The following is a 57,671-nucleotide window of genomic DNA, read 5'->3' on the forward strand; positions in this document are numbered from 1 at the left end:
TCTTCAAAATAAATATTAAATTGTAACTCAGACAGTAAGCATTTTTACTATCTGAGTTTATTTTATCATCAGATATTTATAGTTAAAATACGTGAAATTTTTGACGCTTACTTTTGATTTTCAATTTTCTCACCTTCTTTCTACATCCATTACCCAAAAAAGGGTAAAAAAATAGCCATCTGGAGGGTTAGTCCAAATGGCTTATGTAAATAATCTTTATTTTTTTTAAGTATATTTTCAGATACTACTAACACATACAAAACAAGATGTTTCCTGTCTATCAACAAACCTACAAACTGAAAGTTTCGCATTCTTACAAATACCAATAAGAATGCATTCCACACAAATATGTTTTAGAATTTGGGGGCATTTGCTTTATTGCGTTGTAAACATTTATATAATCTCCAAATCCCATTCCAATGCAAATAATTCCAAACAAGCCTAATCCTACGAAATGTGGAAATATCAAAAATACAATATATGGTATAATTCCAAGTATAAGATTAGGACACAAGCACATAAAAATAAAATGTCCTTTACTCATGTCTTCTGTTCCTACCACGAACATCAAACCATGCGCCAAGTCATTATACATATAAACATCTTCTTTATAACATATCGCATGTAACAATTCATGTGGCAATAAAGACAATCCACCACAAACGCCACCTATCATCATCCATATTGCATTATCAGGAATATATTTTATTCCAAGTAACAAGAATGGAATTGCCAGTAAAACCATTGTTAACACACCCCCAATATTTGCAATCAATGACAATTTTTTTGTATCTTCTAATTCCTTAAATTGTACTGCATGAGGGTGATGTTCTTTTTGGGGAAGTTTACTTTCATCTCCGTCATACTTTCCTGCATAATGAAAAATCATACGGTATCTCCTTAATAAAATTCCAATTCATGCGCGCTTTCAATCTCACCGGAAGACTGAAATTTTCACCTTATCTGGTTAAAACATGTTTGCAATATTTTGTACATCCACATTTTGGACAAGTTAACTTTCTTTTGGTAATTGTATGAGGTCCCATAACATAGGATTTCATATCAGGAACAAATCGCTCCTTGCATTCAGGACATTCAAAGGCTCCTGCTTCTCTGTCTAATACACATGCAATAGCGATTCCCATTACCATTACTACAAATCCTATCCCCATCAATAGCACTCTAGTCCATACCTGCATTTCAAACATTCCCGCAACAACAAATAAAGGTACTGCTGCAACAATTACCAAAACACTAACCATTGCAGACATTATAATCTTCTTTTTACTCTCTTGAGCTTCTTTCACTAAATTCACCATATTTTCCTCCGCTTTCTTTTTATAATCCATCTCTTGCAATCTTTCACCAGATAGAAGTTCATTTACTGTAATTTCTAGTTCATTGCAAAGTGGAAGTAACAATGATACTTCTGGGAAACCATTACCCCTTTCCCATTTTGAGATTGTTTTATCGCTGATACTAAGCTTATCTGCCAATTCCCGTTGAGTATATTTTTTTGCTTTTCTTTCTTCAGCAATAAATTTCCCTATCTTAATTTGGTCCATAGGTTCGTGTCCTCCTTTCTGGATTCATTGTATAAATTTCCACTGTTTATTTACACCCACGTAACGTAGAATATGGTGAGTTTTAGCGGTTTCTACGCTCCGTAGAGTTGTAATTTACTTAAGAAACTTCAAATTTTCTGTTGCCTACAAAATAGAATATGAAATACATTAAATAGGCATTTCGTATGCAAGGTACTTTCGTACCTCACATACTACACTATACCATAAAAAACACATCCTTTCCACCAGAACCATATGATTACAGACCTGAAAGGTAAATTTTTTTATCTGACCATTTTTTTCTGTAAATTTAACTTTTCTATATTAATCCACAGTCTTACTTTTTTTATATGAAATTATCCACAATTGTATGGTTTAGATTACCAATTTCTATTTTTGTGGATTATTTAGTTAAATTTACTCTTGCCAGACATCACTTCCTTTGGTATAGTTAAGTTAGTTGTATGCTACGGTATGCATATCAATTATTGATATATCTTCTGCTGTTAGTTGTTTGCAAATACTGGCTAACAAATCAGAGGATATATTTTTTTGTTTCTTTTTTATCTCATTTTTATTTAAGAAAAAATATTCATAAAGCTGCTTTATAAAATCAGCTATCTGTTCCATCAAATAGTGGCATTTTTGAGCATTAGCATTATATTCTTGTGCTATACTTGGTGCTGAGCCTTCTTTGTAACGAATTATATAGTCCCAGTTATATTCTTTGCATCTATTAATTACTTTTTCAGACACATAAAGTCCATCTGCAAGTATACAAATAGGAAGTCTAGGATATGCCTTTTTTAACTTTTGTGAAAGGCGTAAAAATGCTTTGCTTTCGCAATCTTGTTTTATTTCCTTCCCATAAGCCCTCCTGTGAGACAAAGTTTTTCTTTTATTTTACTTCATCACACGGGAAATGCGTAGATTTCTATACAATTTAATGAGAATTTTTTTACCTTTCAGTTCTGATTATTTCACGTTTTAATGCTTCCTGTGGTGTTTCACCATCTTCTATTTTTCCGCCAGGAAATTCCCAGCCTCCTTTGAATTCACCATACCCGCGCTGAGTTGCAAAAATTATCGGTTCTCCTCTATCGTTAACAGCCTTTATTACCGTTGCAACTACTCTTACTATTTTCATATTACTTTCTCTCCACTGTTTTTCCACTCTGCAAATATTTAAGCAAATCTTCTCTTACTGCAGTATGCATTCTAAATTTCAACTTACAAATTGGTTTTAAAATGCCTTTATTATTTTTCTTTTGATCCTCATACGCATCCACAATATCGAACTCTCCCATATAGAAGAAATTATTTTCTACATCTGTTTTCTGAACAAAAAGATGTTTTCTAGGTGCATTCAAAACCTTGTCCATATACGCACCATCAAGTTTCTTATCAATCTGAGAATCCCATCTAAAAATAACGTTGTCTACAAATTCATCTGCATAATCTGGCTTGCCCTCAACATATTGTTTTTCTTCATCTGTATTTTCTTCTTTGTGATATGTAACAAAGATAAATACATCATCACCTAACCGAGACATTCCATACATTGTTGAAGATAAATCTTTACCTGCATCCATAAGCAAACTTACATCTCGTCTTGAATATTTTTCATAAAGAACAAATGGACATTCCTGTCTATATGTTCTTGAATATTTATCCTTATATCTAGCTAAACCAACAGCTACAATGTCTTGAACTTGATCATAAAAATCATTATGAGCTAACCGTTCTGCATAGCTCAAAATCCTTTTTAGATAACTTGTCCCATCTGATTCCAATATATCAATGTGACAGAACTTCTCTCGTTCCGCACTATTAGTAACAAATTTTCCTTTAAGAACATCACAAGCAGCATCAATCTTCTGATTTGTTATCTGGTAACCATAGCGTTTTTTGCAGTTATCAATTACTTCTGAATATGTAATACAATTCTTTTCCAAAAACAATCTCAATATTTCTAATTCATCTGGTCTAACACCACTCAATATTGTTTTTGATAAATACTCGAGAGTCAGTTTTTCTTGGTCTGTTAAATTAAACAATTTATCTGCTTTCTCCATCTGCTCTGCAAATAAATAGTAAGTTTTGTACTCTCTAGTAATTACAAGGGGATCTATTTCATCATTTTCATAAAAATCCATGAGCATCGGGCGTCTTCCAAGTCTGTTTTTAAGATTAATATATCCATCCTTTATCAACTCCTTGAATGTACTTGGTTTGATGCAATCAATGGCATGAAAAATCTTCTCTTTTGAAATCTCATCAAAATGAATAGTAGATGCGCCAGGGATGGTACTATTTCCACTAATAACGTATTTCCTAATTACATCCGCATTGTAAGTACGATTTCCTGACAATGCCACAGGAATCATAAAGTTATTGTGATAATTTCCAATAAAATCTAGTATAACAACATACTCCTTACCTTCAGCCTTACGCAATCCTCTTCCTAACTGCTGTATAAACACAATTGGAGATTGTGTGGGGCGCAACATGATAACTTGATTCACTTCAACAATATCAATACCTTCATTCAAAATATCAACAGAGAAAATATAATCTAAAGGTTGCAACTCATCAGTTGAATCTTCTTCCTTCATTGCTAATCTTTCAAATGCTGTTTCTCGAAGTCTCTGTGGAGTCTCATTACTAAGTGCAAGTGTTCTATATCCTCGCTCGTTAAACATCTGAGATAAAGTCTCACATTCTTTATTTCTACTACAGAAGATAAGCCCTTTTACTCGATCTCCACTGTATCCATAATACTGCGCTTGTTCAATCACATGGTTCACGCGATTGTCGCTTGTAAGCTGATTAAAGTCTTTCTCTGTAAGTGTTCTACCCTTAAAAGCTTTATCATCCAACAGTGCAATATCACTGATTCCAAAATAATGGAATGGACACAGTAAATTATCTTCCATTGCTTTTTGCAAACGAATCTCATGAGCTATTTGATGATGAAAAAGCTCATAAACATTTTGTCCTTCAATATGATCATCTCTCTTATCAGGAGTTGCTGTCATACCTAAAAATAACTTTGGTTTAAAATATTCCATCACTTTCTTATATGTATTCGCTGGACTATGGTGTGCCTCATCTAAGATAATGCAGTCAAAGGCATCTTTCTCATATTTAAATAAATGCTCGTCCTTATTTAGAGTCTCAACCATAGCAAATACAAAGTCACAATCATATTCATGTTTTCCATCTCCTACGATTCCCATTGAAACAGAGTTATTAAACACTCTCTCAAAAGATTTCTTTGCCTGTTTTGCCAACTGAGCTCTATGAACAATGAATAAAACTCTCTTAAATCCTAATTCACGCATTGCAAATGCAGAAGCATATGTTTTTCCTGTTCCTGTAGCTGAAATTAATAAAGCTCTTTCTTCACCCTTTTTAATTATTCTACGAAGATTAACTATAAACTCTTCTTGCATAGAATTAGGTTTTAAAGTATATTTTTGAAAAGAAGGAATTGCATCCTTTTTTGCTTCTTCTCGCTGATGCTTGATTATCTCATATCGCGCTTTGTAAATCTCATAGAACATTTCGAAATCTAAAGCATAATCAGAATTCCAAAGATCATTGAATTCTTTTACGATTTCACTTGCCACTTCGCCCTGTTCGGTAGATATAATTTTAGTGTTCCACTCTATATTGCTTGTAAGAGCCGCACTTGTCATATTTGAACTGCCAATAATAATTCTATAAACTTCTTCTTTCATGAAAATGTATCCTTTTGTATGGAAACCATTATCTGCAGCTTCAACATCATACATTTTTAAAGTGATATTACTCAACTCATTCAGCTTAGCTAATGCTCTTGGCTCACTAAAATCCAAATAGTTGGTTGTGAGAATTTCTCCTGGTATCCCTTTTCGTTCAAGCTCCTTTAAAGTTTGTAAAAGAGGTGTGATTCCTCCCATTGTTATAAAAGCTACACTAATTTGAAATCTCTCACATCTTAGTAATTCTTCTTCAATGAAAGAAATAACCTTCTTTCCATCTTCTGGATTATTTGATACAAAGCTTGGTTTATACTCAAGATTTGAAGCAAGTGATCCGTTTATATATGTTGTTTCAAAACCTTGCTTTATATCCTCTATTATTTCTGCTTTCACGTTATTCCCCCCTTCCCTCTCTATTATTTCTTATTCTCTATTCTTCCCCTATAGAAACCTGAATATTTCCCTTCTTATTAACATTAATGTAATTGGCCTCTGCAATATGCTACTTTTAGTATATTCCTTTACACAAATAGTTTCAAATAGTTTTATTCCTAACATGCTGGAGATAATCCCATGACAAATCCTCTCCAAAATCTGTCTTAATTATTTTTCTCTCTTCAAGGGATTTTTCCCTTACTCCAGCCCAAGTAATCATGTCCATAATAAGCTGTTCCAAATTCACCAAAATAGCGCCCCAGCCTTAAAGCCAGAGCGTTATCATTCCGTTTAATAATTTTCTTTTCTAACTTCAAAGTAAGCCTGTGGATGATGACATACAGGACATTCTTCTGGAGCTTCAAGTCCAACTACAACATGTCCGCAGTTACGGCACTCCCACATTGTAACGCCACTCTTCATAAATACTTCCATTGCCTCAACATTTTTAAGAAGTGCACGATATCTTTCCTCATGCATCTTTTCAATTGCAGCAACGCCTCTAAACTGTGCTGCTAATTCTGTAAAGCCCTCTTCTTCGGCATCCTTTGCCATTCTTTCATACATATCTGTCCACTCAGCATTCTCTCCTTCTGCAGCATGAAGAAGATTTTCTGCAGTATCGCCTAGTTCTCCAAGAGCCTTAAACCAAAGTTTTGCATGCTCCTTTTCATTCTCTGCTGTCTGTAAGAATAACGCTGCTATTTGCTCATATCCAGCTTTCTTTGCCACAGATGCAAAATATGTGTACTTATTTCTTGCCTGAGATTCACCTGCAAATGCTTCCCAAAGATTCTTTTCTGTTTTTGTTCCTGCGTACTTGTTTGCCATGTTATATTCCTTGATTTTCTTAATTACTTTCTCAAAATCTGATGCTGGATGCTTACAAAGTGGACAGATAAAATCCTCCGGAAGTTCTTCACCTACGTACTCATATCCACAAATCGTACATCTCCAGATAGTCTGCCCGTCCTCTGTTTTACCAACTTCCTGTGGTTTAGGCTTAATATGATTCATATAGTATTCATATGTTGCTGATGCATCCTCGCTTAACACTTCCATATCAGTTATTTCTCCAATAAACATGGTATGGGAGCCAAGATCCTCTGTCTTGTTAACCTTTACAGAAATGTAAGCATTTGTCCCTTCAGTAACATAGAAAATTCCATTCTCGCCTCTGCTACATGCTGTAAAATCTGCGAATTTGTTTACTTCTCTTCCTGTTTGAAAACCAAAATGCTTGAACAAATCAAATGTAGCCTTCTGACTAATAACAGAAACAGTTAATACACCTGTTCTCATAATCATATCATGAGTATAGTTTGCCTTATTAACACAAATACTCATCTGATTAGGAGCTGACGCTGCCTGAATAGCTGTGTTAATGATACAGCCATTGTCCTTGTCACCTTCTCTTACAGTAAGAACGAAAAGACCATAACTCAACTTATACATTGCTTTTTTGTCCATTGAAAAATCCTCCTATTTCTCCATTATTGCTTCTAGAATTTCGATTGTAGTATCTGTAGCTATTGTTTATGCACTTACAAAGCTACTAGCAAAACATGTTAGTGTTTCAGTTAAAACAAGTATTTTTAATTTTTTCCCCATTATCCTCTCCCTTTGTTTATGCAAATTTTTTAACTATATATTTTTATATTACATTATTATATTATAATGCAAATTTGTTTTATTTTACAAAAAACGCCCACATTTAATTAATTGTTTACTATTTTTACATTAATTGTATATTTTTCTATTTTATTAATGTTTATATCCCTTAGTAAATATTTAAAGAAAGTTTTTCATATTTTAATTCATCCTATAGAATAGTATTGAACGGACTCTTGCCATGATAAAATTCAAGTGCTGGTATTACAAAACAGCTATATCTCATGGTAATGAATTTTATTCACAAGCAATATAGATATCCATGCTTTCGTCATTGGTTTCAAAACATGGAATAACATCTGTTTCATTATGACCTAGGTTATTCAAACGCATATAATCCATCAAGGTTTTATAAGCACCTGGAATAATGACAAAGGGATTCTCAAATGGATTTTCAATATGAATTACTGCATATTTATGCTGCTTTTGTTCAAAAATGTCAATGTCTACTGGTGTTATTCCTTCTGGTAAAACCCAAGCTACCACATATCCATGCATATTAAATACATTTCGAAAAAGATTATCAAGAGAACAGCTAAATAACTTACATAATTCAATGGCTTTATCCATTTCAGGTTGTGCTTGATCTAATTCCCATTTAGATACGGTTTGACGACTAACACCTAACTTTTCTGCAAGATTTTCTTGTGTCATATCACTTCTTAATTTTCTTAAATATTGTATATTTTTCCCAAAACTCATAAAAACACTCCTTAATATAAATTCATGCCGGTCATGATACAATTATTATATTTCATAGCATTTTCTTTATCTACCAAACCTTGTATGCATTTTTTACTTCTACGCAACCTAAGGTTGCACTATAAAATATCCTTTAGTTTATGTCTGGAACCTATATAAATATTGTGTTAATGAATTTATATAAAATCAGCATCCAATCTTTCTAACTTCTTAAAATATTTGTCCTTTTTCTTATAGAAAGTTGTTCCAATTGCTTTTGTATTAACAATTACTTTATATCCCCTTTTAATTGCTCCAAGTGCAGTTACAGAAACACATACTCTGACACAACATTAAGTCCTTTCACCAATTCAACTTCTTCCATTCCCTCATAAGCTTGAAATGGTGCAAATTTGCTGATTAAATTCTTTTTCATCAAATTTCTAATGTAAATAATAATATTATCCTTGTTATTATCTATTGCTTCATTTACTGATTCAATTAACTTTCTATTATCATACTTAAAAAATTTATCATGTTTTTCTCCTACGCAAATATTTTGCATATCTATTACCAATAATGCCTTCATAATACCCCCTACACTTCTCCAAATCACTTTCACTAATAATACCTATATGTAATTTAGATGACATCTACTCCAAATTTATATTTTTTCCATATTATTGTATCATTTTTTGTATAAATATTCCATTTATCTTTCTATAAATTGTCCTAATAATTCCTTTAAAATCTTCAGTACCAAAAAAATAAAACCACTGAAATCTATAGGATTTCAGCAGTTTTTCTATTAGGAGATTTTTTTAACTTAACAAATTAAAATTATTCAGTTTTTTCTTTATCCACAACTTCTATAATGCCCTTTTTCCACATAATACGTGAAGAAATAATAGCAATAGGAAGCATAAATAAAATCAAGAAACCAATCATACCAAATAAAGAACCTCCTGAAGTGAATCTAACAACTAAAGAAAGAATAGTAACAATAATTAGAACTGGCAAAACACCCATAACTCCCTTTTTCACTACCTTGCTTCCTGAATTAGTGCTAGCAAATAGTCCTAGAGTCAAGGAACCAAATAATGCAGGAATAATATAATTAGATGCAGTTTTAACTGCTGGTAATTCAAATACTGGGCTAATCCATGCACTTAGCAGTGCAGCAATGGCAAGAATAATAATTGTCATAATTGAGCATACTGCCACGGCAACAGAGGCAATTGCTTCACCCTCTGGAGTATTTTGCTCTTTCTTTGTAATCTTCATAGCATTTATAGCACATGGAAGTTTTAAGTTCATAATATTTCCGGTAATAAAAGTTAAATAAGAGGAAGAACCAAGGATAGGTGTATAACTAATGGCCTCAGAAAAACCTACTGGAATATAAATCATAAGAATACTAATGGTAGATACATTAATAACCTGTGCAAAAGTTGGAATACTATCATAATATCCCAAAACAATAAATGGTAAAATTATCATATAAATCAAAGCAATTGTTGTACCTATACGTCCCCATTTGTGTGACCACATCTGAAAAGAATCAGTAATCATAGGTGTATTTTTCTTCATAATAATATTCTCCTTCCTTTGTGTTTTTATTTTAATAGCGCTGTCCATAAAATAGATGAAGCCATACCTGCAATCATGGAAAATGCCATAATGAATTCGCTAAGCCATGCAATTTTCAATTTTTTAGACAGAGCACCTAATCCTACGGCAACCACAAGACCAGTTAACATAACTGCAGCCTGAATAGTATCACCAATTAATAAAACAGGAATATATACAGCAAACAAACATAACATAAATGTTCCACTTAATACATATTTCCAAGTATTTGAATCCTTGGTTTTATTAACACTCATAGATAATTTCTTTCCAAAAGGAATTAAAATAAAGAAACCACTTAACATACCAATGCTCATTAAAATCATTATTACGCCAAACTGCTCTCCTGTAGCATTTTGTAACATTTCTGAAGCTGATTCAAATCCAATAGCAGAAGCAACACTACTTGAAATTAAGGATTCATAGGATAAGGATCCAATAACAGAAAGACGCCACCAAGACCATACTGTTCCTAATACAGAAATAAGAGCAAATAAACCAACTACTATTGATAAGCTAGGTACAATGGAAAATACCACACTTGATTTAATTACCTTCATTACATCTTCTTTACTAATTCCCAGTTCTAAACAGTGCCTGTATGCTTTTTTTAAATAGACCAAAGAGAATCCTATAATATAAATTAAACCAATTGTTACAAGTGCTAATAACAACGGACTTGAAATAATATCTTTCATGGATGTCATAATCATTCCCCCTACATTGTATTTTTTATTTTGTAATTTACTGATGTTCTTCTAACCAACGCATTGCATTATATGCATATACAGCACTTCCACTTGAAAGAACTTCCTCATCAAATCTTACTTTAGGATGATGCTGAGAGTAACAGTAACCCTTTTGTGACTGTCCTGCAGCCAATGCAAGCATAATTGATGGAACTTCCTGACTAACATATGCAAAATCTTCGGAACCAGCTGTTTTTTGAACTTTTTGAGAACCTGACATAGCACTTAACTGTCCTGTAGTAAAGGCTTTTGAAGTGCCAAGAAGTTCTCTCATATACCTTATGGTACACTCTGATAAGCTGTTGTCATTTTTTAAAGTAGGGCATCCATTTCCAAAAGATACCTCAACTTGTGCACGGAAGGTTGTAGCAATTCCATTCACAATTTCCTTCATACGACCTTTAATAAATTCACGTGTCTCTTCATCATAAGTACGTATGGTACCACACATTTTTGCAGTCTGTGGAATTACATTTCCTGCATTTCCTGCATGAATGGAACCGATGGTAAGAACAGCTTCATCGTTAATTGCCAGCTCTCTTGCTTGAATTTCCTGAAGTGCTGTAATTATGTGAGCTGATACATTAATTGGATCGACCCCATTATTTGGCATAGAACCATGACAGCCTTTTCCTTCTACTAAAATGGTAAAATAATCTGCTGCTGGTGCACTAATGCCACCATCAGAAACCACCACTGTGCCAGGTGAAAAAGGGATATTAGCCATAACATGAATCATAAGTGCAGCATCAACTTTAGGATTTTCTAAAAGTCCAGCGTCAATCATATTCTTAGAACCTTCAAATGTTTCTTCTGATGGCTGAAACATTAATTTTACAGTTCCACAGATTTCATCCTCATGTGCTTTTAAGAGCTTAGCTGCACCTAATAACATTGAGGTATGCAAATCATGACCACAAGCATGCATTTTTTCATTTTTTGAAGCAAACGATTCTCCAGATTCTTCTTTCATAGGAAGTGCATCCATATCAGCACGCAACAAAAATACTTTCCCAGGCTTTTTACCTCCAGCAATGGCAACAATACCTGCTTTTCCACAATCTTTAGTCTCATATCCCATACTAGAAAGCTTTTCCTTCACAAATGCTAATGTTTCTGGTAAATCAAAACCAGTCTCTGCATGTGAGTGAAGATATCTACGCATTTGCACCAATTCCTGTTCAAAAATAGCTGCCTCCTGTAATAACTTATTACATTCCATAATTTTCCTCCTTTATATTTAAAACAAAAAAACAGTGCCTTCCTAAAATAGAATGCACCGTTGCACTAAATTTTTTATCATTAATTATTCACTATTTTATCAATTAATATAAAATATGTCAATGTAAGATATTTCTTGACAGACCTGAAAGGTAAATTTTTTTATCTGACCATTTTTTCTGTAAATTTAACTTTTTTATTTTAATTCACATTTTTGCTATGTTTTTATGAAATTATCCACAATTATATGGTTCGGATTACCAATTTTTATTTTTGTGGATTATTTAGTTAAATTTACTCTTGCCAGACATCACTTCCTTTGGTATAGTTAAGTTAGTTGTATGCTGCGGTATGCATATCAATTATTGATATATCTTCTGTTGTTAGTTGTTTGGAAATGCTAGCTAACAAATCAGAGGATATATTTTTTTGTTTCTTTTTTATTTCATTTTTATTTAAGAAAAAATATTCATAAAGCTGCTTTATAAAATCCGCTATCTGTTCCATTAAATAGTGGCATTTTTGAGCATTAGCATTATATTCTTGTGCTATACTTGGTGCTGAGCCTTCTTTGTAACGAATTATATAGTCCCAGTTATATTCTTTGCATCTATTAATTACTTTTTCAGACACATAAAGTCCATCTGCAAGTATACAAATAGGAAGTCTAGGATATGCCTTTTTTAACTTTTGTGAAAGGCGTAAAAATGCTTTGCTTTCGCAATCTTGTTTTATTTCCTCATCACTAAGTTTTTTTGTTGAATACTCAGCATCATTTTCAATAGGTTCAGTTGCTATGCTTGCTATAAGACTATTTCCAAAATATATTTTCGCTTCTAAAACGCTTCGGTGATATCTTGTATATTCCTCAGCTGTTCCACGATTATAGCACCTTTCAAGATAATTATCATTTTTCTTTTGAAGACCTTCATCGAGCTCTGTTCCTAACATAACACGATTTGAATAATCAATATAGCTTGAATCACGTGGATCGGCTACCTCATTAAATCTATTAAATAGCCTTGGATAAAACTTTTTTTGAATACTCAGACATTCTTTTATTGGATTTTTTTCTAACTTATTTTTAATTCTTTGTTCTTTCCTTCCCATAAGCCCTCCTGTGAGACAAAGTTTTTCTTTTATTTTACTTCATCACACGGGAAATGCGTAGATTTCTATACAATTTAATGAGAATTTTTTTACCTTTCAGTTCTGTTATGTTACAATTCAGTTTTATATCCCATGAATATTATTCTGTAAAGAAGATTTTTCTTAAACACATAAATCTATAACTATCTCCCAAAAAATCCACAAAAATAAATACTCATATATTCTAAAAATAGGATAAAATTAAAAGGACTAACTCCTGTATAATACAGAAATCAATCCTTATTAATGTTTAATTAAGCAAAATAATACTTAGTGTAAAAAATTAGTTGCTTTTTTTATATAGATATATTAATCAATTTTTCTTATTTGTCCATATGAGTAAGTATATGTTCCAGTTTCATTAAAATAATAATTTCTACCACCATTACTATCCCACTGTCCATATCCATTATTAAAGCATGCAACAAGTGATTTTTCACTTCCTAGATCTATTTCTGCTTTATATTTATACCCTTCAATATCCATGGAAGGTGTCATCTTAATTCCTGGTACTTCTGTCCATTTACCACCTATTGAATAATGAATATATGGATTATCATATCCATTATAATATATTGTAATTATATTTTTTGCTTTTTTCTCTACTGTTATTGTCTTTGTGACTTTTACTGGTAAACCTTGAGATTCTCTTGCATATGCTGTTATAGTATATACTCCTTCTTTTTCAGGTTTCCATGTTACTTTATTGCTTAAAGATTCATTTAGAATACTATTTCCATCAACATCTAAGTAATAATAATTTGTTCCTTTTCCACCTGTAGTATTTATTGTAAATTCTGTTTCTTGCCCTAACTTAATTTTATCTCCAAGACTTGATATAACAGAAGTTATTTCTAATGGTTTATATTCTTTTACTGTAAAATCTATACTCTTAGTTGCTATCTTTCCAGCCTCATCCTTTGCTGTAACTGTAACTGTGTAATCACCTATTTCTCCAAAATATCCTGCATATGCATTACTTGTATGATATGGTCTCAAATTTCCTGACTTACCTGTAGTATGATTTACATAGTCAAACTTATATTGAACTTCTCCACTTGCATTTACAGTATTAGCAGTAATTATATTTTCATTTCCTGATACAAAACTACTTCCAAGTTTTGATGTAAGTGATTCTATTTCTAAATTCTTTTGTGGTTTCTCTATCTTTGTTATTACTCCATTACAATAAGTATAATATCCTGACTTAAATTCATAGTCATTTCCACCATTATTATCCCATTCACCATTACCATTATTAAAACATGCAGTAATATTTTTTTCATTACCTAGTTCTATTTCCATCATATAAGGATATCCTTGAAGATCCTTTGATTCTGTCATTTTTATTCCTGGTGCATTTGTCCAAGATCCATTTCCTATTTTGTAATGAATATAAGGATTATCATAACCTTTATAGTATATTACAGCTTTTTTCTTTTCCTGTGGTTTTCTATTTACTACTAAGCTATCAATATGAACGTTTCTTGTTTCTTCTACCAGACCATCACTATCTCTGCTTAATATACCATTATTATAATAAATGGATATATCATATTTTCCTTCTACATCTGGCTTAAAGATAATATTTCCATCACCTGTGACTAAAAGATCATTATATTGCGCACCAATTAAATGATTGCCACCAAAAGAAGTTGCAGTAAATGTTGTATTTCTATTAAATTTAGGAGTAATAACTATATAATCTCCTACATATATATTAGATTTTTTACTAATGGCATATCCTTCATATTCCACTTTTGGTACAACTTTTAAGTTGCATGTTTTTGTAGCTATATTACCATCACCATCAATAGCTTCTGCTACTAAAATATAATCTCCACTATCATTTGGAGTAAACCATGCCTTACTATAATGTGACAGCCCAGTAGATATTGGAACTTTATTTCCATCTTTAATATAATAATATGAATATGTTGTTGTATAATTGTTTAATTTAGTTTTAACTTCTAATTCACAATATTGCCCTACACTTACAGTTTCTCCAGGATTACATTTAAAATCTGAGATAACATCTTTTTCATTATTAACAGTTATTTCACAAGTTTTACTTACTTCATTTCCTTTTTCATCTTTTACATAACAAATAAATTTATACTGTCCCTCAAGTTTAGGTGAATAATACATATAACTACTAGGAGAATAATCTTGTATTAAATTAAATTCATTATTTAAATAATATCCAAACTTATATTGAATTTGTCCACTTCCACCTGAAATATTTATATTAGCATTAATAGAATCTTTTATATTAAATATATTTTGCTCTACATTATTTTTAACAAGAGTAAATTTGTCAATATTAATGTCTGCATCAATTACCTTAAAGTTAACTTTCTTAGTTGCAATTAATCCACTATTATTATCCTTTACTTGTGCTTCAAATACATAGTCTCCAGCCTCTCTAGGATAGTAATATGACAAGCATTGTCCATTACTATTGTAAAAATATAAACTAGTGTACTCTTTTCCATCTTTATATATAGTCGCAGTAGTATCTATTGAATTTTGTGGTCTATTAGCTTTAATAGTTATACAGTGACTTGAATTAACTTTTAATAATGAATTTTCAGCAAGTGAAATAGATTCTATTTGTAAATTTGATTTTACTTCAAAATTCTTAGTTTTCTTAAGTGACTTATTAGTTTTTTTGTCTGTAACATTTGTAGTAACACTATATATTCCTTCTTCTTTAGGTGTCCATAATGCTGAAGTTGTTTTACTTCCATTTAATGTAACTGAAGAATCACTACCTAGCTTCTTTATATCATATGTAACATCATAATTACCAGATCCATTACTAATATATGTACTTAATCTAGTTGAAATTGTAGGTTCAATAATATCGTTACTTGAAATAATATCATTAATTACCAAATCACCTTCTGAAATATTTGTTACCTTTCCATTATCAATAACATATGTACCTCTACTAAATACATAATTAGCCTGATTATTATTATCCCAATTATTTTTGCCATCATTAAAACATGCTGTAACTATTGCATTCTCTGGATATGAAGACATATCTAATGTATATTCAAAATCACCATAGTTACTAGATGATCTTTCCATTTCTTTTCCTGGCAATGCAGTCCAAGTATCATTTCCTACTTTAAAATGAATATACTCTTTATCTGCATTTGATTTATAGTATATTTTTAAAAGATTTTTAGAATTATTAGATTCATAATTATATGTTGTAGCTTGTGAACATACACCTAATGAATTGTATGATTTTACAGAATAAACACAAGAATTTTTTTCTGGTGCAATAGCATCAAATGATGTATCTTGTACATTTCCAATTAACATATCATCTTTGTAAACCAAATAACCTTTAGCATCTTTTGAAGCATTCCATGATAATTTCATGTTTCCATTATTATTTATTAATGATAAATTAGTTGGAGCTTCAACTGAGCTTTCATTAGTACAAATTGTTATTTCAGGATTATCCTTTGATAATGATATTTCATTTGCTAAATAAGAATCATATTCCTTATTAGAATTATCATCAATAATCTTAATATTTTTAACTGTTAAAATATTATTATCATCTGGACTTGGATCACTAACACTTATCTTAAATCCTCTTTTTAATATATCTTCTGAAGTAACATCTCCATAAATATTTTGAAGATCATAAACAAATGTACCATCACAATAGCCATTATTACCTTCATAATTAGTAGTCTTTCCTTCGTCTCCAGAAAAAGGATCACAAACAAACTTTTTTCCACTTCCATCATTTGCTGTTAAAACTACTTTAGCATCAGAAGCATCCTTATTATTAAGTGTTAAAGATAAATATATACCTCTTCTTTCTGATTCTTTTTCAGGAATTACACCTATAAAAATATTAGAGAATGTCCTTCTATACTCAGGATCGTATAAAGTTTTATCTTTATTATAATTAATACTATCTTTATTATTAGCTGCAGATACTTTATTTAAAGCATCATAGCTAACCCAATAAAATCCATCATTTCCATAACCAGTTCCCCAAGAATTAGCTATTTTAAATGCTCCTTTTTCACACTCTTCAACTTTACCATCATGATTAATATCAAACCATATGTCGTCATTATAGCCAACAACTGTCATTTCATGTGGTCCAGGTGCATACTTTGTAATTATTTTTGTTACAATTACATCATTTATGTATTTATTATTTTCAGGTACTTCATTATTTTTTTGTATACGCTCTTCTGCAAAATTACTTATGTCTGTTCCAAAAGCAAGAACATGTCCTTCTGCAAGGGCATACTTAATAGGATTTAAATCTTCATCTTTTGGCCCAGTAATATAAGTCTCCTCATTATCATTTAAATAAACAGCATAATCATCTTTTATCCTATGCTTTAAAGCATTTCTCCAAACATCCTCAGTTGGAAAATAACTTGAATAATAATTACCAGAATCATAGTTACCTTCTTTATTAATTGGTGCATAATCTAATGTAGCAGTACCATAATACTTTAACCCATAATTAAGTCCTCTAAATTCAGAACTATTTTCACTACTTGCCATTGGTATGCTATAACTCCATCTTGGCGAACATACATTTTTATCTTCTTTGGCTGAAGTGTCATTCATTCTATTGAATTCATAAGTCATAAGGTAGTATATGTTTGCATAATACGTACAAGTTCCGCCAACTTGTGTTACTATATTAGGAAAATATTTAGAATTACTATTATCCACAAATGATGGATACTCATATTCATCAGCTGACTTTAACATATTCTGATATTCTTCTGATAAATGATATGAATCATATTTACTTTTTGCATATTCCTCCATAGCAAGCACTTGAGAAGCTTCATCTTCATGAACCATATCTACATTTGAATTTTCTTTTACCTGTAAAACATCATCTGAAGCCTTTACTTGCCTTGAAGGTAAACATGTAAATAACATCAGCGAAGCAATACAAACTGATATTTTTGTTATAATTGTTTTTCTTTTCATATTTTTTCCTCCTTTTCTAACATTTTTATTATACATATATATCATGTACATTCCCAATTTATTTATCGTTTACATTTTATTTATTTTGTTAATATTTTATTAACATTTTATTTGTTTTTATAATATTCCATTAATAAATATTATGATATAAAACTTTCTGAAAAGAAAACTAACAATTAATCTATACACTTTACTTTAATTAGTTTAGAATGTAGTTTTAAATTTAAAACACAAAAACCACCTCCTACCCTTCCATAGAAAATGGTTTCCAAAACTCTAGCTTAAAGCTATTATTCCATATCAATTATTACATCTTTCATATTTAGATTTTTAAATTTTTGTTTTAATTGTTCATCAAATAATGTCACATCATAATAATGATACCCTATGTAATGGTCAATACATTCTTCATCTAATATAAGGATAATAAAGGCAAACCTAACAGATAACTGAGGAACTGCCCCTTCCTACAAGCAACACAAAAGAATTTTAAAAGTTTCATAAATTTGTCAGTAACAAAAAAACACCTTCAATATTGACTACTATGTATATCAATATTGAAAGTGTCTTTAAATAAATTTGTATATCATTATCAAATGATTTTTTCTAGTTCAGAATACCTCTAATCGCCCTATTCTTCCCATCCTTCAGGGAATTCAGCATTGTGATAAACTTCAGTCACATCATCATCTGCATCAAGAAGATCTAACATTTTTTGGAATTTAGTAGCATCTTCCTCATTAATTGCAGTATATGTATCTGGTATCATCTTAACTTCTGCTTCTAAGAATTCTAATCCTTGATTTTTAAGATTTTCGCATACTGAAGTAAAATCTTCTGGAGTAGTTGTTATTACAAATACTTCATCTTCATCAGCATTAAAATCTTCTGCACCAGCATCTAAAGCCATCATCATTACTTCATCTTCGTCTTTATCTTCTTTTGATATTACAATTTCACCTTTTTCTTGGAACATGAAACTTACGCAACCTGAGTTACCCATATTTCCGCCACCTTTAGTGAAGGCAGATCTTACGTTACCTGCTGATCTATTTTTATTATCAGTAAGAGTTTCAACAATTACAGCAACTCCACTAGGTCCATATCCTTCATATACTATTGTTTCATAATTTACTGAATTCATATCTCCTTCAGCTTTTTTTAATGCTCTATTTATATTATCATTAGGCATATTAGCTGCCTTTGCTTTAGCTATAACATCTCTAAGCTTTGCATTATTGTCAGGGTTTGGTCCCCCTTCTTTAATAGCTATAGCAAGTTCTTTACCTATTCTTGTGAATATCTTTGCTCTCTTAGCATCTGCTTTTCCTTTTTTGGCTTGAATGTTATGCCACTTTGAGTGTCCTGACATGTTGATTCCTCCTATCTTAATATCTTTAAACTTAAACATTAATATTATACAATATTTTTCTTGAAATTACAAAAAAACTAGGCAGAAACCTAGTTTTAATTGCATTAATTATTCTTCCAGCCTAGTTTTTCTCTAGCTGCCTTAATATCTTTTACTATTATTTTTGCAAGCTCAACTGGATCAGTATTTACAATCATTTTTGAGCCAAAAGGCTCTGCAACACAATAAGCATCTATTCTTTTTTCATATAATGCTACTGGCATTTCAGTAGGTGCAAGTTCTACTATATTTACATCATCAAAAGTCATATTTGCTTCTTTAAGCATTTCATATACTAAAATATTATGAGTTGAAAGTTTATTAGGAATGGCTATTGTTTTTCCTTTTAAATCTTCTACTGTATCAATTTCATTTTTATTTGCAACTACAACATTACCATCAGTATGTCCTAAGCATACTGCACTAATATTAACTCCTGAAGATTTAGCCTTCATTGCAAGTTCTATAAGTGCTGATGCACCATCTATTTTTCCCGAATTTAAGGCTTCCATAAGTTCAGGCCATGAACCAAACTTCACAAGTTCAATATCTTGTCCCATTTCTTTTTGTAATTCATACAATGGTAGTGCATGGGTTATTGGAATGTAACCAATTTTTACTTTTTTACTATTACTTGTTTCACTTTTATTGCATCCCATAAATGAAAAAGAAAAAATTATACACATAATAATCATCATAATGTTAATTATTCTCTTTCTTTTTTCATTCTTATGTAGGTTACTATAATTAGTTTTTATCATATTTGTTCACCACCACTTTATTTTTCATATATAAATAGTATGTTTTATATGTTTTGATTGTAACTTATTTTGAGCATATGTCAATATTTTTCTAAAATATTTATTTTTTATATTTAATTGTTTATTATTACATGTAATCTTTTTGTAACAAAAATAACTATTTTTTTCTATTTACAATAATCTGATATATAATTAGTATGTTGTATTTTAAAATAAAGGATGATACAAAAATGGATAAAATAACAAAAGAAAATAATTTAAAATCATTAAATACAAAACATAATCATATACACAAGAATACAAAAGCTGTTTTAAACAGAATAGCTCGTGCTTCAGGACATTTACAATCTGTAAAAAATATGATTGAAGATGGGCGTGACTGCAGTGAAGTATTAATTCAACTTGCAGCTGTTATTTCTGCCCTTAATAATACTGGAAAAATAATATTAAAAGATCATATAGAACATTGCATTGTTCATGCAATTGAATCAGGAGATAATGAATCAATAAAAGAATTTGGAAAGGCTATAGATATATTTTTATAAAACAATAGTCCTTGTGCATATACTATTTGCAATAGATTTATCATGAGTTGCTAAAATTATTGTTTTCCCTATGTTATTTAAATTTGTTATTAAATTTTGTACAAAATCACAGGAATTATCATCAAGATCATTAAAAGGTTCATCAAAAATAATAACAGATGGATTTAAGGATATTACTGCTGCAATAGATACTTTTCTTTTTTCTCCACCACTTAGATGATATGGAGCCCTATCTTTTAAATGTTCTATTTTTAAAAGTTTTAAACAATCATCAGTTCTTTTTTGAACTTCCTTTTCTGAAAGTTCCATTTGTCTTGGACCAAAAGCTATTTCATCATATACATTTCCATTAAAAAGCATGCTGTCTGGATTTTGAAAAACAAATCCCACTTCTTTATGAAATTTTTTAGAGAATATCTGATTTTTCATAGTTTTTTCATTAATAATTTCATTATTAAATGTATATGTTCCCTTACTTGGATATAATATTCCACTTATTATTTTAAAAAGAGTGGATTTTCCAGAGCCATTGGGACCACTAACATATACTGATTGTCCTTTATTAATTTTCATATTTATATCCTTAAAAACTTCTACTCCATCATAAGAATAAGATATATCTTTTAAATCAATCATAAAATAACCTCCATATATATAAATATAGCAACAATAAAAAATAAATAAAATAAAGATATTAACAAATATTTTTTAATTATTCCTTTTCCTTTTATTTTATATTCACCTGTAAAACCTCTACATATCATAGCCTCATACATTTCCTGTGACATTTCCTTTGATTTTATAAAAGTAACACCTAAAATTCCAGATAATGACTGTTCTTTTCTTTTATTTACTCCTACAGATCTTAATTTTAATGCATTTAATATATCAAGGCTTAAATTGCCCAATAAAACAATATATTTTAATGTAATATCTAAAATAAGTATAAATAAATCAGGACATTTAAAATGTTTTAAAGCTGATGTTATTGCATTAAAAGAATATTTGCATGATATACTTGAAACTGCTGTTGAAATACAAAATACCTTAACATTTATTAATATAAAATTGTAATATGACTTGTATATAATAATTGATGGTATAAGTATAACTATTGAAAAAAGAACTGCGGTAAAAGATACTTTAAAGGTTTTTATTATATCATTTCCATCCATAAAAGCTATTTTAATTAAAATTACAGCAATAATAGTATAAGAAAAATATATGTTTTTAGAAATACTTAATAAAATTATTGTAATAAATGATAAAATCATTTCATAAAAAGCTTTATTATAATCTGATTTTTTTTTGTTGTGACTGCCTTTAATTTTAGAAAGCACCTTAAAAATACTTAAGATGCTTTTATTTATGTAACTGTCCTTGTCATAATTAGTTTCATACTCTTCATTTTTTAACCATAATGGCATATTATCTTTTTCTTTTAACTTATCCATTATTAATATCCCTTTTTAATGAACCTATTATTTTAAATATTATAATTAGTATAGTAGTCCCTATTATAGCCGCCAATATATATCCAAAAACTGGCGGAATTGAACCTACCACATAATCTGGCATTAAAGAAGTAAAATCGAAACCATTTTCCATACCTTTTGGAATAAACCCTAATTCAGTACCTGATTCTGATACCTTTGATATTTCATCAATTCCCCATTCTCCCCAAGCTGTTCCTTCACTTAAAAGTCCTAATGGTGTAAGGAGAACCAAAACTCCTAAAAGTATTAATAGAGGTTTATATTTTACTTTTTCTTCAGAATCTTTATATATTATTTCTTTTGATGTTCTTTTTATAAAACTATATATTGCAAATGTAAATGCTGCTTCTACCACTCCTGCTAGTATTAAATGAGGCAGTACAATTGCTGGAATTGATATGGACAATCCATATGGGCAATACATAGGATTACCAAAAGAATCCTTAAAAAGAATAGGCTGAATTCCAAATTCAATTGCAGTAATTAATGAAGCTAAATTTAATCCAACATAAGCTCCAACTATAATTCCAATTTTTTCACCTAACTCAGATTTAATTTTTCTTTTTATAAAATTACATGTATAATATCCTGTAAAAGGTAGTATAAATGCCATGTTAAAAACATTAGCTCCAAAGGCTAATATTCCTCCATCTCCAAAAAGAAGTGCCTGAATAAATAAAGCAATAGATACAGATATAAAAGCAGCCTCTGGTCCTAGTAAAAGTGCAATAAGTGTACCTCCTACTGCATGTCCTGTAGTACCACCAGGAAGTGGAACATTAAACATCATTAAAAGAAATGAAAAAGCAGCACCTATACCCAAAAGAGGAATCTTTTCTCTAGGTATATCCTTTTTTACTTTCTTAACAGAATGAACTAAAACTGGTGTTACTGCTATTGCCATAACTGCACATGTTGATGGACTTAAATAATTATCTGGTATATGCAAATTTATCACTCCTAAAAATTTCTTACAATAATGGTAAAACACTAAAATAAATTGAACAAGCCCTAGGGGGGGTTAACTTATTATATAGATTGCATTAATTATTTAATATATAATTATTAATAAAGGAGGTTTTTTTATTGAAAATTATAGTTTGCATTGATAAAAATAATGGAATGATGTTTAATAACAGAAGACAAAGTCAGGATAAAATTTTAATTGATGATATTATAAAGGTTACTAAGGACAAAAAACTTTATATGAATGAATATTCTTATAGCTTATATAAAGATGAAAAATGTAAAAATATTATTGTATGTGATGATTTTCTAGACAAATGCAGCTATGATGATTTTTGTTTAGTGGAAAATTTAACCTTAGCTACTTATAAAAATAAAATAGACACAATAATTATTTATAATTGGAACAGAGATTATCCATCTGATTTTAAGTTTGAGATAAATATTAAAGATAATAATTGGACACTAATAAAATCAGAAAATTTAAAAGGTAATTCTCATGATAAAATAACAAAAAACATATACAGGAGGAATAATAATGAAAAATAAGTTTACCAAATTACTAATTGTAATTCTTGGATTTTTCCTATTAAGTAATACTTATATTGGTTGTAACAATGCTCCTAAGAACAATACATATGCTTCAAAAGAAGAAGCCTCCAATAAAGATACTGATTCTTCAAAAAATACTAATACTAATAATTCTATTGAAGCCTCAAATATTCCTAATTATTCAGGAAACAGCTACATTGAAATAAATAACAATAAACCTCAATTTTCTGATTCTGATTTAAATACTAATTCCTTTGAATCATATAGTGAACTAGATTCTCTTGGAAGATGTGGTGTAGCCTTTGCTAATATTTCAAAAGACTTAATGCCAACAGAAGAACGTGGCAAAATCGGACAAGTTAAACCAAGTGGTTGGCAAACAGTAAAATATGATAATGTTGATGGAAAATACTTATATAATAGATGTCATCTTATTGGATATCAATTAACTGGTGAAAATGCTAATGAAAAAAATTTAATTACTGGTACAAGATATTTTAATGTTATTGGAATGCTTCCCTTTGAAAATATGGTAGCAGATTACATAAAGGAAACAAATAATCATGTATTATATAGAGTAACCCCAATATTTGACGGCAATAATTTAGTTGCAAAGGGAGTTCAAATGGAAGCAATGTCTGTAGAAGATAAAGGTGCATCTATTTCCTTTAATGTTTTTGTATACAATATACAACCTGGAATTACTATAGATTATGCTAATGGAAATAGTTGTCTTTCAACTGATGATTCCTCTAGCAATTCTAATAATAATTCAAATAACAACCCTTCAACCAATGGACAAGTTATTAGAGGAAATTCAAAATCAAAAATATATCACTGCCCTGGTCAAAAGGATTATGATAATATGGCAGATTCAAAATATCTTGTAAACTTCAATTCAGAAGATGAAGCAATTGCTGCTGGATATAGAAAAGCAAAAAAATAAGAAGGCTGTTTTAAGATAGCCTTCTATTTAATCAATTTCTTTAAATAATCTATTGTTCTCCTTAAAATAAATATCTTCCTCATCTTTGTTTATTTCTGCCTTTCCATTAGTAGCATTTATTATTTCTTTTTGTATATAATCTAAAGAACTCTTTTCTACTATTATTTTAAAGGATACTTTATCTGAATACTCTTCATTTTCCATAAACCAATTATTATTAGCACAAAGATATTGAATTTTTCCTAAAAGATCGTAATCGATTTTTATATTTAAGACTACACCAGTTACTTTTTCTACTATACCAGCTTTTTTAACTGCCATAGATGCACCTTTTTTATAAGCTCTTGTAAGACCGCCTGTTCCAAGTAGTATTCCGCCAAAATATCTTGTTACAACTATAGCACAATCTGTTATATCACTTTTTTTCATTACTTCAAGTATTGGTATTCCAGCTGTACCTTGAGGCTCTCCATCATCAGAATAGCGCTGAATTCCCATATTTTCTCCTATTACATAAGCATAACAATTATGCCTTGCTTGTTTGTGCTTGTCCTTAATTTGTGTAATAAATTCCTTTGCTTCTTCTTCACTTTCTACTCTTTTGGCATAACCAATAAATTCAGATTTTTTCTCTTCAAAGGAATCTTCACCAAAATTTCTTATAGTTGTGTAGGTCATAAGTTTAACTCCCTTCTAAATATTATTGCCTCTCCATAGTATTTTGCTTATATTATTCTATTAAATATTGTTTTGCTCTATTGTAATTTTCTTCATCTAATTCAACTTCAATAAATGTTCCATTATCTCTATATTCTTCTGATATAACTCTTCCATTCCTATGAAATAATGATACAATATCACCATTTGTATATGGAACCAAAAATTTACCTTTAATAAATTTATATGGAAGATTTTCTTCTATTATTTCTAATAATTCATTTAAGTTTAATTTTTGTTTAGCTGATATTTCTATTATTTTTTCATCATTTGCTGCATCTTTTATATTTTGTAATTGATCATTAGAGGCTTTATCAATTTTGTTTAATACAAGAAGTGTTTCCTTGTCTTTTGCACCTATTTCTTCTAATACAGTATTAACAGCTCTAATTTGATCTATTGAATCTTCTGATGATGCATCTACTACATGGCATAAAAGGTCAGCCTCAACAACTTCTTCTAATGTTGATTTAAATGCTTCTACAAGATCATGAGGCAATTTTCTTACAAATCCTACTGTATCTGTAACTGTTGCAACTCCTTTACTTTTTAATTTAATAGCCCTTGTAGTAATATCAAGAGTTGCAAAAAGCATATCTGCTTCAAATACCTTTTCCTTTCCTTGTGATAAATCACTAGGAACAACATCACATAATGTATTTCTAAGAGTTGATTTTCCTGCATTTGTATAACCAACTAGTGCGACCCTTGGAATATTACTTTTTGTTCTCTTTCCCCTCTGAACTTCTCTTATTTTTTTTATCTTTTTTAATTCCTTATTTAAATCATAAATATTATCATCAATTCTTCTTCTATCTGTTTCAAGTTTCTTTTCTCCTGGTCCCTTAGTTCCAATTCCTCCACCTGTCCTTGAAAGTACAAGTCCAAGACCTTGAAGCCTGCTTTTTCTATATTTAAGCTGAGCAAGTTCTACTTGTATTTTAGCTTCTCTAGATTTTGCTCTCTTTGCAAATATTTCAAGGATAAGAGTAGTTCTATCTATTACTTTTGCTCCTATAGCATTTTCTAAATTTCTAACCTGTGAACCTGAAAGTTCATCATCAAAAATTATTAAGTTTGCCTTTTCAGTTTGTCTAAGAGCTGCAATTTGTAATACTTTCCCTTTTCCAATAAAAAATGCTGGATCTATTTTGCTTCTACTTTGATATACTTTTTCTAGTACAGGGATATTGCATGCTTTTGCAAGTTCTTCAAGTTCTTCTAAACTTTCCTTTGTGTCAGAGCCTACAAGTATAGCTTTTTCAGATGTATCTTCAATTACATCATTATTTTTTATTAAGGTATCTATAAACGATACCTTTTCTAAAAAATTAATAGACATCATTTTATCTAATGACATTTTAGAACTTTCTTCTGTAATAAGTACATTATTACTAACCATTAATGTACCTATAGAAATATCTATTATTTTTCCTTCGTATATTCCTACTGCTACTATTGCATCAAGTTTAAGCTTCAATAATGCAGATAGGTCCATGGCTGAAAGATTAGAATATCCATTTGGATGAGTATGTATTATCCTAATACCAGATAATCTTTGTTCTCTTACATCTAGTATAGGAAGTTCTACTGATGTTGAATCACCAATTGAAACAGAAGTAACTTTACCTTTCCTATCAATGGCAACACTTACTTCCTTTTGTATATCACTTGATACTCTTGTAATTATATTAATAATATCCCTTGATGCTAATTCATCTTTATTTGTTCTTATTTTATATATTTCATCTAGTGCCTCAATAAAGCACTTTTTTATTCCATCTATATTACCGTTTATCATAAAGTCCTCTCCTTATGCATAGAAATCTATTTTCATTATTTTAATTCATAATTATATATGTAATTTTATACAACTACATTAACTTTAGCAACATTTACTACACTTTATTATAATATTTTTAATTATTTAAATTGATAGACGTGTCTGGAATTTTTCCAACTATTATTGTTTCTGCTACTGGTATTTGTGTTTTAACTTCCATCTCTTCACTTTTAAGAGGCATTACTATTTTTACATTACATATTACTATAAGATTTATTGTGTGTCTTGTTTGATTTATACCTGCACTTTCAAAATGGGATTCATATTCAATATTCATATTGCCTATTGGTTCTATCTTTATATTTATTTTGGGTCCTAAATTATAAAATGCTTTGTTTTCTGTAATCCATGTAAGAGGAATAGCAATCCCTACTTTTCCTATATCTTGTAGTTTCTTGTTACACTCTATATTTAATTTTGAAGCTAAATAATTAAGCTTTATGTTGTTTGTTCTAATAAGATTAATATTATTGTTACTATCCCTATCTATTATTATCATTTCATCATAATTAAATTCATTATTAAATAAATCAATAGCAGTTTCACTTATAGTACTAACAGTTTTAGCTGATACTTTAGATTTCGACATTTCTAGCACTGCTGGATATACTTTTCTATCAAAAAGATAAAGAAGAAAATTAATAAAAATTAAAATTGTGAAAACAACTATTATCACAAAAGTTCCATGTTTAAATTTATAATTTTTTGAATTGGTATAATATTCCATTTTTCACCTTTTTTGTTGAGTTATTGATTCAATAATATTATAATTATGCTATAATACTAAATAATATTATTATTTTTACTATGATTATTTATTAATATAAATTATTATAGTAATATATATTATAAGTATTTTCTTATAATAATGAATTAGACATATATATTTTAAAATTATATACATAATTATTATCATAGTAATCTATGACAATAATTATTATCATTAAAGATAAATATAAATATCAGGAGGTACCAATGCCCACAAAGAATAATAAACCAAGAAGGCCAGTTAAATACCCTCAAAATGCAGCTAGAAAAACAACAAACAAAAACGTTAAAAATTACAAGAAGAATGTAAAAAAATATAAAAAAGCACAAAAGAAAAAAAGCCTTATTGGAAGAATATTTAAATGGTCTTTTTTAACACTATTAATTTTATTCTTAGCAGTTACAGTAATTGGAGGAGGCTATGTTTTTGCTATAATAAAAAGCACTCCTCCCCTTGATGTTGAAACTGTATTAAGATTAAGTGAACCTTCATCCCTATATGATAAGGATAGCCAATATATAGATACTATTCATTCAGAAATATCTAGAACAGTAATAAGTTTTGATCAGATGCCTCAGCACCTTAAAGATGCTTATGTTTCAATAGAAGACCAAAGATTTTATGACCATAAGGGAATTGACCCTAGAAGAATTTTAGGATCATTTGTTACAGATATAAAAAAAATATTTAAAAAACAAAATAGCTTTCATGGTGGTTCTACAATTACTCAGCAGCTTCTAAAAAATACTACTCTTTCAAATGAAAGTAGCAAATTAGAAAGAAAAATCAAAGAAATATGGCTTGCAACTAATCTTGAAACACAGCTTTCAAAGGATCAAATATTAACACAATATCTAAATACTATACCTGTTGGAGGAATATATTTTGGAGTTGAAGAAGGTGCTAAATATTACTTTAATAAAAGTGCATCACAGTTAAATTTAATTGAATGTGCTTACCTTGCTGGAGTTACACAAGCACCTACTACTTATAATGCTTTTATTGAAAAAAATAAAAAAGACCCAACACCTTATTTAAATAGAACAAAAACTGTTTTAGGAAAAATGAAGGAACTGGGAAAAATAACTGATGAAGAATATAATACAGCTATTGCAGATTTAAATGCTGGAAAATTACAATTTAATTATGATCAAGCTCAAGTTGATTATTCTCTTGACTATGAATGCTATATTGATCCAGCCCTTGAACAAGTAAGAGAAGATTTAAAAGCAAAATATAAGTATACAGATGAAGAAATCACTAAATTATTTGCAAATGGTGGACTTCAAGTGTATACAAATATGGATAGAAGCCTTCAAGATGCTACTCAAGAAATTTTAAATAATACTAAAGTTAACGGTTATACAAATAACGGTAATTATGTAAATCCAGATTCCTATAAGCAAAATACAGAATCTTATGAATTTCAAGCTTCAGCAACTGTAGTAAATTATAAAACTGGCGAAGTACTAGCTATGGTTGGTGGACGTGGAAATGAAGTTGCTAAAGGATATAATAGAGCATACTACCAAAGAAGATCTCCAGGTTCAACAACTAAACCTATTACTGCTTATGGACCAGCTATTAATGAAAAAACTTTAACAGCAGCATCAATTATTGATGATTCACCAGGTGATGATATTCCATCAATAAACAAAGGTTCTTTCCTTGGTCCTATATCCCTACGTGAAGGACTTAGAGAATCAAAAAATGCAGTTGCATCAAGAGTTGTAAATAAAATTGGAAAGGATACAGGACTTTACTATGGCGAAAAATTTGGCATAAAATACAGTAATACCACAAAGCAAGCAGAAGCGTATCAGTATTTAGCTCTTGGGCAATTTGCCGTAAATTCCACTGATGCCGATAATAATACTGTAAATGATGGTACTAATACCTATATTATGGCTGCTGCTTATGGAACTTTTGGAAACAATGGTGTATATACTACTCCAAAATTATATTCATCAGTTAAAGATTCAACTGGTAAAACAATATTAGAAGCACCACATACACAAGAACAAATTTTCACACCTTCAACAGCATATATTATGTATGATATGTTAAAAGGATCACGAGAATTTACAGGTTACAATGCACAATTTGGAAATATTCCAACTGCAGGTAAGACAGGAACAACAGAAGAATGTAAAGATTTATGGTTTACAGGTTTAACTCCTTACCTTTCAGCTTCTGTTTGGCTTGGTTATGACAACAACTATAGTATGTATGACAATGATTCAAATACTGCTGCTTATGTTTGGGCTCAAATAATGAAAATAGCTCATAATGGGTACCCTGACAATGATAAAACTGATGTTCAAAAACCATCAGAATTAGTTGAATGTACTATTTGTACAGATTCTGGCAAATTACCTACAAGTGGCTGCCCTACAAAAGTTGAATATTTTGTTCCAGGAACAGAACCTACTTCTTACTGTGGTTCTGGTGGATATAGTTCATATGGTCAAAATAGTAATTCTAGAAATGAAAATACCACACAGAATCAAGATGTTCAAAAACAAGAAAATCAGGATCAAGATAATAATCAAAATACTGAAACAAATACAAACAACAATCAAAATAATAATATTGAAAATAATACCAACTCCACTGAACATAATAACAACCAAAACAACAACAATGCTAATGAAAATAATAACAATAATAATCCTGATGATAACAATATACCAAATAATAATCCAAACACTACAAATAAACATTAAAAAAAATCCTGCATGTTGAAATTAATCATGCAGGATTTTTTTATGCATTTTAATATGATGTAGTTGTAATTGTATCTTTTGAATTGTTTATTATTTGGCCACTTTCAGTTGAAATAAAGTATTTATTCTTAATTTCATTTTCATCTGCATTTTTTGCTATTACAGTTACAATGTAACATAATTCCGATTCTGTCTTATCTTTATTTACAGCATAAGCTTTAAATGTTTCATCTTGTACATAAGAATTATCTATAGAATTTGTGCTATTAAATTGATCTATTGCTATTTTTTTTGCTTCTTCTCTTGATATATTTATACATACGTCCTTAGGACTTCTTTGAATTGAATAATTTGAATATCCATCAAGACTTCCTTTGCTTTTATCTATATTTATAATTATTTCATCACTATAAAAAGGATAACCATTTAAATATTTAGTAAAAATAAAAGTATAATATGGTACACTTTCATCTAAAACTGGAGCTTCCTTAAAAAATACATCTTCATTAAGAATTGTTTTTACATATTTTTCAGCTACATATTTAGCATCGTTTATACTAATCTTTTCATTAATGGATTTTGCTTCTCTGTTTTTAAATCCAATTACATTGTCATCAGTATCTACCTCTATGTCATAATTATTAGCATTAATTTTATAGTATGCCTTTACATTTATTCCATCTGTTTTTTTTACACTATGATATTTTATTTTATCTATGTTTTCCTCTATTGTAATCATATTGTTTTCATTAAGTTCTTTTAAAAATTTCTTTGCTGCTAAAATTTCACTGTTAGATTTATACACATATATAACTATACCTATAACTAGACACATTATAACTATAATAGCAGAAAGTATAAATTTAGCTTTTTTACTATTCATATGTCCTCCCTATTGTCATTAATCAAAAATACACATTTTAATTTTACACTACATTTAAACGATTTTAAAGTATTTTCATTTATATTTTATTAAAATATTAAAATTAACTTATATAGTAAGCAAAAATTTTGTAATATTTTATTGATTTTTTTTGTACATGATATATAATATTGTTTAGTAATTTTAAACTTTTTGTTTAGTATAATAAAAAAAAATGTATTATTTTTGGATTTCATACTAATAAATATTAAGGTGATATAATGGATATTGGCGAAAAAATCAAGAATTTAAGAATTCAAAAAAATTTAACTCAAGAGGAACTTGCAAATAGATGTGAATTGTCTAAAGGCTTTATTTCTCAAGTGGAAAATAACATAACTTCTCCTTCTATAGCGACATTAATCGACATTTTAGAAACACTAGGAACTTCATTACAATTATTTTTTAATGAAAAAGATGAAGAGCAAATAACATTTTCATCTAATGATATGTTTGAAAAAGAAAATCATGATTCAAATTATATTATAAAGTGGCTTATACCAAATGCTCAAAAAAATATAATGGAACCTATCATATTAAAGCTTAATCCTGGAGGGATTTATGATATACATGATGCCCATGAAGGCGAAGAATTTGGATATGTTTTAAAAGGTAAAATTTCACTTTACTACGGAAATGAAAAATATATTTTAAAAAAAGGAGAAAGCTTTTATTATAAACCGTCAAAAACACATTATATTAAAAATGATAGCAAGTCTTCTTCAGAGGTTCTATGGGTATCAACTCCACCATCATTTTAAATAAATATTGAGGTATAAATTATGGAAAAAAACATTATAGAATTAAAAGCAATTTCAAAAAAATATAATAACAATATAATATTAGATAATTTTAATTTATCGATAAAAGAAAATGAATTTTTAACACTACTTGGACCATCTGGTTGTGGAAAAACTACCACACTAAAAATAATTTCTGGTTTTGAAAATGCAGATAGTGGATCTGTTTTTTTTAATGGAGAAAATATTACAAATACGCCTCCTTACAAAAGAAAATTGAACACAGTTTTCCAAAAATACGCTTTATTTCCACATATGAATGTATATGAAAACATAGCCTTTGGATTGAAAATTAAAAAAATGCCAAAAAAAATAATAGACGAAAAAGTTAAAAAAATGCTAGAATTAGTCTCTTTATCTAGCTTTGAAAAACGTAATATTTCATCCTTAAGTGGAGGTCAACAACAAAGAATTGCCATTGCAAGAGCCCTTGTTAATGAACCTAAAGTGCTTCTTTTAGATGAACCACTAGGTGCATTAGACTTTAAACTTAGAAAAGAAATGCAAATAGAATTAAAAAAGATTCAACAGGAACTAGGCATAACTTTCATTTTTGTAACTCATGATCAAGAAGAAGCACTTACTATGTCTGACACTATAGTTGTAATGAATAAAGGAAAAATAGAACAAATTGGTACCCCAGAAGATATATACAATGAACCTTCTAATGCATTTGTAGCAAACTTTATTGGTGAAAGTAACATTTTAGATGGAATTATGATTAAAGATTATAAAGTGTCTTTTTGTAATCATGAATTTGATTGTGTTGATTTTGGTTTTGAAAATAATGAAAAAATAGATGTTGTAATTAGACCTGAGGATATAAAAATAGTTGATTATCATAAGGGAATGATTAAAGGAACAGTACTTTCTACTATGTTTAAGGGTGTTCATTATGAAATTATTGTAAAAGAACACAATAACTTATGGAAAATACACACTACAAAATATTTTAAAGAAAATAGTCAAGTTGGTATTGATATTTATCCAGAAGATATTCACATTATGAAGAAGGTGAATGAAAATTGATAAAACAAAATAAATCAAAACTAACATATCCTTACGCTTTGTGGTGTATTCTATTTATAATAATTCCATTAATTATTGTACTGTTTTTTAGTTTCACCACAAAAACTGATAATGGTTATTCTTTTTCCCTTGAAAATTATCAAAGACTTTTAAACCCGCAATATGTAAAAATAATGGGTAGGTCTTTAAAACTTGCGGCCATTTCCACTGGTCTATGCTTAATTTTAGGATATCCAATTGCTTATTTAATTGCAAAAATGCCAGAAAAAAAACGTAATTTTTTAATTATGCTTTTTATATTACCTATGTGGATGAATTTCTTATTAAGAACATATGCATGGCTACCTATACTAGGCAAAAACGGAATCGTAAATAACATTTTAAATTCATTAGGCTTTTCATCTATTTCATTTTTGTATAATGATGGGGCTGTACTACTTGGTATGGTATATAATTTTATACCTTTTATGATTTTACCTATATATACAGTACTAACAAAAATGAATGAAGATTTAATAAATGCAGCTTCAGACCTTGGAGCTAATAAATACTATATATTTAAAAAAATAACTTTTCCTTTAAGCTTACCTGGTGTTTTATCAGGAATAACAATGGTCTTTATGCCAGCTGTATCAACTTTTGTAATATCAAATCTTCTAGGTGGGGGACAATATATGCTTATTGGTAACTTAATTGAAACTCAGTTTACAACTATGAGCAACTGGAATTTTGGTTCTGCTATTTCTATTATTATGATGATAATTATTCTTTTATCAATGCTTATTATGAATAGATTTAGCGATAATGATGAAAAAGAGGAGGTTTCAGTCCATGGGAAATAAAATAACTGGATTTATAAAAAAGTTTTATTTGTTTATTATTTTTGTATTTTTATATACTCCAATTATAACATTAATGGTTTTCTCCTTTAATGATTCAAAAACAATGGGATCTTGGTCAGGATTTACTTTAAAATGGTATAAACAGCTACTTCAAGATGAAAAAATAATGAATGCATTATTCTACACACTTTTAGTTGCAATTTTAGCTGCTGTTATTTCAACAATTGTAGGTACATTTACAGCTATTGGTATAAATAATATGAAAAATAAAAAGCATAGAAATATGCTTCTTAGTATAAATGAGCTTCCTGTACTAAATCCAGATATTGTAACAGGCATTGCTCTTATGTCTCTTTTCATATTTTTTAACATGAATTTTGGAATAAATACTTTGCTTCTTGCTCATATATCTTTTGATATACCTTATGTAATATTATCAGTACTACCAAAGCTTAAAAGTTTGCCTAAAAATACTATTGAAGCAGCTTTAGATCTTGGTGCTACCCCATTATATGCTATAAGAAAAATTATTATTCCTCAAATTAAGCCTGGAATAATAGCAGGATTTTTAATGGCATTTACTATGTCAATTGATGATTTTGTTATTTCATTTTTTACTACTGGCCCTGGTGTAACAAACTTATCTATTGAAATATATTCTATGGCAAAACGTGGAATAAAACCAGAAATAAATGCTCTTTCTACAATTATGTTTTTTACAGTATTAATATTATTATTAATTGTTAATAAAAAAGACAACAATAAAGGTGATGATTATGATAAAGCTATCTACAAGAATTAAAAGATTCTCTTCTATTTTTATTATTTTAATACTTTTATCTGCAACTATAAATGGCTGCTTTAACTCCTCTAATTCATCAAAAATAATTAATGTATTTAACTGTGGTGATTACATTAATGAAGACTTAATATCTAAATTTGAACAAGAAACAGGATATAAAATTCAATATTCAACATATGATACTAATGAAATAATGTATTCAAAATTGAAAGCTGGCAGCAACAACTATGACTTAGTTTTTCCATCTGATTACATGATTGAAAAAATGATAAATGAAGATATGTTAGAAAAAATAGATTTTAACAATATCCCAAATTACAAATATATTGATGACAAATTTAAAAATTTAGATTATGACCCTACTAATGAATATTCAATACCTTATATGTGGGGAACTATAGGAATTATATATAATCCTAATTATGTAGATGAACCTGTAGACAGTTTTGATGTATTATGGAACCAAAAATATGATAAAGAAATTATCATGTTTAATTCTGTAAGAGATACTATGGCTATTTCCTTAAAAAGATTAGGTTATTCTATGAATTCAACAAATCATAATGAAATTTCTAAAGCTGCAGATGAACTTATTGTGCAAAAGCCTATAGTAAAGGCTTGGTTTGTTGATCAGGTAAAGGATGCTATGATAAATAATGAAGCATACTTAAGTGCAGTATGGTCAGGAGATGCTATTTATATAATGTCTGAAAATCCATCATTAAAATATGTAGTTCCTTCTTCTGGCTCTAATAAATGGTTTGATGGCATGTGTATTCCCAAAAACGCAAAACACAAACAAGGTGCTGAAGAATTTATTAATTTTTTAACAGAACCTGAAAATTCAAAAGAAAATGTTGATTACATTGGATATTACACACCTAATAAAGAAACCTTTAAAATGCTTGAGGATGATATAAAAGAATTGTATCCTTCAGATGAATTATTAGATAAATGTGAAATATTTAAAAACCTTGATAAAAAAACTCTTGAATATTATGATGATGAATGGATTAGAATTGGAAGTTTTTAAAAGATAGCTGTGCTTTGCACAGCTATCTTTTAAAACTCAGGAAACCAAAGTGCTATTTCATGCTCTGCTGATTCAAGAGAATCTGAAGCATGTACACAGTTTTCAGTTTTATTTTTTCCAAAATCGTGTCTTATTGTTCCTTCTTTTGCCTCTGAAGGATCTGTGGCTCCATTAGTAGATCTTATAGTATCTACAGCATTTTCTCCTTCTAAAATTATTGCACAAAGAGGTCCCCTTGTAATAAAGTCTATTAATTCTTGATAAAAAGGCTTTCCTTTAAGCTGTGAATAATGTATTCCTGCAAATTTAGGTCCTATTTTTACCATTTTTAATGCTACCACCTTAAGTCCATTATCTTCATACCTTTTTATTACTTCACCAATTAAATTTTTTTCTACTGCATCTGGCTTTATTAAAGCTAAACTTCTTTCCATAATACATCTCCTCCTTCTTTTATACCATAATTACTTAACTTAAATAAATAACAAATATTAATTCATTTATATTATAATTATTCCCTTTCTTTAAAAATATAACTTAATATATACTACATATTATAACATATAGCCCTTAAGGGAACGTTAACATTTTGAAACTTTTTTTAAAAAAAGACTGTTATAAAATATTAAAAATCTTATAACAGCCTAATTTTTTATTGCCTTTGAGCTTCAGCATCAATAACCATCAAATTGTTTTCCTTAATTATATCAATAAGCATATCTGCATAAATTAGATTTCCATTTTCATCCTTTGCTGTACTGTATCCTGCTTTTTGCAATGCTGCAGCTTGCTCCCTATAATTTCCAGCACTAAATACCCCATTTTCTCTGTATCTTTTATTATTTTTCAAAAATTCACAAAAATCGGCTATTGACTCAGCAGGGGAATTATATGCTCTAAAATTAGCTACAATTTTATCATTATAATTTTCACCAGTTGAGAATTTAGCAACAGCACCAGTCCAACTTTTATCAGCTTTTATTCCATAATAATTATTATATTGAGATGCAAGTTCAGATTCTCCCCAGCTTGACTCTAAAATTGCCTGGGCAATAGATATAGAAGGTAAAATACCATATTCTTTGTAATCTTCAATACTTCCTTCTTTTAATGAAGCAATGAAATCATCCTTTGAATTGTTTTTCCCTATTTTTAATGTTCTAAGACTATAACTTTCTCTATTTAATTGCTCTAATATTTCATATGCTTTAATTATATCATTATCAGACAAATTTAAATCTTGCATAACTACTTTTAAATCTTTCAAGTTTCCATTATTATCATAAAATCCATTTGCTATGTTACTACTTAAATCCTTATTATATGTATCAAATTTACTATTAACAACATCCTCAACTGCTGCAATCTCTTTCCAATTCAATTGTTTTAATGGCTTACTATTACTATCTGCAATATCCATGTAATATTTTATATCATTACTAGAAATAGTTACTTCCTTTTTATTAATAGTGTCTGTTTGTTTAAAGTACATTGCTACAAATATAAATAAAAATGACAAAACAACAATTTTTAAAATCATTATTATGAATTTCTCAATTCCAGTTTTTATATTGATTTTTAATTTAACCATCTTGTACCACCTATATTTTTTATTCATAATATATAATATCACACTTTACCTAATAGTAAAATTGTTAAAATAAAAAGACACTATTTTTTGCATAAACAAATAATAATGTCTTTCTTTTACTTTTTGAAATAAGCCCTTTACGATGATTTCTCATTTTTAGATTTATAAAAATATTCCTCCGTTTCTTTTATTACTACACCACTTAATCCAATTAATCCAATTAAATTAGGAATTGCCATAGCACCATTTACAATGTCAGCTACTGTAAATATTAAGTTCAGTTCTAAAAATGGACCAGTTGCTACAAGAAGTATAAATACTATTCTATATATCAAAATTGACTTAACTCCGCACAAGTATTCAATACATCTTTCTCCATAATAATTCCATCCAAGAATTGTAGTAAAAGCAAAAAATCCAAGTCCTATATTTACTATGTATTTACCTAAAAATGGCATCATAGGAAGTCCTGCTTCAAAAGCTTGAGTTGTTAATGCAGCTCCTTCTGCAGTAGATGAATAAGCCCCTGTTATTATAAGGGCAAGTCCTGTCATTGTACAAATAATTATTGTATCGAAAAAAGTACCTGTCATTGATATAAGTCCTTGTCTAACTGGTGACTTTGTTTTTGCAGCAGCTGCTGCTATAGGTGCACTTCCAAGCCCCGCTTCATTTGAAAATACCCCTCTACCTACACCTTTTTGCATAGCAATTTTTACAGTTATACCAGCAGCGCCTCCAAGAGCTGCTTCAGGATTAAAAGCACTTTGAAATATAATACTTAAAGCATCTGGTATTAATTTAAAATTATAAATAAGAATTAATAAAGCACCAATTATATATAACCCAGCCATAATTGGAACCACTTTTTCTGATACACTTGCAATTCTTTTAATGCCGCCCAATGTAATAAGTGCTACTAAAATCGTAACAACTATTGCAGTAACTTCAATAGGAATAGAAAATGTAATTTTTGCAGCATCAGAAATAGATTTAACCTGACTAAAAGTTCCTATTCCAAAAAATGCAACTCCTACTCCTAATAATGCAAATATTTTTGCAAGCCATTTAAGTCCTAAACCATTTTGTATATAATACATTGGTCCCCCAGCCATGTTTCCATTCTCATCTACTTCTCTATACTTTATAGCTAAAACTCCCTCTGCGTACTTTGTAGCCATTCCAAAAAAAGCAGCAATCCACATCCAAAGAAGAGCTCCTGGGCCTCCTGTTTTCATAGCAGTAGCAACTCCAACAATATTACCAGTACCAATTGTTGCAGATAATGCAGTACATAAAGCTCCAAAGCTTGATACATCCCCACTAGCACTGCTATCACTTGCTTCTTCATCTTTTCCAAATACATACTTAAGTGATAATGGAAGTCTTATAACTTGAAGAAACTTTAATCTTATTGTTAAATAAATTCCTGTTCCTACTAATAAGATTAACAAAGGTGGTCCCCATAATATATCATTTACCTTGTTTAAAAAACTCTCTATATTCATTCTTCCTCCTATTAATATGATATTTTAAACACAAATAGTATTATATCAATATTCGACTAGTTATTAAAGTCTTTATATCCTATAAAAGTTACTTTTTTATTTTTTTACATTTTTTATTATTATTTATATGCTAATTTTTAATTTTTCCATATTGCTATTTAATTTTTCTGTTTTAAGTATTAAAATATATATGAATTAATTACTATTATTACCTTTTAAGTTCTTTTTAAGTTTTATATTGTATTATTAAATAAATTAATGTTTATACAATACACAAAATATATTAAGGAAGTGTCTTTATTATGAAGAACAACAAATTTATAAAAATTACTTTAGACTCTATTTTAATACTACTTACACTAGGGTTGTTTACAATGAATTTTTCAAATCCTACCATTAATAAAATATTAGGAATTGCCATTTTTATACTAACCATCATTCATATTATCTTACATAAAGACAATTTATTTATGAAAAAAATACCTATAAATGATTATAATTCTTATTACAATAATGTACACAATAAAATAACATATGTAGTAAACACTTGCCTAGCTATAAGCTTACTTATACTTGCTGCTACATCAATAATTAAATATAAACTTGTGCCTAGTATTATTTTAAGAAAATTATATACAAATTCATTATTTAATGTAACATTTTTTACAGCAATTCATTCTGCATTTATAACAATATCACTTATTCTTATTGCAATTCACATTGGAATGAACATGCATAAAATATTTGATTTGTTTACAAACAATACAGGTAAAATAAATTACAAACCTACTTTATGTATATTAATTATTGTAATTACCTTTATTCCAGTAATTAATTTTATAAAAACTTATAAAATTGTAGATTCATCTAATATAAATTCAAATAGTAGAAATAATTCTTTTTATAACGGAAATTATGGATCTTATGGAAATAGTAATTCAAATCCTTTTTCTAATGGTTATGGCTCTTACGGAAATGATGATTCAGATCCTTTTTCTAATGGTTATAGTTCTTACGGAAATGATAATTCGCAAAATTCAAGCAGTAAACATTAAAAAAATATTATAAAAAACGTAGCCCTTAAAAATATATTGGCTACGTTTTTTTATTATTTATATAATCTATTTAATGCACTAAATATTGCTTTAAATGATGCAACTGTTATATTGCTATTAACACCAACGCCAAAAGTTTCTTTACCATTATCATTTCTCTTCATTTGAACATATGATGCAGCCATAGCTTCTGAACCTTTTCCTAATGAGTGCTCTGTATAATCTATAATACTTGTATCAACAATGTTAGCATTTGAAAGAGCTTTCTTTAATGAATCAATAGGTCCATTTCCTTTTCCTTCTAATAACTTTTCTTCACCCTTATATTCAAATCTTACAAGAATCTTTGTATCTTCTTTAGGATTATCATTATCAAGATCTGTCACACTACACTTTAAGAACTTAAATGGTCCTACATTATTTAAATATTCTTCCTCAAATTTAGCCATTATTGTTTTAGGCGCAACTTCCCCTTGTTTTTCTGATATTTTCTGAATTACATCAGCAAATTCTTTATGCATAGCTTTTGGCATCTTATATCCAAAATATCTTTCCATTACAAAGGCAATACCACCTTTTCCAGATTGACTATTTATTCTTACAAGGGCTTCATATTCCCTTCCTAAGTCTCTTGGATCTACAGGTAAATATGGTACTTCCCAATAGTTATCATGACGTTCATTATATTTTGCCATTCCTTTATTAATAGCATCTTGGTGTGAACCTGAAAAAGCAGTAAATACTAACTTACCAGCATAAGGATGTCTATCGTCAATTGGCATTTTACAACATCTTTCATATACATCAATAATTTTTTCTATATTTTCAATATCTAATTCCGGATTTACACCTTGTACAAACATATTATATGCAACATTTAATACATCAACATTTCCTGTTCTTTCGCCATTTCCAAATAATGTTCCTTCAACTCTATCAGCTCCTGCAAGTAATCCAAGTTCTGCTGCAGCAACTCCAGTACCTCTATCATTATGAGGATGTATACTTAAAATTATTCTTTCCCTATCCTTAAAATGATTAGAACACCATTCAATTTGATCAGCAAATACATTTGGAGTATCCATTTCAACTGTTGATGGAAGATTTATTATAACCTTATTATCCTTAGTAGCACCCCATGCATCAAGTACTGCGTCACATATTTCAACAGCATAATCCATTTCTGTACCTGTAAAGCTTTCAGGAGAATATTCAAGTAAAACTTCGCCATCAAAGTCCTTTGCATATTCTTTTACAAGTTTTGTTCCATCTACTGCTATCTTTTTTATTTCATCTTTATTCATATTAAAAACAACATCTCTTTGAAGTATTGAAGTTGAATTATATATATGAACAATTGCCTTTTTTAATCCTTTAAGACACTCAAATGTTCTTTTTATTAAATGAGGTCTTGCTTGTGTTAATACCTGAACCGTTACATCTTCTGGTATTCTATTTTCATCTATTAATTTTCTTAGAAAATCATATTCAATTTGTGATGCTGATGGAAATCCTATTTCAATTTCCTTAAAACCAAGTTCTATTAATAAATTAAACATTTCAAGTTTTTCATCTACAGTCATAGGATTAATAAGTGCTTGATTACCATCTCTTAAATCTACTGAGCACCATATTGGAGCCTTAGTTATTTGCTTATTTGGCCATGTTCTTTCTTTTAGTGATACTGTTTCAAATCTTTTATACTTCTTATAATTTAACACCTTAAAAAAACCCCCTTAAATAATTTTTTATAATTAAGAATTAATTAAGTTATTTAAATCTTTCACACACCAATACTTATGAAAACAAAAAGCGTAATAACTCCTAATTGGAGCTATTACGCGGTACCATCCAAAACTAATACTTAATTAAAATAACGATTATAAAACCGATAAACTCTACTACTATTTCAAGCTTACTGCTCATGAGCTAGTTCAAAAGTAATTATCTACAGTTATCCCAGCAAATTAACTGCTCTCTTAAAGACATTTTTCTTCCTACTTCTCTCAATCATTGCATTTATATATTCGATTACCATTAATTATATTATATTGTTTTTTTTATGTCAATAATTTCTTTTTTTATTTATAAATTATTATTACTTTTTTGTTAATTTATTTTTTCCTCTTACTGCCCTTGAAACAGCAGCGGCTACTATCGCAATACTTGCAGCATTTAAAATAAATAGTCCAAATGGAATTCCATTTCCTGTTTCTTTTGAAGCAGCATTATAAGTATTATTTTGAACATTTTCATTACTCTTTGTATTATTTACTGAATTGTTATTATTTGAAATTACATTATTACTATTATCAAAATTAGTTTTTACATTTGTATTTGTTACTTCAACATAATAGTAATATGTTCCTGGAATAGTTACATCAGGTACATAAGAAGGTTCTGTTGCTCCCTCTATTGCCTCACCATTTTCTGTACTATTTATTTTATTTTTATACCATTGATATGATAGTGTTCCACCATCACTTACAGAAGCATTAGCTTTAAGAGAAGCTACATTACTATCATTCCATCCTGATATACTTCCTGTTACATAACAATTACTAATTGTAGTAGCATTTGCATTACCAATTAATATGCCTATATCTTGACCAGTTGCAGTTACCTTTACATTTTCAATACCAAAATTAGTAATAGTTCCATTACATACTGAACTAAAAAATCCTACTTTACTAGAACCAGTAATAGTTAAATTAAATATCTTATGATTGTTACCATCAAAATGTCCTGAGAATTCACTTATTGGTGTAAACTCTTTTCCAGTGCAATCAATATCCTTTTCTAGTACAAAACACCCATTAGGATTTTCCTTGAATTAATAATTGTTTACAATTATTTAAACTTTTAAAAAAACTCACAGAATTTTTTTCTGTGAGTTTTTTCCTTTTACAAACATCTTTATTTAATTAACTTAACATATTCTATTTTTTGATTGTCCATTATAAAAACATTTTATATTATCTACTAAATCATTAAATAATCTTTCTCTCGCCTCTACACTTGCCCACGCCACATGAGGAGTTAAAACTAGTTTATTCTTATTTTTAACTTTAAGTAGAGGATTTTCTTCACTTAATGGCTCTACAGTAAATACGTCTAATGCTGCACCTTTTATAATATTATTATCAATAGCCTTAGCTAAATCTTCATCTACTACTATAGGACCTCTTCCAACATTAATTAAAACAGAACTTTTTTTCATTTTACATAAATTATCATAATTAAATAATCCTTGTGTATTACCATTTAATGGTGCATGTATTGAAATAATATCACTCTTTTCTAAAAGTTCATCTAATGATACCCTTTTATATTTATCATTATTATTTTTACCTGATGTAGAATAATAAATAACCTTTGCTCCAAAGGCTTCTGCTATTTGAGCTACTTTTTTTCCTATTGCACCAAGACCTACTATTCCCCACACCTTTCCATCAATATCATTATATGGCCTTGTTATATTTGTGAAATTGCCTGACCTTGAATAATCCATGCTCTTTACATAATTATCAAAATAAGATATTTCATCATATAAATGAAGAAGAAGTGCAAATGTATGTTGAGCTACAGTTTGTGTAGAATATCCTGCTACATTTGTTACTGCTATATTTCTCTTTTTTGCATATTCTATATCAATGTTATTATATCCTGTGGCTGCTTCACAAATAAGTTCAACATTTTTAGCATCTTTCAATACTTCCTCATCTAGAACAACTTTATTGGTAATAATTATATTAGCATTTTTTATTCTTTCTTTAGTTTCACTTCTTTTGGTATTTTCATAATAAGTAACACTTCCAAATTTATCAAGCAAATTATATTTTAAATTTCCCAATGTTCCTGTTTCTAATATAACTATTTCTTTCATGAAAATTCCTCCAATTTATAATTTTATTTGACAATTTAAATTATAAACTATAAATTAATATTATCAAATAAAAAGGAGATTTTTTTATGTTTATATTGTGCTACAGCCTACCACTTAAAGATGTTGATGGAGTTATTGAAAAATTACAAATTAATGATATATATGATGTTTTTTATGAAAGTCCATTAGAAATAACTACAGATGAAAATGGATATGGTTACATAGAAAAAGAGGATGAACCTACTACTCTTAAAGTTGCCTATAATGGTGAATTTGAAAGCTTAAAGGAATTTAACAATAAGATTCAGCCACTTATAGGTACAAAATGTTTTAATATTTATGAAGAAAATGAAACTTATGATGATTTTAGTATTCCAGCTATAAACATAGATGATAATTGGGTACTTGCATCTCCAGATGATGAGATTCCAGAAGGAAAAAAGAAAATAAATTTTATATCTCAAGGTGCCTTTGGAACAGGACTTCATGAAACAACTCAGGATCTTTTAAAAATAATATTAGAAAAGGATTTTTCTAATAAATCTATACTTGATATTGGAACTGGTTCAGGCATATTATCAATTGCAGCTGCCATAAAAAATGCTTCTAATGTTACAGCAGTTGATATTAGAGATGTAGAAGATGAAGTAATGCTTAATGCTTCTTTAAATAATCTAAATAATATAAATGTATTAGTTGGTAATATCCTAACTAAAGACATTGAAATAAAGGAAAAATTTGATTGGATATTTATAAATATAGGAGGACTCGAAACTGAAATGTTTATAGATTTTATAAAAGACCATTTAAAAGAAAATGGAAGAGTCCTTGTTTCAGGTCTTGTAGAATGGAGCTTTGACAAAGTGAAAAACTTCATTGAAAACAATAATTTAAAATTATGTGAAAAATATCAAACAAATGAATGGTGCACTGCTATTTTTATTAACTAACAAATTTATAAGGTGGGACAAAAAAGCCCCACCTTATAAAATTAAAAAACTCTTAATTATCTGTTTTTTCAGTATCTTCTATTTCTTCTTCAGAAAAACCTTCTGTTTCATTTGAAATAGCGGTTTTTAATTCTTTATGATTAGATAAATATGATTTTATTGCACCATCATAACATAGCTTTATTGTAGCAATAGTTGGTGATGCTAAAAGCATACCTATAATTCCAAAAAATCCTCCACCTATAGTAACAGCTATTATTATTAAGTATGGTTGAACTCCTACTTTTTTACCTATTAATTTAGGATCTAAAAACCATGCATCAAATTGTTGAAGTGCAAGTAAAAATACAAGAGTAGCAATAGCTATAGTTGGTGATGCAAAAATTCCAACTACAAATCCAACAATTTCACCTAAAAGTGGACCAAAATAAGGTATCATATTTGTAACTCCAACAACTAAAGCAATAATAATTGCATAGGGAGCACCAATAATTAACAAACCAATTAAAGCCATTATACCAATTATAGTTGAATCTATTGCCTTAATTCCTATATATTTTCCAATCATATCATTATATGTTTTTAACCATTTAATAATATTTGATGCTCTTTTTTCTTTTAATATTATAAAAAATAAAGTTTTTAATCCCTCACATATCTTTTCCTTATCATATAAAAGGTAAATTGATATTAAAAATCCAAATCCAATTTTTATAATATTAGTTGTTATTCCAACTATAGAATTTATAGATCCTTCTAACAAATCCATTAATATATTTCCTAGTTTGCCAGTAAAATTATAAATGCTATCTTCAATTCCAGTTTTATTTATAACTTCATATATTTTATCATTTTGAAGAATATTAGTTATCCAACCCTGAACTATATCCACATAATCTGGAATATGGCTTATAAGTGATACTATACTATCAAACATACTTGGAATTAAAAACACACAAATTAATCCAATAATTATAAATATCAAAAGATATGTAAATAAAATTGCAATAGACCTTTTCAATTTAAATTTTCTTTCAAATAATTTCATTATTGGATTTAGTGCATATGCAAATACAAATGCATATATAAATGGTGATATAACCGACACCACTGACTTACATATATCAAAAAAGAATAAATAATTTTCAATTATTTTATAGGCTACTATACATATAAGTGCAATTATTAAAACATCAAAATATTTTATGCTCTTCTTAAATCTCATATTTCCCCTCCATATTCTATAATTTATATAATAATGATACATCTATTCCAAAAAATAATAAACTATTCTCTAATATATTTAACGAACCCTTAACAAATATCATTATATCTTTATCCAAATTTGTAAAATTTAGTACTTCATTAAGATTATCACATATAGATATAATATATTTATAAAGTAATGATATATTATCTTTACTTATTGACTCATTTAACAAATTATTAAATTTATTTAACAATTTAACTTCATTATATACACTATAGCTACTTTTCTTTAAAATGCATTTTTCTTTTTTTTCAATAAAATTATGACCTTTATAAATAGTATTAATTATATGTTTCAGTTTATCTACACCTATAACTTTTATTTCAAAATTACTTATAAATAAAAACTTATTCATGTATTTCTCATTTATAATTTTTATTACAAGAGAAATTTTTTCATACATGCAATGTTCATCTTCATTGTAAATACAAACACATACGTTTTTTTCAAACTTTCTTATATAACAAATAACTTTAAAAAGTATTATAGCTTCATCTGTAATATTACCATCCTTTATTAAAATAAATGGCGAATAATTATATTTTTTCAAACTAACACACATACAATTATTTTCAAAAAAAACAATATTCTTATTTTGCAAAAATAAAATAATTTCCTCTTTTATAATATTAGAATAATGGTTGTTACTTAAATTAATAATTTTATAACCTTTAGCATTTCCCCTAATAATTTTCTTTAAAGAATATTCTATATATACATGTTCATTTATATAAAAATTAACATAAGAATCAATTACCTCTATGTGTTTAACGAAAGATAAACTACAATGTTTTTGAATTTTTAATGCAATTATTTTAGGTGAAATATTAAGTATTTTAGATACTTTAAAGGCTTGAAATACATAATCTCCTCTATTAGTATCATTAGGCATTTCTATATATTTTTTTATATTAGTAGTAACATTATTATTGCAATTGATTATTCTTGCTATTTCACAAGAAATATCATTTAATAAATCCATAATAATACTATTTTAACTTAGCAATTAAAAACATTGTTTTCATTCCAAGACTAGTAAATTTAGTCTCATATTCTGTCATTAAATTTTCTTTAAAATCACTTTTATGAAGGTCATATGTAACAAATTTAAGTTCAAATCCTTCACTTTCAAAATATTCCTTAGAATCATTAAACAAATCTGTATCATCTGTTTTAAACCATATTTCTGAATTAGGCTTTAAAAAATTTTTATATTGCTTTAAAAATCTTGTATGTGTAAGTCTTCTCTTATTATGTCTATCCTTTGGCCAAGGGTTGCAAAAATTTATATATATTTTACTTATTTCATCCTTATCAAAAATTTCAGAAATAAAATTTATATTTAACGCCACAATTCTTCCATTAGTCATTTCAGTTTCTTGCAATTTTCTAAGGGCATATACAAGAACTTCGTCCTTTAAATCTACTGCTACATGATTTACATCTTTATTTTTTACGCAATTTTGGGCTAAAAAGCCACCTCTACCACAACCAAGTTCTAAATATATTGGATTGTTATTTTTAAATTCCTCATTCCATTTACCTTTTAATTCTCTAGGTTCTTTTATAAAAAATTTACTTTCCTCTAGTTCTGGTCTTGCCCACCACTTTTTTCTAAGTCTCATAAAAAATTTTTCCTCCTAATTTTATAAATAAAAAGAATTGATGATATATATTATCAAAGTCAATATTATATCATCAATTCTTAACAAAATCTATATTTACTTGCGTTTCATGCTAAAGATATAAAATAATTTCTAATCAACATCTTTTACACTTTTCAAATAAATTTTACCACCATCATTACTTATTACAATATTATTAGTTAAACATACAAGTTTTCCTTCATAAGATACATAGTTATTAGTAGAAAGATTTTTTACTTTACCTGCCAAACTATCATTTACTACTATTTGATCTTTCTCATTTACATATATGTCTCTAATTTCTTTAGGCTTTTCTAGATCTATTTTAGCCCATGTAGATATGTCTGTATCATATTTTCCTTCTACAACAGATACTATCTTTTTATTTTGATCATATACACCTAAAACCATTAAATTACTGTTTGTTAATCCTATAATTGCAACACCATTTGGATATATACTTGTATTAATTTTATCCAAATTATCATTGTTATATTTATAAATTGTTCCACTTACTGCATCTTTATATATTAAGATATCTAAATGCTGATAAGCTTGCATTTGCTCAATTGATGAAACTTTATTTCCAATATTAGTAACATTAGAATTAGTATCTATTCTATAAATAGAAGTTTTACCACCATCTCTAGTAACACATACATATGTAACTCCTGTTTGATGGGATGATACAATATTATTAACTTTAGTTCCTTCATAATATGCACATATTTGCTTTGCATTTTCTCCATCTTTTCTTATATCATTTCTCATATCATTTTTTACATTATATGTAGTTAAGTATATTCCATAATCCCCTGATTGCTTGTCATAACGCTTTTCAGCCATAAGAATAATATTATTTTTAGGTACCCATGTACTAAATAATATTTCTGCACCCTCACTTGGATTAATATCTTTAATTTGTGAAGTTGAAACATCAATTACTTTTAAATTTCCCCCATCACTATAAGATATATATTTTGCATCTGATGATGCTAATATGTTTTCTGCAGTTGTTGGAATACTTACATCAATATCCTTACTTTTTACAGAAGGTTGTGCAACTTCTTGTACTTGCACATTAGTTGTTTCCTTAAAATAAACCTTATCTAAAAACAAAAACACTCCTGCTTGCATCATTATAGACAATAATGCCCATATTATCACCTTAATAAATGTCTTCATTTAGTAACCTCACTTTTATTTAACTATAAATCCTGATAAAATAGTTCTTTCACCTAATGCAAATGAAGGATTATTAATAACTTCTCCATTATAATACATTGTAGTAGATTTTCCGCCATCTAAATTAGTTGCTGTTATACAATCAAGTTGTGCCATTACTTCCTGAGCTTCAGAAAGAGTTGCAGAAACTCTATTTTCATCTTTAGAATCAAGAACTACTAAAACTATGGAACCATTTGCCCTTTGACCAATTAATGTTCTAGGTGAAGTTCCTGTTTCTGGTATAGCAACCTTTTTACCATTTTGTATAAGTACTGGCCCAAAACTTAATGCATCAACAACATTCATTTCTTTTAATTCGCTATAGGAATATTTACCTGCAACTAAAAGTCCATTTGCAGTTATACCAGCAATATCTGTTTTTTCATCCTCGCCTTTATCATTATGTATAAGTTTTCCTTCTGATATTAATATTCCTGTTGGAATACCACCATTTTGTGTCCATTCTGCTTGATCTGGATCACTTGCAAAGGCTCCACCATTTATTGCTGCAACAGCATTATTATTTATTGCAATTTGTGATGTAGTTTCACCTTCAGTACCTATTTTAGAAGATACTCCAACCTTTACTCTTGTAGGTTCATTAATAATAAGTACATGACCATAATAATGTTCTCCTGTAACTGTGGCTTGCTGTATAGTATCATCCTTTACTACTGGAATATCAACAAGAGAAGTATCCTGCTCTTCTATTACTCCCTCAGTTTCCTGTATATTTGTTCCTAATATTTCATCAATTTTTTCCTGAGACATAAATGTAGTTGCTAGCCACTGATAATGCATTGAACCTATGGCTGTTCCTAAAAACATTTTTTTTGATTTCTCAAAAGGTCCATACAGCAATACCATTGGTGTAGTTATTGTCGTAAAAACAAGTTCAAATAAAATAAATCCAATAAGTAACTTGACACTAAATTTCTTGCGACCATCACTTCTCTTTACCTTTTTCATCATATTGTTCCTTTCTTATTTAAATTAATTTAATATCTAGTCTAAAATATCAATATACTTTTATATTATATATTTTTTTATTCAAAATATCAATAATAGCAGCTTTTTTATGTGATATAATATTATATTATAATTAAAAGGTGATAATATGAAAGAAAAAATACTAAAATTATTAAGTGAAAGTGATGATTACATATCTGGGGAAAAAATAAGTCAAACATTAGGAGTTACTAGAGCTTCTGTATGGAAACATATAAAAACCTTAAAGGAAGATGGCTATGAAATTGATGGTATCTCCAAAAAAGGCTATAAATTAATATCAACTCCTGATATTATATCTATATTTGAAATAAATAAATATTTAAAAACAAACTTCATAGCAAAAAACATAAAATATTATAAAAGTTTACAATCAACAAATTTAACTGCAAAAGAAAATGCCTCATCATTAAATGATGGATCAGTTATTATTTCAGAAATTCAAGAAGGAGGCGTTGGACGTTTCAAGAGAGCTTGGACTTCACCTGCTGGTGGAATTTGGTTTTCAATTATATTAAAACCAAATATAGAACCATACTTAGCATCAAAAATAACAATTATATGCGCTGCTGCACTTATAAAAACTCTTAATTCTATGAATATAAATGCATTTATTAAATGGCCTAATGATATTTATGTAAATGGTAAAAAACTTTGTGGAATATTAACAGAAATGAAATGTGACATGGATCATATTAATTATTTAGTGGTAGGTATTGGTATAAATGCCAATTTAAACAATGATGATTTTTCTGATGAAGTAAAAGATACAGCTACTTCTATTAGAATAATTCAAAATGCACCTATTAACAGAAATAAATTTCTTGCAAACTTCTTTAATAACTTTGAACCACTATACAAATCATATATTAATACTCTTGATTTATCTGAGGTATATAGTATATCAAAAAAATATTCTATGCTCATAAATAAAAAAGCTTATCACGTAACAGTAAGAGGAAAAGAACCTGTTACATGTGTTGGTGTAAATGAAGATTTAGAACTTATAATAAAAGATTCTAATGGAAATATAAAAAATGTTCTTAGTGGTGAAATAACCTTTAAATAAAAAGTGTGGTTCTATGATTAAAAATTAACCATAGAACCATATTTTTTATTTTATAATAATTTTATATTGTTTTCACTGCATATTCTAGTATTTTTTTCATCCCAAACTGACGCTTGAACTTCACCAATATGCGCTTTTCTCATAAAATACATACATATTCTTGATTGACCAATTCCGCCACCTATAGTATAAGGAAGCTCACCATTTAATAAAGCTTTATGAAATGGTAAATTTACTCTATCTGTACAATTAGCTTTTTCAAGTTGATTTTTTAAAGACTCTTCATCTACTCTTATTCCCATTGAAGATAATTCAAATGCTATACCTAATATTTCATTCCAAAATATTATATCGCCATTTAATGCCCAATCATCATAATCTGGTGCACGACCATCATGCTTTTGACCTGATTTTAGTAAATCACCTATTTTCATAATAAATACAGCTTTCTTTTCTTTTGCTATTTCATTTTCTCTTTCTTTTGGTGTAAGATTTGGATATTTATCCTCTAGTTCTTGTGTTGTAATAAAAAATATATCCTCTGGTAAAATAGGCTTTGCATTTGTTATGTTTTCACAGGCAAATTTTTCAGTTTTCTTAAATACTTCATATATTTTTCTAACTGTATCTTTTAATGTTTCTTCTGTTCTGTCTTCTTTTTTTATTACTTTTTCCCAATCCCATTGATCAACATATACTGAATGTAAATTATCTAGATCTTCATCTCTTCTAATTGCATTCATATCTGTATATAAGCCTTCTCCTACATTAAATCCATATCTTTTTAAACTCATTCTTTTCCATTTAGCTAATGAATGAACTATTTCAATATTTTCTCCTTTAATTGTTTTTATATCAAAGCTTACTGGTCTTTCAACACCATTTAAATTATCATTTAATCCTGTACTAGCCTTAACAAATAATGGTGCAGATACTCTAGTTAAATTTAAAGACTTAGACAAATTATTTTGAAAAAAATCTTTTAATTCCTTTATATTCTTAGCTGTTTCCTTTAATGTTCCTTGACTTTTATATCCTTCTGGAACAATTAACCCCTCTATATTCAATTTTGTTACCTCCTAAATAATAAATATATAACTTGCACATATTTATATTATACAGAAAGTATTACTCAAAATCACCTATAAGTTACAATTTTTTAAATGTTTTTTTATAATATCACTTGATTCAACAAGTTTATTTTTTTCATTTTCAAATAATTCCACTTCTAAAACCTTTGAAGCACCATTTCTATTAACTATGGTAGGTACAGATAAATATACGTCATTAATACCATACTGACCTTGAAGCAAGGATGATACTGTTAATATAGAATTTTCATCTCTTAAAATAGTTTCAACTATTCTATTTACAGCAAGACCTATTGCATAATATGTAGCTTTTTTTCTTTCAATTATTTCATATGCTGCATTCTTAACATCACTTTCTATTACATGCTCTATCTCCTTATTCCATTCAAGATTTTGACTTTTAGCATAATTATAGAAAGTTTCTGAACCTATTCTTCCTTTACTAAAGCATATAAATTCACTATCGCCATGTTCTCCCATAACATATCCATGAATGTTATTATTATTAATATTGAAATATTTACCAGTAATATATTTATACCTTGATGTGTCTAAAACTGTACCTGAACCTATTACCCTTTCCTTTGGAAAACCAGAAAGTTTATATGTTATGTACGTAAGTATATCTACAGGATTTGATACTACAAGAAATATTGCATCCTTACTAAGATCAGCTAAATCCTTAACAAAACTTTTTAATATTTTATAATTTTTATCTATTAAATCAAGTCTTGTTTCTCCTTCCTTTTGCCCTGCCCCTGCTGTAATAATTATAATATCTGAATTTTTAGTTTCATTAATTGTTCCTGCATATATATTTACAGGCCTTACAAAAGAAGTACCATGTACTAAATCCATAACTTCACCTAGTGCCTTATTTTGATCTATATCATTTATACAGATTTCTGTTGCAATGCCACTATTCATAATTGCATATGCTACTGTGGCTCCTACAAAACCAGCTCCAACTATAGTAATTTTTCGTTTTCTTTCTTGTATCAATGGACACACATCCTTTTTTATTCTTCATTTTCACAAAATATGATATACTTAGTATGTTCAAAAATTATTTATTTATGTAATAAAATTATTTTTGATACATTTAAGGAGGCATAAAAATGAAATTATTAATCTTTGATACAGAAACAACAAGCATAAAACCAGGCCAAATATGTCAGCTTAGTTATATAACAATAGATGCATCATCAAAACCACAAAAGACAACTGGTAAAAATATTTTCTTTGCAGTAGATGAAATGGATCCATCTGCCGAAGCTGTACATGGATTTTCTATGGAAAAATTATATGAACTTTCTGGTGGAATGTATTTTGAAGATTTAGTTGAAGAATTTTTGAAGGATTTTGAAGAAGCTGATTTTGTAATAGGTCATAATGTTAATTTTGATATAAGATTTTTAAAACATGAACTAGAAGGTCTTGGGATTGAGTATAATCCAAAAAATAAATTTTGCACTATGAGATATTATATAAACATTTGCAAAATTCCAAAAGCTAATGGTCTTCCTGGTGAAATTAAAAACCCTAAGCTTGAAGAGGTGGTTAATTTCTTAAAAATAACTGATGAACAAATTACAAAAAAAGCTAATGAATTATTTAGTGGAAGTGGCAATTATCACGATGCTAGATATGATACTACTGCAACATATCTTCTTATTATAGAAGGATTAAAAAAAGGTTATATTCCTAAAGGCTATTTTAGTAAACAGCTTAAATAAGTAGCTAAAAATTAAGCCTACTTTTAATAAAAAATTTTAAGGCGGAGTAAATATAACCCCACCTTAAAATTATATCTTTAACATTTTATACAATCCTGAATACTTGTAAGTGCCTCTCCAAATCTTTGAAAATGCACAACTTCTCTTTCTCTTAAATATTTTAATATTTCTTTTATTTCTACATCGTCTGTTAAGTTTATAAGATTTTCATAAGTTGACCTTGCTTTTTGCTCTGCATCCATATCTTCTGTAAGGTCTGCAATAGGATCTCCTTTTGCTTGTATATAAGTTGCAGTCCATGGATAATTTCCCGCATCTGTATAAAAAAGTGCCTTTCTATGATCTGTATATCTATCTCCAAGACCAGCTTCTTCTAATTCTTTTACACTAGCATTTTCTGTTAATTGATAAACCATAGTAGCTATCATTTCAACATGTGCTAGTTCTTCAGTCCCAATATCATTTAAAAGACCTTTTGTTTTTCCATTTGGCATTGTATATCTTTGATTAAGATATCTAAGGGAAGCTGAAAGTTCTCCATCAGGACCTCCATATTGAGATATTAAATATTTTGCCATTTTTACATCATGGCTTTTTAAATTTATGGGATATTGTAAAGTTTTAACATAACACCACATTAATTTCACTCCTAATTTTAATTAATTTATTATTGTCTTTCCCATGGCCATGATGTTTCAGTCCATGAAGTATTATCACTAAAATTATCCATGCTCATTCCAAAATTAATGAGTGTTCCATATTTCTTTTCATATTCTGAAATTAAATTGCAAAGTTTTGATGAAATTATCTTATAATCTGACTTGGCCTCAACATTATCTGGAAAATTGTCTAGATATAAATTAAGCTCTACTGCATAAAATTCATACTCTCTAATAGCATCTAATAAATCTTTCTTATTCATCACACTTCACCTGCATACAATTAATTTCAGATTTTGAGATTTTTTTATAAGGACTATATAAATCTTTAAATATCGTACCACACTTTATAGCATCTTTTACTGTATACAAATTTTCATAAACTTGTAATTCTACATATGATCTTGCATAGCACTTTACTTTCTTCATTTTATGCCTGTACATTCTTTTTTCTCACCTAATTAATAATTTACTATACCTTATGAAATCCATATACAAAATGTTACAAATTATTCAATACTCTTTAGAGATTCAACCATATTTATTTTTTTAAGTTTAAAATAAGTCACAATATTTACAAGAACAGAAAAGCCTATTGTAAGCAATGCACTAAATATATAGCTTTTTAATTTTATTATTCGTCCAAACATCATCATATCAATTTCAGCTGTTGCAAGAACATATTTATGAAGAAAAAATCCAAATAATGCTCCAAATGCTGTACCTAAAATAGTTAAAATAACATTTTCTCTATATATATATTGTGCAAGTTCATTATTATAAAAACCTAAAACCTTTATGGTTGCAAGTTCTCTCTTTCTTTCTGTTATATTTATATTATTTAAATTATACAATACAACAAAAGCTAAAAGTCCTGATGAAATAATAAGTACATATACTATTACATTTAATCTGTCCATTGTTTCATTCATTTTATCAGAAGATATTTTTGCAGTAGAACAACTTGATACAGCTTTATTTTTCATAATGTCTTCCTTTAATGAATCTTCATTATCCTTACAGTTATCCTTTATGTACAATTCATTTACTTTAAAATCCTCATCAAAGGCTTTTTCATAATATTCTTTTGACATAAATATATAATGTAAAAGATAATTTTCAGAAACCTCCTGTATTTTTAAAGGTACAATTTTTTCATCACTTACTTTTATATATATATCATCACCTTTTTTAACATTTAACATTTTTGCTAATTTTTCTGTAATTATTACTCCACTATCATTTAATGTGTATTTTTCCTTAGTTTTTCTATCTTTAAATGTAAAAAAATCTGAAATATTGTCTTTATCTTCACATACCATTATAATAGCATTTTTAGTAATATCATCTTTTTCAATTTCAAAAGTCTTTTCTCTAAATTTACATACATTATCTACTCTGTAATCTTCCTTTATTGAATTATATACATAGTCCTTTTCTTCTTCTGTTAATGTATCTCTTAAATCAATATTCATATCATATGTAAATATATTAGTATATTGATTTTCTCCAATAAAATATATACTATCCTTTAATCCAAAACCAACTAGCATAAGAGCCATACAACCGGCTATTCCAAATACTGTCATAAAGAATCTCTTTTTATACCTCATTAAATTTCTTATTGTAGATTTTTGGGTAAATTTTAATTTATTCCATATAAAAGTCACCCTTTCTAAAAAAACTCTTTTACCATTTTTAGGTGCAACAGGTCTCATAAGCTCAGCTGGACATGATAATAATTCTTTATAGCAAGCTGAAAAAGCAGCTAATGTTGTGCATAATATTGAAATAATAGTAGCAATAACTACATAATTTAATTTTATGCTTATTACGGCAGAAGGAAGATTCTCATACAAGGCCCTATATGCATCTATTATTACACCTGGAAGTATTTTCTGACCTATAATAGATCCAATTATTCCTCCTGTTATAGTAGCAATAAATGCATATAATATAAACTTTAAACATATACTAAATTTGCCATATCCTAAAGCTTTAAGTGTTCCTATTTGAGTTCTTTCCTCTTCAACCATTCTTGTCATAGTTGTAAGACTTATAAGGGCTGCAACTAAGAAAAATATTACTGGAAATACCTTTCCTATGGCATCGATTCTATCTGCATCCTGTTTATACTCAACATATGTTTTCATTTCATTTCTTGTAATAATATAATAATTAGAATTATTTTCCAATACTTTTTTGATTTCATCTTTAACTTTATCTATTTTTTCATCATATTCATCTGTATATGTTAATAAATCCTTGGCTCCGTTTACAGTTATATAAATATCACTATAAAATTTAGAATTACTAATTAATCCTTCCCTTGGTATACCTAAAGTTTCTTTAACTGAACTACTTATGTTTCCCTTAAAGCTTCCCTTTTCTAAAAGTACAAATGCACTTACTGTACCACTTCCAATTTGACTATCTCCTCTATCTAATGATAAATAATTAGGAGAAATAGCAAATCCAACAATCTCCATTTCCTTTTGATATAAAATATCTTCAATATTTTCATAATCAATTCCTGATCTTAAAGATATTTTATCTCCAATTTTTAAATTTTTAGTTTGTATAAGCTTACTATCTACAACACATTCATTTTTACCTTTAGGCATTCTACCTTCTGTTATTTTTATATTATTTATAGAATCTGATATTTCTGTAGTATTTACAACAATTTCACTTCCATCATTTAAGCTGCACATAAGGTCTTTAGAAAATGCACCTTCTACATCTTTTACTTCATGAATATTTTTTATTTTATTTATATCATCCTCTGTAAAACCCAATAAAGATGTAAGTCTTATATCTAAAAGATTTCCATCATCATAATACTTATCTGCTGTTAAAAGCATATCATCTTTTGTAACTCTTATACCACAAAAAAAAGCTGTACCAAGGGCTACAATAATTAATATTGACAAAAATCTGTTATAGGTACTCTTTATTTCCATAAAAAAATCTT

Annotated in this window: 51 protein-coding genes, 1 pseudogene and 1 other annotated feature (1 of these 53 running past the window's edge); of the genes and pseudogenes, 13 read left to right on the forward strand and 39 right to left on the reverse strand. The window is 28.4% G+C overall.

Annotated features, from left to right (window positions below):
- Positions 1-313 precede the first annotated feature (313 nt).
- The 16 genes and pseudogenes from ACTNAO_RS06495 to ACTNAO_RS06570 form a co-directional block, all read right to left on the reverse strand.
- Positions 314-889: a DUF3267 domain-containing protein gene (locus tag ACTNAO_RS06495; RefSeq protein ID WP_441029318.1), complete on the reverse strand. Its 576-nt coding sequence runs from the start codon at positions 887-889 to the stop codon at positions 314-316.
- Positions 890-959: 70 nt separating this feature from the next.
- Positions 960-1,565 (reverse strand): helix-turn-helix domain-containing protein, encoded by a 606-nt coding sequence (locus ACTNAO_RS06500; protein WP_441029319.1) that lies wholly within the window; start codon positions 1,563-1,565, stop codon positions 960-962.
- Positions 1,566-2,021: 456 nt separating this feature from the next.
- Positions 2,022-2,453, reverse strand: coding sequence for a hypothetical protein (locus ACTNAO_RS06505; protein ID WP_441029320.1), 432 nt, complete (start codon positions 2,451-2,453; stop codon positions 2,022-2,024).
- A gap of 88 nt (positions 2,454-2,541) precedes the next feature.
- Positions 2,542-2,712, reverse strand: a pseudogene (locus ACTNAO_RS06510) (NUDIX domain-containing protein); the annotation flags it as partial.
- Position 2,713: 1 nt separating this feature from the next.
- Positions 2,714-5,704: a DEAD/DEAH box helicase gene (locus tag ACTNAO_RS06515; protein WP_441029321.1), complete on the reverse strand. Its 2,991-nt coding sequence runs from the start codon at positions 5,702-5,704 to the stop codon at positions 2,714-2,716.
- Between the two features lie 142 nt (positions 5,705-5,846).
- Positions 5,847-5,996, reverse strand: a complete 150-nt coding sequence (locus tag ACTNAO_RS06520; RefSeq protein WP_441029322.1) for a hypothetical protein — start codon at positions 5,994-5,996, stop codon at positions 5,847-5,849.
- Between the two features lie 41 nt (positions 5,997-6,037).
- Complete coding sequence (gene rbr / locus ACTNAO_RS06525) at positions 6,038-7,216, reverse strand: rubrerythrin (protein ID WP_441029323.1); 1,179 nt, start codon at positions 7,214-7,216, stop codon at positions 6,038-6,040.
- A gap of 438 nt (positions 7,217-7,654) precedes the next feature.
- Positions 7,655-8,119 carry a helix-turn-helix transcriptional regulator gene (locus ACTNAO_RS06530; protein WP_441029325.1) on the reverse strand — a complete coding sequence of 155 codons (465 nt, stop codon included), beginning with the start codon at positions 8,117-8,119 and terminating at the stop codon, positions 7,655-7,657.
- A 304-nt stretch (positions 8,120-8,423) separates the two neighbouring features.
- A complete protein-coding gene (locus ACTNAO_RS06535; protein WP_441029327.1) occupies positions 8,424-8,687 on the reverse strand; it encodes a hypothetical protein in 264 nt (87 codons plus the stop codon).
- A gap of 251 nt (positions 8,688-8,938) precedes the next feature.
- Positions 8,939-9,688, reverse strand: coding sequence for a hypothetical protein (locus ACTNAO_RS06540; RefSeq protein ID WP_441029329.1), 750 nt, complete (start codon positions 9,686-9,688; stop codon positions 8,939-8,941).
- A gap of 26 nt (positions 9,689-9,714) precedes the next feature.
- Positions 9,715-10,434, reverse strand: a complete 720-nt coding sequence (locus tag ACTNAO_RS06545) for a DUF5058 family protein (RefSeq protein WP_441029331.1) — start codon at positions 10,432-10,434, stop codon at positions 9,715-9,717.
- 37 nt (positions 10,435-10,471) lie between these two features.
- Complete coding sequence (locus ACTNAO_RS06550; protein ID WP_441029333.1) at positions 10,472-11,698, reverse strand: M20 metallopeptidase family protein; 1,227 nt, start codon at positions 11,696-11,698, stop codon at positions 10,472-10,474.
- A 332-nt stretch (positions 11,699-12,030) separates the two neighbouring features.
- Positions 12,031-12,807, reverse strand: a complete 777-nt coding sequence (locus tag ACTNAO_RS06555) for a hypothetical protein (RefSeq protein WP_441048058.1) — start codon at positions 12,805-12,807, stop codon at positions 12,031-12,033.
- Positions 12,808-13,155: 348 nt separating this feature from the next.
- A complete protein-coding gene (locus ACTNAO_RS06560; protein WP_441027650.1) occupies positions 13,156-17,841 on the reverse strand; it encodes a carbohydrate binding domain-containing protein in 4,686 nt (1,561 codons plus the stop codon).
- A 631-nt stretch (positions 17,842-18,472) separates the two neighbouring features.
- Positions 18,473-19,213 carry a YebC/PmpR family DNA-binding transcriptional regulator gene (locus ACTNAO_RS06565; RefSeq protein ID WP_441027649.1) on the reverse strand — a complete coding sequence of 247 codons (741 nt, stop codon included), beginning with the start codon at positions 19,211-19,213 and terminating at the stop codon, positions 18,473-18,475.
- A gap of 104 nt (positions 19,214-19,317) precedes the next feature.
- Complete coding sequence (locus ACTNAO_RS06570) at positions 19,318-20,013, reverse strand: MetQ/NlpA family ABC transporter substrate-binding protein (protein ID WP_441027648.1); 696 nt, start codon at positions 20,011-20,013, stop codon at positions 19,318-19,320.
- Between the two features lie 230 nt (positions 20,014-20,243).
- Between ACTNAO_RS06570 and ACTNAO_RS06575 the strand changes: the two genes are divergently transcribed.
- A complete protein-coding gene (locus ACTNAO_RS06575; RefSeq protein ID WP_441027647.1) occupies positions 20,244-20,558 on the forward strand; it encodes a metal-sensing transcriptional repressor in 315 nt (104 codons plus the stop codon).
- On the opposite strand, the gene ACTNAO_RS06580 is transcribed toward ACTNAO_RS06575, so the two are convergent.
- From ACTNAO_RS06580 to cbiM, 3 genes are read right to left on the reverse strand one after another with little or no spacing between them, the layout of a single operon-like run.
- Positions 20,553-21,194: an energy-coupling factor ABC transporter ATP-binding protein gene (locus ACTNAO_RS06580; RefSeq protein ID WP_441027646.1), complete on the reverse strand. Its 642-nt coding sequence runs from the start codon at positions 21,192-21,194 to the stop codon at positions 20,553-20,555. The two genes, ACTNAO_RS06575 and ACTNAO_RS06580, sit on opposite strands and share 6 nt — an antisense overlap.
- Positions 21,191-22,012, reverse strand: coding sequence for an energy-coupling factor transporter transmembrane component T family protein (locus ACTNAO_RS06585; RefSeq protein WP_441027645.1), 822 nt, complete (start codon positions 22,010-22,012; stop codon positions 21,191-21,193). The genes ACTNAO_RS06580 and ACTNAO_RS06585 overlap by 4 nt, the downstream gene beginning before the upstream one ends.
- Positions 22,005-23,003 carry a cobalt transporter CbiM gene (gene cbiM, locus ACTNAO_RS06590; RefSeq protein WP_441027644.1) on the reverse strand — a complete coding sequence of 333 codons (999 nt, stop codon included), beginning with the start codon at positions 23,001-23,003 and terminating at the stop codon, positions 22,005-22,007. The genes ACTNAO_RS06585 and cbiM overlap by 8 nt, the downstream gene beginning before the upstream one ends.
- Positions 23,004-23,140: 137 nt before the next feature.
- Between cbiM and ACTNAO_RS06595 the strand changes: the two genes are divergently transcribed.
- Both ACTNAO_RS06595 and ACTNAO_RS06600 read left to right on the forward strand, forming a co-directional pair.
- On the forward strand, positions 23,141-23,569 hold the full coding sequence (locus ACTNAO_RS06595; protein WP_441027643.1) for a ribonuclease Z: 429 nt from the start codon (positions 23,141-23,143) through the stop codon (positions 23,567-23,569).
- Positions 23,559-24,518 (forward strand): DNA/RNA non-specific endonuclease, encoded by a 960-nt coding sequence (locus ACTNAO_RS06600; protein WP_441027642.1) that lies wholly within the window; start codon positions 23,559-23,561, stop codon positions 24,516-24,518. The genes ACTNAO_RS06595 and ACTNAO_RS06600 overlap by 11 nt, the downstream gene beginning before the upstream one ends.
- Positions 24,519-24,545: 27 nt before the next feature.
- Here ACTNAO_RS06600 and ACTNAO_RS06605 read toward each other — a convergent pair whose 3' ends face one another.
- The 3 genes from ACTNAO_RS06605 to yunB all read right to left on the reverse strand — a co-directional run bounded on the left by ACTNAO_RS06605 (position 24,546) and on the right by yunB (position 27,805).
- Positions 24,546-25,196 (reverse strand): YigZ family protein, encoded by a 651-nt coding sequence (locus tag ACTNAO_RS06605; RefSeq protein ID WP_441027641.1) that lies wholly within the window; start codon positions 25,194-25,196, stop codon positions 24,546-24,548.
- Between the two features lie 52 nt (positions 25,197-25,248).
- Positions 25,249-27,036 (reverse strand): GTPase HflX, encoded by a 1,788-nt coding sequence (gene hflX, locus ACTNAO_RS06610; RefSeq protein WP_441027640.1) that lies wholly within the window; start codon positions 27,034-27,036, stop codon positions 25,249-25,251.
- Positions 27,037-27,154: 118 nt separating this feature from the next.
- Entirely contained in the window at positions 27,155-27,805 is a 651-nt protein-coding gene (gene yunB / locus ACTNAO_RS06615; protein WP_441027639.1) for a sporulation protein YunB, read from the reverse strand.
- A 248-nt stretch (positions 27,806-28,053) separates the two neighbouring features.
- Here yunB and ACTNAO_RS06620 point away from each other — a divergent pair, with 248 nt between their 5' ends.
- A complete protein-coding gene (locus tag ACTNAO_RS06620) occupies positions 28,054-30,573 on the forward strand; it encodes a transglycosylase domain-containing protein (RefSeq protein ID WP_441027638.1) in 2,520 nt (839 codons plus the stop codon).
- A 49-nt stretch (positions 30,574-30,622) separates the two neighbouring features.
- On the opposite strand, the gene ACTNAO_RS06625 is transcribed toward ACTNAO_RS06620, so the two are convergent.
- Positions 30,623-31,456: a YcdB/YcdC domain-containing protein gene (locus tag ACTNAO_RS06625; protein ID WP_441027637.1), complete on the reverse strand. Its 834-nt coding sequence runs from the start codon at positions 31,454-31,456 to the stop codon at positions 30,623-30,625.
- A 260-nt stretch (positions 31,457-31,716) separates the two neighbouring features.
- Here ACTNAO_RS06625 and ACTNAO_RS06630 point away from each other — a divergent pair, with 260 nt between their 5' ends.
- The 5 genes from ACTNAO_RS06630 to ACTNAO_RS06650 are packed head-to-tail and all read left to right on the forward strand — an operon-like array spanning position 31,717 to position 36,001.
- Positions 31,717-32,256: a helix-turn-helix domain-containing protein gene (locus ACTNAO_RS06630; protein WP_441027636.1), complete on the forward strand. Its 540-nt coding sequence runs from the start codon at positions 31,717-31,719 to the stop codon at positions 32,254-32,256.
- A gap of 21 nt (positions 32,257-32,277) precedes the next feature.
- Positions 32,278-33,324 carry a spermidine/putrescine ABC transporter ATP-binding protein gene (gene potA, locus ACTNAO_RS06635; protein WP_441027635.1) on the forward strand — a complete coding sequence of 349 codons (1,047 nt, stop codon included), beginning with the start codon at positions 32,278-32,280 and terminating at the stop codon, positions 33,322-33,324.
- Positions 33,321-34,166, forward strand: a complete 846-nt coding sequence (locus ACTNAO_RS06640; RefSeq protein ID WP_441027634.1) for an ABC transporter permease — start codon at positions 33,321-33,323, stop codon at positions 34,164-34,166. Before potA ends, ACTNAO_RS06640 begins: the two co-directional genes overlap by 4 nt.
- Entirely contained in the window at positions 34,156-34,968 is an 813-nt protein-coding gene (locus ACTNAO_RS06645; RefSeq protein WP_441027633.1) for an ABC transporter permease, read from the forward strand. Before ACTNAO_RS06640 ends, ACTNAO_RS06645 begins: the two co-directional genes overlap by 11 nt.
- On the forward strand, positions 34,943-36,001 hold the full coding sequence (locus ACTNAO_RS06650; RefSeq protein ID WP_441027632.1) for an ABC transporter substrate-binding protein: 1,059 nt from the start codon (positions 34,943-34,945) through the stop codon (positions 35,999-36,001). The genes ACTNAO_RS06645 and ACTNAO_RS06650 overlap by 26 nt, the downstream gene beginning before the upstream one ends.
- A 29-nt stretch (positions 36,002-36,030) precedes the next feature.
- Here the strand turns inward: ACTNAO_RS06650 and ndk are convergent, their stop codons facing one another.
- From ndk to ACTNAO_RS06665, 3 genes are all read right to left on the reverse strand, one after another.
- Positions 36,031-36,438: a nucleoside-diphosphate kinase gene (ndk, locus tag ACTNAO_RS06655; protein ID WP_441027652.1), complete on the reverse strand. Its 408-nt coding sequence runs from the start codon at positions 36,436-36,438 to the stop codon at positions 36,031-36,033.
- A gap of 215 nt (positions 36,439-36,653) precedes the next feature.
- Positions 36,654-37,592, reverse strand: a complete 939-nt coding sequence (locus tag ACTNAO_RS06660) for a glycoside hydrolase family 73 protein (protein ID WP_441027631.1) — start codon at positions 37,590-37,592, stop codon at positions 36,654-36,656.
- A 137-nt stretch (positions 37,593-37,729) separates the two neighbouring features.
- Complete coding sequence (locus tag ACTNAO_RS06665) at positions 37,730-39,100, reverse strand: alanine/glycine:cation symporter family protein (RefSeq protein ID WP_441027630.1); 1,371 nt, start codon at positions 39,098-39,100, stop codon at positions 37,730-37,732.
- A 302-nt stretch (positions 39,101-39,402) separates the two neighbouring features.
- Between ACTNAO_RS06665 and ACTNAO_RS06670 the strand changes: the two genes are divergently transcribed.
- Complete coding sequence (locus tag ACTNAO_RS06670; protein ID WP_441027629.1) at positions 39,403-40,155, forward strand: DUF4405 domain-containing protein; 753 nt, start codon at positions 39,403-39,405, stop codon at positions 40,153-40,155.
- 53 nt (positions 40,156-40,208) lie between these two features.
- Here the strand turns inward: ACTNAO_RS06670 and leuA are convergent, their stop codons facing one another.
- Both leuA and ACTNAO_RS06680 read right to left on the reverse strand, forming a co-directional pair.
- Positions 40,209-41,876, reverse strand: a complete 1,668-nt coding sequence (gene leuA, locus ACTNAO_RS06675; protein ID WP_441027628.1) for a 2-isopropylmalate synthase — start codon at positions 41,874-41,876, stop codon at positions 40,209-40,211.
- 105 nt (positions 41,877-41,981) lie between these two features.
- Positions 41,982-42,178, reverse strand: a binding site (T-box leader).
- A gap of 906 nt (positions 42,179-43,084) precedes the next feature.
- Positions 43,085-44,041 carry a D-2-hydroxyacid dehydrogenase gene (locus tag ACTNAO_RS06680; protein WP_441027627.1) on the reverse strand — a complete coding sequence of 319 codons (957 nt, stop codon included), beginning with the start codon at positions 44,039-44,041 and terminating at the stop codon, positions 43,085-43,087.
- Positions 44,042-44,127: 86 nt separating this feature from the next.
- Here ACTNAO_RS06680 and ACTNAO_RS06685 point away from each other — a divergent pair, with 86 nt between their 5' ends.
- Complete coding sequence (locus ACTNAO_RS06685) at positions 44,128-44,991, forward strand: 50S ribosomal protein L11 methyltransferase (protein ID WP_441027626.1); 864 nt, start codon at positions 44,128-44,130, stop codon at positions 44,989-44,991.
- A gap of 52 nt (positions 44,992-45,043) precedes the next feature.
- On the opposite strand, the gene ACTNAO_RS06690 is transcribed toward ACTNAO_RS06685, so the two are convergent.
- The 5 genes from ACTNAO_RS06690 to ACTNAO_RS06710 all read right to left on the reverse strand — a co-directional run bounded on the left by ACTNAO_RS06690 (position 45,044) and on the right by ACTNAO_RS06710 (position 50,106).
- Positions 45,044-46,216: an AI-2E family transporter gene (locus tag ACTNAO_RS06690; protein WP_441027625.1), complete on the reverse strand. Its 1,173-nt coding sequence runs from the start codon at positions 46,214-46,216 to the stop codon at positions 45,044-45,046.
- Between the two features lie 16 nt (positions 46,217-46,232).
- Entirely contained in the window at positions 46,233-47,243 is a 1,011-nt protein-coding gene (locus ACTNAO_RS06695; RefSeq protein ID WP_441027624.1) for a hypothetical protein, read from the reverse strand.
- Between the two features lie 7 nt (positions 47,244-47,250).
- Positions 47,251-47,886, reverse strand: coding sequence for a tRNA (guanosine(46)-N7)-methyltransferase TrmB (trmB, locus tag ACTNAO_RS06700; protein ID WP_441027623.1), 636 nt, complete (start codon positions 47,884-47,886; stop codon positions 47,251-47,253).
- A gap of 132 nt (positions 47,887-48,018) precedes the next feature.
- Complete coding sequence (locus ACTNAO_RS06705) at positions 48,019-49,092, reverse strand: hypothetical protein (RefSeq protein WP_441027622.1); 1,074 nt, start codon at positions 49,090-49,092, stop codon at positions 48,019-48,021.
- Between the two features lie 15 nt (positions 49,093-49,107).
- Positions 49,108-50,106, reverse strand: a complete 999-nt coding sequence (locus tag ACTNAO_RS06710; protein ID WP_441027621.1) for a phosphodiester glycosidase family protein — start codon at positions 50,104-50,106, stop codon at positions 49,108-49,110.
- Positions 50,107-50,251: 145 nt separating this feature from the next.
- Between ACTNAO_RS06710 and ACTNAO_RS06715 the strand changes: the two genes are divergently transcribed.
- Positions 50,252-51,211: a biotin--[acetyl-CoA-carboxylase] ligase gene (locus ACTNAO_RS06715; RefSeq protein WP_441027620.1), complete on the forward strand. Its 960-nt coding sequence runs from the start codon at positions 50,252-50,254 to the stop codon at positions 51,209-51,211.
- Positions 51,212-51,261: 50 nt separating this feature from the next.
- Here ACTNAO_RS06715 and asnA read toward each other — a convergent pair whose 3' ends face one another.
- Positions 51,262-52,278: an aspartate--ammonia ligase gene (asnA, locus tag ACTNAO_RS06720; RefSeq protein ID WP_441027619.1), complete on the reverse strand. Its 1,017-nt coding sequence runs from the start codon at positions 52,276-52,278 to the stop codon at positions 51,262-51,264.
- A gap of 75 nt (positions 52,279-52,353) precedes the next feature.
- Positions 52,354-53,301: an L-lactate dehydrogenase gene (locus ACTNAO_RS06725; RefSeq protein WP_441027651.1), complete on the reverse strand. Its 948-nt coding sequence runs from the start codon at positions 53,299-53,301 to the stop codon at positions 52,354-52,356.
- A gap of 119 nt (positions 53,302-53,420) precedes the next feature.
- On the opposite strand from ACTNAO_RS06725, the gene ACTNAO_RS06730 reads away from it, so the two are divergent.
- On the forward strand, positions 53,421-54,038 hold the full coding sequence (locus ACTNAO_RS06730) for a 3'-5' exonuclease (protein WP_441027618.1): 618 nt from the start codon (positions 53,421-53,423) through the stop codon (positions 54,036-54,038).
- 77 nt (positions 54,039-54,115) lie between these two features.
- Here ACTNAO_RS06730 and ACTNAO_RS06735 read toward each other — a convergent pair whose 3' ends face one another.
- The 4 genes from ACTNAO_RS06735 to ACTNAO_RS06750 form a co-directional block, all read right to left on the reverse strand.
- Positions 54,116-54,676, reverse strand: a complete 561-nt coding sequence (locus ACTNAO_RS06735) for a manganese catalase family protein (RefSeq protein ID WP_441027617.1) — start codon at positions 54,674-54,676, stop codon at positions 54,116-54,118.
- A gap of 29 nt (positions 54,677-54,705) precedes the next feature.
- Positions 54,706-54,960: a spore coat protein CotJB gene (locus tag ACTNAO_RS06740; protein ID WP_441027616.1), complete on the reverse strand. Its 255-nt coding sequence runs from the start codon at positions 54,958-54,960 to the stop codon at positions 54,706-54,708.
- Positions 54,953-55,126, reverse strand: a complete 174-nt coding sequence (locus tag ACTNAO_RS06745) for a spore coat associated protein CotJA (protein WP_441027615.1) — start codon at positions 55,124-55,126, stop codon at positions 54,953-54,955. The genes ACTNAO_RS06740 and ACTNAO_RS06745 overlap by 8 nt, the downstream gene beginning before the upstream one ends.
- An 80-nt stretch (positions 55,127-55,206) precedes the next feature.
- On the reverse strand, positions 55,207-57,671 hold the 3' portion of the coding sequence (locus ACTNAO_RS06750) for an ABC transporter permease (RefSeq protein WP_441027614.1). Its footprint extends 22 nt past the window's final position; only the last 2,465 of its 2,487 coding nucleotides appear in the window; its start codon lies off the right edge, out of view — the gene reads right to left on this strand; it ends in the stop codon at positions 55,207-55,209.

The organism is Clostridium sp. HCP1S3_C6 (assembly GCF_052066735.1).
Classification (GTDB): domain Bacteria; phylum Bacillota; class Clostridia; order Clostridiales; family Clostridiaceae; genus Clostridium.

Bases quoted from the DNA above. Each gene is read 5' to 3' on its own strand.
- ACTNAO_RS06680 (WP_441027627.1), bottom strand. From the start codon at position 44,041: ATGAAAGAAATAGTTATATTAGAAACAGGAACATTGGGAAATTTAAAA.
- ACTNAO_RS06705 (WP_441027622.1), bottom strand. From the start codon at position 49,092: ATGAAGACATTTATTAAGGTGATAATATGGGCATTATTGTCTATAATG.
- ACTNAO_RS06620 (WP_441027638.1), top strand. From the start codon at position 28,054: ATGCCCACAAAGAATAATAAACCAAGAAGGCCAGTTAAATACCCTCAA.
- ACTNAO_RS06600 (WP_441027642.1), top strand. From the start codon at position 23,559: ATGAAAAATAAGTTTACCAAATTACTAATTGTAATTCTTGGATTTTTC.
- ACTNAO_RS06665 (WP_441027630.1), bottom strand. From the start codon at position 39,100: ATGAATATAGAGAGTTTTTTAAACAAGGTAAATGATATATTATGGGGA.
- ACTNAO_RS06695 (WP_441027624.1), bottom strand. From the start codon at position 47,243: ATGGATTTATTAAATGATATTTCTTGTGAAATAGCAAGAATAATCAAT.
- ACTNAO_RS06625 (WP_441027637.1), bottom strand. From the start codon at position 31,456: ATGAATAGTAAAAAAGCTAAATTTATACTTTCTGCTATTATAGTTATA.
- rbr (WP_441029323.1), bottom strand. From the start codon at position 7,216: ATGGACAAAAAAGCAATGTATAAGTTGAGTTATGGTCTTTTCGTTCTT.
- ACTNAO_RS06660 (WP_441027631.1), bottom strand. From the start codon at position 37,592: ATGGTTAAATTAAAAATCAATATAAAAACTGGAATTGAGAAATTCATA.
- ACTNAO_RS06605 (WP_441027641.1), bottom strand. From the start codon at position 25,196: ATGACCTACACAACTATAAGAAATTTTGGTGAAGATTCCTTTGAAGAG.
- ACTNAO_RS06535 (WP_441029327.1), bottom strand. From the start codon at position 8,687: ATGAAGGCATTATTGGTAATAGATATGCAAAATATTTGCGTAGGAGAA.
- ACTNAO_RS06630 (WP_441027636.1), top strand. From the start codon at position 31,717: ATGGATATTGGCGAAAAAATCAAGAATTTAAGAATTCAAAAAAATTTA.
- ACTNAO_RS06580 (WP_441027646.1), bottom strand. From the start codon at position 21,194: ATGATTGATTTAAAAGATATATCTTATTCTTATGATGGAGTAGAAGTT.
- ACTNAO_RS06530 (WP_441029325.1), bottom strand. From the start codon at position 8,119: ATGAGTTTTGGGAAAAATATACAATATTTAAGAAAATTAAGAAGTGAT.
- ACTNAO_RS06550 (WP_441029333.1), bottom strand. From the start codon at position 11,698: ATGGAATGTAATAAGTTATTACAGGAGGCAGCTATTTTTGAACAGGAA.
- ACTNAO_RS06745 (WP_441027615.1), bottom strand. From the start codon at position 55,126: ATGAAGAAAGTAAAGTGCTATGCAAGATCATATGTAGAATTACAAGTT.
- ACTNAO_RS06730 (WP_441027618.1), top strand. From the start codon at position 53,421: ATGAAATTATTAATCTTTGATACAGAAACAACAAGCATAAAACCAGGC.
- yunB (WP_441027639.1), bottom strand. From the start codon at position 27,805: ATGGAATATTATACCAATTCAAAAAATTATAAATTTAAACATGGAACT.
- hflX (WP_441027640.1), bottom strand. From the start codon at position 27,036: ATGATAAACGGTAATATAGATGGAATAAAAAAGTGCTTTATTGAGGCA.
- ACTNAO_RS06560 (WP_441027650.1), bottom strand. From the start codon at position 17,841: ATGAAAAGAAAAACAATTATAACAAAAATATCAGTTTGTATTGCTTCG.
- ACTNAO_RS06575 (WP_441027647.1), top strand. From the start codon at position 20,244: ATGGATAAAATAACAAAAGAAAATAATTTAAAATCATTAAATACAAAA.
- ACTNAO_RS06495 (WP_441029318.1), bottom strand. From the start codon at position 889: ATGATTTTTCATTATGCAGGAAAGTATGACGGAGATGAAAGTAAACTT.
- ACTNAO_RS06570 (WP_441027648.1), bottom strand. From the start codon at position 20,013: ATGATAAAAACTAATTATAGTAACCTACATAAGAATGAAAAAAGAAAG.
- ACTNAO_RS06670 (WP_441027629.1), top strand. From the start codon at position 39,403: ATGAAGAACAACAAATTTATAAAAATTACTTTAGACTCTATTTTAATA.
- ACTNAO_RS06715 (WP_441027620.1), top strand. From the start codon at position 50,252: ATGAAAGAAAAAATACTAAAATTATTAAGTGAAAGTGATGATTACATA.
- ACTNAO_RS06650 (WP_441027632.1), top strand. From the start codon at position 34,943: ATGATAAAGCTATCTACAAGAATTAAAAGATTCTCTTCTATTTTTATT.
- ACTNAO_RS06685 (WP_441027626.1), top strand. From the start codon at position 44,128: ATGTTTATATTGTGCTACAGCCTACCACTTAAAGATGTTGATGGAGTT.
- trmB (WP_441027623.1), bottom strand. From the start codon at position 47,886: ATGAGACTTAGAAAAAAGTGGTGGGCAAGACCAGAACTAGAGGAAAGT.
- ACTNAO_RS06585 (WP_441027645.1), bottom strand. From the start codon at position 22,012: ATGGATAAGTTAAAAGAAAAAGATAATATGCCATTATGGTTAAAAAAT.
- ACTNAO_RS06710 (WP_441027621.1), bottom strand. From the start codon at position 50,106: ATGATGAAAAAGGTAAAGAGAAGTGATGGTCGCAAGAAATTTAGTGTC.
- ACTNAO_RS06735 (WP_441027617.1), bottom strand. From the start codon at position 54,676: ATGTGGTGTTATGTTAAAACTTTACAATATCCCATAAATTTAAAAAGC.
- ACTNAO_RS06740 (WP_441027616.1), bottom strand. From the start codon at position 54,960: ATGAATAAGAAAGATTTATTAGATGCTATTAGAGAGTATGAATTTTAT.
- ACTNAO_RS06540 (WP_441029329.1), bottom strand. From the start codon at position 9,688: ATGAAGAAAAATACACCTATGATTACTGATTCTTTTCAGATGTGGTCA.
- potA (WP_441027635.1), top strand. From the start codon at position 32,278: ATGGAAAAAAACATTATAGAATTAAAAGCAATTTCAAAAAAATATAAT.
- ACTNAO_RS06500 (WP_441029319.1), bottom strand. From the start codon at position 1,565: ATGGACCAAATTAAGATAGGGAAATTTATTGCTGAAGAAAGAAAAGCA.
- ACTNAO_RS06690 (WP_441027625.1), bottom strand. From the start codon at position 46,216: ATGAGATTTAAGAAGAGCATAAAATATTTTGATGTTTTAATAATTGCA.
- ACTNAO_RS06545 (WP_441029331.1), bottom strand. From the start codon at position 10,434: ATGACATCCATGAAAGATATTATTTCAAGTCCGTTGTTATTAGCACTT.
- ACTNAO_RS06645 (WP_441027633.1), top strand. From the start codon at position 34,156: ATGGGAAATAAAATAACTGGATTTATAAAAAAGTTTTATTTGTTTATT.
- ACTNAO_RS06555 (WP_441048058.1), bottom strand. From the start codon at position 12,807: ATGGGAAGGAAAGAACAAAGAATTAAAAATAAGTTAGAAAAAAATCCA.
- ACTNAO_RS06565 (WP_441027649.1), bottom strand. From the start codon at position 19,213: ATGTCAGGACACTCAAAGTGGCATAACATTCAAGCCAAAAAAGGAAAA.